59 protein-coding genes and 1 tRNA gene (2 of these 60 only partly in view) are annotated in these 54,999 nt (G+C 57.5%); 30 read left to right on the top strand and 30 right to left on the bottom strand.

Annotated features, from left to right (window positions below):
• Both G560_RS0100310 and G560_RS0100315 read left to right on the top strand, forming a co-directional pair.
• Positions 1 to 344, top strand: the 3' portion of a protein-coding gene (locus G560_RS0100310) for an ATP-binding cassette domain-containing protein (protein ID WP_022702310.1). It extends 286 nt beyond the left edge of the window; only the last 344 of its 630 coding nucleotides appear in the window; its start codon lies beyond the left edge, outside the window; it ends in the stop codon at positions 342 to 344.
• Between the two features lie 36 nt (positions 345 to 380).
• Positions 381 to 722, top strand: a complete 342-nt coding sequence (locus G560_RS0100315) for a DUF2794 domain-containing protein (protein WP_022702311.1) — start codon at positions 381 to 383, stop codon at positions 720 to 722.
• Positions 723 to 726: 4 nt separating this feature from the next.
• On the opposite strand, the gene G560_RS0100320 is transcribed toward G560_RS0100315, so the two are convergent.
• The 4 genes from G560_RS0100320 to epmA form a co-directional block, all read right to left on the bottom strand.
• The gene (locus tag G560_RS0100320) at positions 727 to 1,170 is read right to left on the bottom strand and encodes a molybdenum cofactor biosynthesis protein MoaE (RefSeq protein ID WP_022702312.1); all 444 of its coding nucleotides are present in this window, start codon (positions 1,168 to 1,170) and stop codon (positions 727 to 729) included.
• A 4-nt stretch (positions 1,171 to 1,174) separates the two neighbouring features.
• Positions 1,175 to 1,423 carry a molybdopterin converting factor subunit 1 gene (moaD, locus tag G560_RS0100325; protein ID WP_022702313.1) on the bottom strand — a complete coding sequence of 83 codons (249 nt, stop codon included), beginning with the start codon at positions 1,421 to 1,423 and terminating at the stop codon, positions 1,175 to 1,177.
• Positions 1,420 to 2,043: a CDP-diacylglycerol--glycerol-3-phosphate 3-phosphatidyltransferase gene (gene pgsA / locus G560_RS0100330; protein WP_022702314.1), complete on the bottom strand. Its 624-nt coding sequence runs from the start codon at positions 2,041 to 2,043 to the stop codon at positions 1,420 to 1,422. Before pgsA ends, moaD begins: the two co-directional genes overlap by 4 nt.
• Before the next feature lie 61 nt (positions 2,044 to 2,104).
• Positions 2,105 to 3,151 (bottom strand): EF-P lysine aminoacylase EpmA, encoded by a 1,047-nt coding sequence (gene epmA / locus G560_RS0100335; RefSeq protein ID WP_022702315.1) that lies wholly within the window; start codon positions 3,149 to 3,151, stop codon positions 2,105 to 2,107.
• A 103-nt stretch (positions 3,152 to 3,254) separates the two neighbouring features.
• Here epmA and efp point away from each other — a divergent pair, with 103 nt between their 5' ends.
• Entirely contained in the window at positions 3,255 to 3,821 is a 567-nt protein-coding gene (gene efp / locus G560_RS0100340) for an elongation factor P (protein ID WP_022702316.1), read from the top strand.
• 325 nt (positions 3,822 to 4,146) lie between these two features.
• On the top strand, positions 4,147 to 4,878 hold the full coding sequence (locus G560_RS0100350) for a hypothetical protein (protein ID WP_155947073.1): 732 nt from the start codon (positions 4,147 to 4,149) through the stop codon (positions 4,876 to 4,878).
• Between the two features lie 42 nt (positions 4,879 to 4,920).
• On the opposite strand, the gene pcaC is transcribed toward G560_RS0100350, so the two are convergent.
• The 11 genes from pcaC to mutM all read right to left on the bottom strand — a co-directional run bounded on the left by pcaC (position 4,921) and on the right by mutM (position 16,213).
• Entirely contained in the window at positions 4,921 to 5,298 is a 378-nt protein-coding gene (gene pcaC, locus G560_RS0100355; RefSeq protein ID WP_022702319.1) for a 4-carboxymuconolactone decarboxylase, read from the bottom strand.
• Positions 5,299 to 5,356: 58 nt separating this feature from the next.
• On the bottom strand, positions 5,357 to 7,810 hold the full coding sequence (gene gyrB, locus G560_RS0100360; RefSeq protein WP_022702320.1) for a DNA topoisomerase (ATP-hydrolyzing) subunit B: 2,454 nt from the start codon (positions 7,808 to 7,810) through the stop codon (positions 5,357 to 5,359).
• 92 nt (positions 7,811 to 7,902) lie between these two features.
• Entirely contained in the window at positions 7,903 to 8,523 is a 621-nt protein-coding gene (locus tag G560_RS0100365) for a LysE family translocator (protein WP_022702321.1), read from the bottom strand.
• Positions 8,520 to 9,323, bottom strand: coding sequence for a nucleotidyltransferase domain-containing protein (locus G560_RS20145; protein WP_022702322.1), 804 nt, complete (start codon positions 9,321 to 9,323; stop codon positions 8,520 to 8,522). Before G560_RS20145 ends, G560_RS0100365 begins: the two co-directional genes overlap by 4 nt.
• Positions 9,320 to 9,745, bottom strand: a complete 426-nt coding sequence (locus G560_RS0100375; RefSeq protein ID WP_022702323.1) for a VOC family protein — start codon at positions 9,743 to 9,745, stop codon at positions 9,320 to 9,322. Before G560_RS0100375 ends, G560_RS20145 begins: the two co-directional genes overlap by 4 nt.
• On the bottom strand, positions 9,742 to 10,836 hold the full coding sequence (recF, locus tag G560_RS0100380; protein ID WP_022702324.1) for a DNA replication/repair protein RecF: 1,095 nt from the start codon (positions 10,834 to 10,836) through the stop codon (positions 9,742 to 9,744). Before recF ends, G560_RS0100375 begins: the two co-directional genes overlap by 4 nt.
• 83 nt (positions 10,837 to 10,919) lie before the next feature.
• Entirely contained in the window at positions 10,920 to 12,038 is a 1,119-nt protein-coding gene (gene dnaN, locus G560_RS0100385) for a DNA polymerase III subunit beta (RefSeq protein WP_028913559.1), read from the bottom strand.
• 151 nt (positions 12,039 to 12,189) lie between these two features.
• Positions 12,190 to 13,539 carry a chromosomal replication initiator protein DnaA gene (gene dnaA / locus G560_RS0100390; RefSeq protein WP_022702326.1) on the bottom strand — a complete coding sequence of 450 codons (1,350 nt, stop codon included), beginning with the start codon at positions 13,537 to 13,539 and terminating at the stop codon, positions 12,190 to 12,192.
• A gap of 501 nt (positions 13,540 to 14,040) precedes the next feature.
• Entirely contained in the window at positions 14,041 to 14,316 is a 276-nt protein-coding gene (gene rpsT, locus G560_RS0100395; RefSeq protein WP_022702327.1) for a 30S ribosomal protein S20, read from the bottom strand.
• A 186-nt stretch (positions 14,317 to 14,502) separates the two neighbouring features.
• Positions 14,503 to 15,279: an enoyl-CoA hydratase gene (locus G560_RS0100400; protein WP_022702328.1), complete on the bottom strand. Its 777-nt coding sequence runs from the start codon at positions 15,277 to 15,279 to the stop codon at positions 14,503 to 14,505.
• Positions 15,280 to 15,337: 58 nt separating this feature from the next.
• Positions 15,338 to 16,213 (bottom strand): bifunctional DNA-formamidopyrimidine glycosylase/DNA-(apurinic or apyrimidinic site) lyase, encoded by an 876-nt coding sequence (mutM, locus tag G560_RS0100405; protein ID WP_022702329.1) that lies wholly within the window; start codon positions 16,211 to 16,213, stop codon positions 15,338 to 15,340.
• A 98-nt stretch (positions 16,214 to 16,311) separates the two neighbouring features.
• Here mutM and ubiE point away from each other — a divergent pair, with 98 nt between their 5' ends.
• Together ubiE and ubiB are read left to right on the top strand one after the other, a co-directional pair.
• Entirely contained in the window at positions 16,312 to 17,064 is a 753-nt protein-coding gene (ubiE, locus tag G560_RS0100410; protein WP_022702330.1) for a bifunctional demethylmenaquinone methyltransferase/2-methoxy-6-polyprenyl-1,4-benzoquinol methylase UbiE, read from the top strand.
• On the top strand, positions 17,065 to 18,594 hold the full coding sequence (ubiB, locus tag G560_RS0100415) for a 2-polyprenylphenol 6-hydroxylase (RefSeq protein WP_022702331.1): 1,530 nt from the start codon (positions 17,065 to 17,067) through the stop codon (positions 18,592 to 18,594). It abuts the gene before it with no gap.
• On the opposite strand, the gene G560_RS0100420 is transcribed toward ubiB, so the two are convergent.
• From G560_RS0100420 to G560_RS21180, 3 genes are read right to left on the bottom strand one after another with little or no spacing between them, the layout of a single operon-like run.
• Entirely contained in the window at positions 18,562 to 19,413 is an 852-nt protein-coding gene (locus tag G560_RS0100420) for a phosphotransferase family protein (protein WP_022702332.1), read from the bottom strand. The genes ubiB and G560_RS0100420 overlap by 33 nt on opposite strands.
• Positions 19,414 to 19,471: 58 nt before the next feature.
• Complete coding sequence (locus tag G560_RS0100425; protein WP_022702333.1) at positions 19,472 to 20,125, bottom strand: flagellar hook capping FlgD N-terminal domain-containing protein; 654 nt, start codon at positions 20,123 to 20,125, stop codon at positions 19,472 to 19,474.
• A gap of 24 nt (positions 20,126 to 20,149) precedes the next feature.
• The gene (locus G560_RS21180) at positions 20,150 to 20,584 is read right to left on the bottom strand and encodes a flagellar hook-length control protein FliK (protein WP_211215439.1); all 435 of its coding nucleotides are present in this window, start codon (positions 20,582 to 20,584) and stop codon (positions 20,150 to 20,152) included.
• A 1,486-nt stretch (positions 20,585 to 22,070) separates the two neighbouring features.
• Between G560_RS21180 and G560_RS0100435 the strand changes: the two genes are divergently transcribed.
• The 6 genes from G560_RS0100435 to G560_RS0100465 all read left to right on the top strand — a co-directional run bounded on the left by G560_RS0100435 (position 22,071) and on the right by G560_RS0100465 (position 26,118).
• Positions 22,071 to 22,379 (top strand): rod-binding protein, encoded by a 309-nt coding sequence (locus tag G560_RS0100435; protein ID WP_028913561.1) that lies wholly within the window; start codon positions 22,071 to 22,073, stop codon positions 22,377 to 22,379.
• A complete protein-coding gene (locus G560_RS18145; RefSeq protein ID WP_022702336.1) occupies positions 22,372 to 22,710 on the top strand; it encodes a hypothetical protein in 339 nt (112 codons plus the stop codon). Before G560_RS0100435 ends, G560_RS18145 begins: the two co-directional genes overlap by 8 nt.
• Positions 22,711 to 22,932: 222 nt before the next feature.
• Positions 22,933 to 24,465: a flagellin N-terminal helical domain-containing protein gene (locus G560_RS0100450; RefSeq protein WP_022702337.1), complete on the top strand. Its 1,533-nt coding sequence runs from the start codon at positions 22,933 to 22,935 to the stop codon at positions 24,463 to 24,465.
• A gap of 83 nt (positions 24,466 to 24,548) precedes the next feature.
• Positions 24,549 to 24,923: a flagellar biosynthesis regulator FlaF gene (gene flaF, locus G560_RS0100455; RefSeq protein ID WP_022702338.1), complete on the top strand. Its 375-nt coding sequence runs from the start codon at positions 24,549 to 24,551 to the stop codon at positions 24,921 to 24,923.
• Complete coding sequence (gene flbT, locus G560_RS0100460; protein WP_022702339.1) at positions 24,920 to 25,324, top strand: flagellar biosynthesis repressor FlbT; 405 nt, start codon at positions 24,920 to 24,922, stop codon at positions 25,322 to 25,324. Before flaF ends, flbT begins: the two co-directional genes overlap by 4 nt.
• Before the next feature lie 59 nt (positions 25,325 to 25,383).
• Entirely contained in the window at positions 25,384 to 26,118 is a 735-nt protein-coding gene (locus tag G560_RS0100465; protein WP_338053568.1) for a DUF1217 domain-containing protein, read from the top strand.
• Positions 26,119 to 26,127: 9 nt separating this feature from the next.
• On the opposite strand, the gene G560_RS0100470 is transcribed toward G560_RS0100465, so the two are convergent.
• Complete coding sequence (locus G560_RS0100470) at positions 26,128 to 27,447, bottom strand: FliI/YscN family ATPase (RefSeq protein ID WP_022702341.1); 1,320 nt, start codon at positions 27,445 to 27,447, stop codon at positions 26,128 to 26,130.
• An 84-nt stretch (positions 27,448 to 27,531) separates the two neighbouring features.
• Between G560_RS0100470 and G560_RS0100475 the strand changes: the two genes are divergently transcribed.
• From G560_RS0100475 to G560_RS0100515, 9 genes are read left to right on the top strand one after another with little or no spacing between them, the layout of a single operon-like run.
• Positions 27,532 to 27,915 (top strand): FlgB family protein, encoded by a 384-nt coding sequence (locus G560_RS0100475; protein ID WP_022702342.1) that lies wholly within the window; start codon positions 27,532 to 27,534, stop codon positions 27,913 to 27,915.
• 3 nt (positions 27,916 to 27,918) lie between these two features.
• Positions 27,919 to 28,299: a flagellar basal body rod protein FlgC gene (gene flgC / locus G560_RS0100480; protein ID WP_022702343.1), complete on the top strand. Its 381-nt coding sequence runs from the start codon at positions 27,919 to 27,921 to the stop codon at positions 28,297 to 28,299.
• Between the two features lie 12 nt (positions 28,300 to 28,311).
• A complete protein-coding gene (fliE, locus tag G560_RS0100485; RefSeq protein WP_022702344.1) occupies positions 28,312 to 28,602 on the top strand; it encodes a flagellar hook-basal body complex protein FliE in 291 nt (96 codons plus the stop codon).
• Positions 28,599 to 28,868, top strand: coding sequence for a flagellar biosynthetic protein FliQ (locus G560_RS0100490; protein ID WP_022702345.1), 270 nt, complete (start codon positions 28,599 to 28,601; stop codon positions 28,866 to 28,868). Before fliE ends, G560_RS0100490 begins: the two co-directional genes overlap by 4 nt.
• Positions 28,868 to 29,578 carry a flagellar hook-basal body complex protein gene (locus tag G560_RS0100495; protein ID WP_022702346.1) on the top strand — a complete coding sequence of 237 codons (711 nt, stop codon included), beginning with the start codon at positions 28,868 to 28,870 and terminating at the stop codon, positions 29,576 to 29,578. Before G560_RS0100490 ends, G560_RS0100495 begins: the two co-directional genes overlap by 1 nt.
• Positions 29,579 to 29,587: 9 nt before the next feature.
• The gene (flgG, locus tag G560_RS0100500; protein ID WP_022702347.1) at positions 29,588 to 30,373 is read left to right on the top strand and encodes a flagellar basal-body rod protein FlgG; all 786 of its coding nucleotides are present in this window, start codon (positions 29,588 to 29,590) and stop codon (positions 30,371 to 30,373) included.
• Entirely contained in the window at positions 30,373 to 30,795 is a 423-nt protein-coding gene (gene flgA / locus G560_RS0100505; RefSeq protein ID WP_022702348.1) for a flagellar basal body P-ring formation chaperone FlgA, read from the top strand. Before flgG ends, flgA begins: the two co-directional genes overlap by 1 nt.
• Positions 30,796 to 30,806: 11 nt before the next feature.
• Positions 30,807 to 31,526 (top strand): flagellar basal body L-ring protein FlgH, encoded by a 720-nt coding sequence (gene flgH, locus G560_RS0100510; RefSeq protein WP_028913564.1) that lies wholly within the window; start codon positions 30,807 to 30,809, stop codon positions 31,524 to 31,526.
• A 5-nt stretch (positions 31,527 to 31,531) separates the two neighbouring features.
• The gene (locus G560_RS0100515) at positions 31,532 to 31,987 is read left to right on the top strand and encodes a flagellar basal body-associated protein FliL (protein WP_022702350.1); all 456 of its coding nucleotides are present in this window, start codon (positions 31,532 to 31,534) and stop codon (positions 31,985 to 31,987) included.
• A 162-nt stretch (positions 31,988 to 32,149) separates the two neighbouring features.
• On the opposite strand, the gene G560_RS0100520 is transcribed toward G560_RS0100515, so the two are convergent.
• Positions 32,150 to 32,234, bottom strand: a tRNA-Leu gene (locus tag G560_RS0100520).
• 149 nt (positions 32,235 to 32,383) lie between these two features.
• Between G560_RS0100520 and G560_RS0100525 the strand changes: the two genes are divergently transcribed.
• The 8 genes from G560_RS0100525 (at position 32,384) to fzlA (ending at position 43,101) form a co-directional block, all read left to right on the top strand.
• Positions 32,384 to 33,370: a complex I NDUFA9 subunit family protein gene (locus G560_RS0100525; RefSeq protein ID WP_022702351.1), complete on the top strand. Its 987-nt coding sequence runs from the start codon at positions 32,384 to 32,386 to the stop codon at positions 33,368 to 33,370.
• Between the two features lie 19 nt (positions 33,371 to 33,389).
• On the top strand, positions 33,390 to 34,193 hold the full coding sequence (locus tag G560_RS0100530) for an undecaprenyl-diphosphate phosphatase (RefSeq protein WP_022702352.1): 804 nt from the start codon (positions 33,390 to 33,392) through the stop codon (positions 34,191 to 34,193).
• 161 nt (positions 34,194 to 34,354) lie between these two features.
• Positions 34,355 to 35,791, top strand: coding sequence for an NAD(P)-dependent oxidoreductase (locus tag G560_RS0100535; RefSeq protein WP_022702353.1), 1,437 nt, complete (start codon positions 34,355 to 34,357; stop codon positions 35,789 to 35,791).
• A 116-nt stretch (positions 35,792 to 35,907) separates the two neighbouring features.
• Positions 35,908 to 36,612, top strand: coding sequence for a hypothetical protein (locus tag G560_RS0100540; protein WP_231575843.1), 705 nt, complete (start codon positions 35,908 to 35,910; stop codon positions 36,610 to 36,612).
• Complete coding sequence (locus tag G560_RS0100545) at positions 36,602 to 36,976, top strand: hypothetical protein (protein WP_022702355.1); 375 nt, start codon at positions 36,602 to 36,604, stop codon at positions 36,974 to 36,976. Before G560_RS0100540 ends, G560_RS0100545 begins: the two co-directional genes overlap by 11 nt.
• Positions 36,977 to 37,019: 43 nt before the next feature.
• A complete protein-coding gene (gene gltB / locus G560_RS0100550; protein WP_022702356.1) occupies positions 37,020 to 41,567 on the top strand; it encodes a glutamate synthase large subunit in 4,548 nt (1,515 codons plus the stop codon).
• 87 nt (positions 41,568 to 41,654) lie between these two features.
• Entirely contained in the window at positions 41,655 to 42,359 is a 705-nt protein-coding gene (gene mtgA / locus G560_RS0100555; protein WP_022702357.1) for a monofunctional biosynthetic peptidoglycan transglycosylase, read from the top strand.
• A 76-nt stretch (positions 42,360 to 42,435) separates the two neighbouring features.
• Positions 42,436 to 43,101: an FtsZ-binding protein FzlA gene (gene fzlA, locus G560_RS0100560; protein ID WP_022702358.1), complete on the top strand. Its 666-nt coding sequence runs from the start codon at positions 42,436 to 42,438 to the stop codon at positions 43,099 to 43,101.
• A 1-nt stretch (position 43,102) separates the two neighbouring features.
• Here the strand turns inward: fzlA and G560_RS0100565 are convergent, their stop codons facing one another.
• The 7 genes from G560_RS0100565 to cysQ all read right to left on the bottom strand — a co-directional run bounded on the left by G560_RS0100565 (position 43,103) and on the right by cysQ (position 51,544).
• The gene (locus tag G560_RS0100565) at positions 43,103 to 44,491 is read right to left on the bottom strand and encodes a nodulation protein NodH (RefSeq protein ID WP_022702359.1); all 1,389 of its coding nucleotides are present in this window, start codon (positions 44,489 to 44,491) and stop codon (positions 43,103 to 43,105) included.
• Between the two features lie 4 nt (positions 44,492 to 44,495).
• Positions 44,496 to 46,193, bottom strand: coding sequence for a DUF5927 domain-containing protein (locus tag G560_RS0100570; RefSeq protein ID WP_022702360.1), 1,698 nt, complete (start codon positions 46,191 to 46,193; stop codon positions 44,496 to 44,498).
• Positions 46,190 to 47,200 (bottom strand): glycosyltransferase family 2 protein, encoded by a 1,011-nt coding sequence (locus G560_RS0100575; protein ID WP_028913566.1) that lies wholly within the window; start codon positions 47,198 to 47,200, stop codon positions 46,190 to 46,192. Before G560_RS0100575 ends, G560_RS0100570 begins: the two co-directional genes overlap by 4 nt.
• 56 nt (positions 47,201 to 47,256) lie before the next feature.
• Positions 47,257 to 48,483, bottom strand: a complete 1,227-nt coding sequence (locus G560_RS0100580; RefSeq protein ID WP_022702362.1) for a glycosyltransferase — start codon at positions 48,481 to 48,483, stop codon at positions 47,257 to 47,259.
• Between the two features lie 4 nt (positions 48,484 to 48,487).
• Positions 48,488 to 49,384: a UTP--glucose-1-phosphate uridylyltransferase GalU gene (gene galU, locus G560_RS0100585; RefSeq protein ID WP_022702363.1), complete on the bottom strand. Its 897-nt coding sequence runs from the start codon at positions 49,382 to 49,384 to the stop codon at positions 48,488 to 48,490.
• 133 nt (positions 49,385 to 49,517) lie between these two features.
• Positions 49,518 to 50,753: a glycosyltransferase family 2 protein gene (locus G560_RS18150; protein WP_022702364.1), complete on the bottom strand. Its 1,236-nt coding sequence runs from the start codon at positions 50,751 to 50,753 to the stop codon at positions 49,518 to 49,520.
• The gene (cysQ, locus tag G560_RS0100595; protein WP_022702365.1) at positions 50,750 to 51,544 is read right to left on the bottom strand and encodes a 3'(2'),5'-bisphosphate nucleotidase CysQ; all 795 of its coding nucleotides are present in this window, start codon (positions 51,542 to 51,544) and stop codon (positions 50,750 to 50,752) included. The genes G560_RS18150 and cysQ overlap by 4 nt, the downstream gene beginning before the upstream one ends.
• Positions 51,545 to 51,707: 163 nt before the next feature.
• Here cysQ and G560_RS0100605 point away from each other — a divergent pair, with 163 nt between their 5' ends.
• Positions 51,708 to 52,529 (top strand): ABC transporter permease, encoded by an 822-nt coding sequence (locus G560_RS0100605; protein ID WP_022702367.1) that lies wholly within the window; start codon positions 51,708 to 51,710, stop codon positions 52,527 to 52,529.
• Between the two features lie 98 nt (positions 52,530 to 52,627).
• Here the strand turns inward: G560_RS0100605 and G560_RS20155 are convergent, their stop codons facing one another.
• The 3 genes in view from G560_RS20155 to mutL are tightly spaced (at most 11 nt apart) and all read right to left on the bottom strand, a layout consistent with a single transcriptional unit that may run on beyond the window.
• Positions 52,628 to 53,161 carry a HutD/Ves family protein gene (locus G560_RS20155; protein ID WP_211215440.1) on the bottom strand — a complete coding sequence of 178 codons (534 nt, stop codon included), beginning with the start codon at positions 53,159 to 53,161 and terminating at the stop codon, positions 52,628 to 52,630.
• An 11-nt stretch (positions 53,162 to 53,172) separates the two neighbouring features.
• Entirely contained in the window at positions 53,173 to 54,333 is a 1,161-nt protein-coding gene (locus G560_RS0100615) for a DNA recombination protein RmuC (RefSeq protein WP_022702369.1), read from the bottom strand.
• A protein-coding gene (gene mutL, locus G560_RS0100620) for a DNA mismatch repair endonuclease MutL (RefSeq protein WP_022702370.1) crosses the window boundary here: on the bottom strand, positions 54,330 to 54,999 show its end. Its footprint extends 1,157 nt past the window's final position; the window shows 670 of its 1,827 coding nt (coding positions 1,158-1,827); its start codon lies beyond the right edge, outside the window; the stop codon is at positions 54,330 to 54,332. The genes G560_RS0100615 and mutL overlap by 4 nt, the downstream gene beginning before the upstream one ends.

Genomic DNA, 54,999 nt, shown 5'->3' on the forward strand with positions numbered 1-54,999 from the left:
GGGATAATTTGGCCTTTGGGCTGGCCCCGTCTGTGCGCGGGGCGGCGCGGCGCGTGGCGGTTGAGGCGGCGCTGGACCAAGCGGGGCTTGCGGGGTTTGCGGCGCGTGACCCCGCCACGCTGTCGGGCGGACAGCGGGCGCGGGCGGCGTTGATGCGCGCACTGTTGGCGGAACCCGAGGCGCTGTTGCTTGACGAACCCTTTTCACGGCTGGACGCCGAGTTGCGGGCCGAGATCAGGGCCTTTGTCTTTGACCATTTGCGCCAGCGAGGGATTCCTGCGTTGATGGTGACGCATGACGCCAGTGACGCGGATGCGGCGGGCGGGGTTGTGGTGCAGTTGTAGGTTGCACTGTGAATTTCTGGGGCTAGTCTGGACCTTATGACAGCCGAGCCGCCTATCCCGTTTCATGCCCCCATCCCCGAGCAGGTTAGTTTTGACCGGCGCGAGCTGGGGGTGATTTTGTCACTGTATGGGCAGATGGTGGCGCGGGGGGAATGGCGCGATTACGGGATTTCGGCCTTGCGCGAATTTGCGGTATTTTCGGTGTTTCGGCGCACGGCGGAAAACCCGATGTACCGGATTGAAAAGCGCCCGAAGCTGCGCGCCAAGCAAGGCATGTATTCGGTAGTGGGCATGGACGGCCAAGTACTGCGGCGCGGGCATGATTTGGCGATGGTGCTGCGGGTGCTGGAGCGCAAGATGATTCACGGGGTGGAGTAAGGCGCTACCAGCGCTTTAAGGCGGCTTCGTCTTCGGCGCGAGCCGCGACCCAATCGGTTTTGCTGGCAGTGATCTCTTTTTTCCAAAACGGCGCACGGGATTTCAGGTAATCCATCAGAAATTCGGCGGCGGCAAAGGCATTAGCGCGGTGGCGTGATGCGGTGGCGACCATCATGATGGGATCGGTGGGTGCGAGGGCGCCGTAACGGTGGATGACAAGGCAATCGGTCAGATGCCAGCGTTGCATCGCCTGTTCGGCGATGCTGGTTAGCGCGCGTTCGGTCATGCCGGGGTAATGTTCGATTTCCATCACGGCCAGATCGCCTGCCGCGCTGTCGCGTGTGATGCCGGTAAAGGTGACAATGGCACCCGCGCCTGTGGCCGATTGGGCAAAGGCGTTGGATTCGGCCCCCATATCAAACGGTTCGGATTGGACGCGAATTTGCATGGGGTTAGCCCCCTGTCATCGGTGGAAAAAACGCGATTTCGCGGACGCCTGCGAGGGGGGCATCGAAATCGGACAATTCCTGATCGAGTGCCACGCGCAGGGATGACAGATCGGAAAAGGCCAAGGCATAGCGTTCTTCGCGCAGTATCAGTTCAGCGATAAGGTCGTTGACGGTAGCGGCGGATGTTTCCACCTGTTCGCGTGGCAGGCCGATGCGTTCGCGAACCCATGCGAAATACAGCACGTCGATCATGTGTCATCTTTCAGATAGGGCAGCGCCTTGCGGAAATAATCCCACCCCGTGACGGCGGTCAGGATAGCGGCGATCCAGATCAAAAGCATTCCGACATGGGTGGCCATCGCGGCAAGGGAAAGGACGGCCTTTAGTTCACCTTCGCCTGCGCGGGGGGGGCGGCCATCCTCCATGAAGGCAAGGCCGGTGCCGAGGAAGAGGACGGCGATGGCGACCATCTGGGCGGTGGTTTTCCATTTGGCGAGTTTGGTGACCTTGAGCAGACCCGCCTTGGCCCCAAGGAATTCGCGCAGGCCGGAGACGAACACCTCGCGGAACAAGATGACGGTGGCAGGCAGGATAAGCCAAGGGTTCATGCCGGAATAGCCGGTGATGACCATAATGGCGATGACGACCATAGCCTTATCGGCAATCGGGTCGAGCATGGTGCCGAACTTGCTTTCTTGTTTCCACAGGCGGGCGAGGTAGCCGTCGAAAAAGTCGGTGATCGCGGCGAGCACAAAGAGGGTCAGAGCAAACCAATCGGCCCAAGGCCGCTGGAAATAGAGGAACATGACCACAACGCCGGGGGCGGCGAGCAGACGCAGGACGGTAAGGATATTGGGTACGTTCCACCTCATGCGTTGATTGGTAGCGCAGGCGGCGCGTGGGGGGAAGAGGGTTCTTTGTCGCTGGGCGGGTTCAGGGGTGGGCCACGGGGGCCCAGATCACGTGGTCGATGCTGGGGGCGGCGGTGGCGAGCATGACGAGGCGATCAAAGCCCATTGCGATGCCGGACGCGTCGGGCATGTGGGTCAGTGCGGTCAGGAAATCTTCGTCCAGCGGGTAGCGCGTGCCGTAGAGGCGGTGTTTTGCGTCCATTTCTTGGGTGAAGCGGTGGCGTTGTTCTGTGGCGTTGGTGAGTTCGCCAAAGCCGTTGGCGAGCTCGACGCCGCAGGCATAGACCTCAAACCGTTCGGCACAGCGCGGATCATCGGGGCAGGGGCGTGCGAGGGCGGCTTCGGGCAATGGATAGCGGTCGAGCATGGTTATTTGGCCGTGGCCTAGGTGGGGTTCAATCCGTTCGGCGAGGGTGCGAGAGAACAGGTCGGACCATGTGTCGTTTGGGGCGTGGGCGATGTTTTGGACGGCCATTTGGGCGGCGAGGGCATCGCGGTTGGTTTGGCCATCGGGGGTGATTGTGGCGAGCAGGTCGATTTGGGCATGTTGGTGGAAGGCATCGGCGACCGAGAGGCGTTCGTAGGGCAGCATTGGGTCGCAGGTATGGGATTTATAGCGTAGGTGGGTGCTGCCTGTGGCTTGCATCGCCAGTTGGGCAAAGGCGGCGCAATCGTCCATCAGAACAGTGTAATCCTGACCCACGCGGTACCATTCAAGCATGGTGAATTCGGGGCTGTGCAGGGCCCCACGTTCGCGGTTGCGCCAGACATGGGCAAAGGCGTGGATGCGGTGTTCGCCTGCCGCCAGCAGTTTTTTCATCGCAAATTCGGGGGAAGTGTGCAGGAACATGGCGTGGGGTGTGCCGTCATTGCCGATGGCGCTGGTCTCGAACGCGTGCAGGTGGGTTTCGTTGCCGGGGCTGATGACGAGGGCGCTGGGATCCACCTCGATGAAATCCTGTTCCGCAAGCCAGCCGCGCAGGGCATTTTGGATGCGGTTGCGGGCCAAAAGGGCGGGGCGGCGGCCTTCGTGCCTGTCGGGGTGCCACCAGTTTAGGGGATTTGACATGCGATGTGCCTTTGATCTGGAGATTTGGGCCAAGATAGGCTAATGCCTAGCGCCAACGGCCCGCGCAATAGGTGACGGGTGCAACAGTTACAAGGAAATTCGCGTGAAAGTCATCGCCTCCTCGCTGCGCAAGGGCAATGTCGTTGAGATGAACGACAAGCTGTATGTTGTTTTGACTGCTGAAAACTTTCACCCCGGTAAAGGCACGCCGACGACATCGGTGAACATGCGCGGCATTCTGGACGGCGTGAAGGTTTCGGAACGCTGGCGCACGACCGAGCAGGTTGAGCGCGCGCATGTCGACGAGCGGAAGTATAATTTCCTGTATGCCGATGGCGAGGGGTTCCACTTTATGGAGCCAGTGAGCTTTGACCAGATTTCGGTTGGCGAAGACGTGATTGGCGACACAGCGGTGTTTTTGAAAGACGGGCTGGAAGTGTCGTTGAAAACCTTCAACGGCGTGTGCATTGCGATTGAATTGCCGCAGCGGTTGACGGTTGAGGTGACGGAAACCGAGCCTGTGGTGAAGGGGCAAACGGCATCTTCATCTTACAAACCGGCGCTGTGCGATGAGGCCGTGCGCGTGATGGTGCCGCCGCATATCGGGGTTGGCACGCGGATCGTGATTAACACCGAGGATAATTCCTATGTGGAACGCGCCAAGGATTGATTCGGTTGAGTTGAGTTGTGAAAAAGGCCCTGCCGGTTGGCGGGGCCTTTTTGGTTTTGGGGCCTTGATCGTGGACGCCGCTGGATAGCGGATTTATTGTTTTTTGCACAAATAAGCAAGATTTCGCTGATTTTGGTACCCCTTGGTGGTCTAAACGTGTACTAAGAACTATATAGGGAATGGGTGAGCTTTACGTCCGCTTTACAACCCTAACTATTATATAGATTTTTGAATTCATGTAAAATCGTATCGGTTGCCGGAACCAATTGAGCATGGCAAGCGTTACATTCCATAAAACACTGCTTCCGGAAAGGAATTGTGTTCCATGCGACGCATAGTTCGAAAAATCCACCACTCTGAAGGGCAAGCGAGCAAGAGCGCCTTGTCATCGCCGCGGCCTTCAAATTTGGGCCTTACGGCAATTCTGTTGGGCGTTGTGGCTGCCGGTATTTGTTTGATTGTGCTGATCCTGGCTGGGTATTCGTTATTCAAGTCACTGATTATTGCCGTGGCTATAGAAATTTTTGTCGCCTGCGCGGTTATTGTGTTTGGCGCCTTTCGATTGCGAAAGCTTGATCTGCAACCGGATGTCAGTGTTGGGCACTGTGAAGCGAGCACGAAGCCGCAAGACATATGGCGGACGTATTTGCCAGCCCTGCAGTCGGATGTTGCGGTCAGGACGGCGCTTGTTGCCCCAAATACGGGTCAGAGTCGCAGCATTGCGAAGGATCTTGCCGAGCTGGGCCATGAAACGCACCACAGCACGAGTGCCGAAGCCGTACTTGATTGCCTGATGTCCGCGCCAAATGTTTGGGACATGCTGATTTTTGATCTGGATTCATCCCCAGATCTGGATGACGCCGTTGACGATTTGTTGGAATTCCGCAAGGCCTGCCCAACCATTCCCGTGCTTTTGCTGTCGAGCACCGTGCTTGGTGACGATTTGTCACATCAGCGCCGTTGGATTGGCGATGCAACGCTGCGCAAACCCATTTTTCGCAAAAGGTTGATTGCAGGGCTGTTCGCTGCAAATGCTAATTTTGCAGCAGCAGGGTGAGTGTTGTGGACCTAAGCCCGGACAGAAAAACGATCCGAGCTTTTAGTCTGTAGAGCGTTCGGCCAGAACCTCTTTGGCGATGCGCATGGCGGTGTTGGCGCGGGGGATGCCTGCGTAGACGCCGACATGCAAGATCGCCTCGATAATATCATTTTCGGATGCGCCGGTGTTGGCGGTGGCGCGCAGGTGCAGGGCAAGTTCGTGATCATTGCCCGTGGCGGCCAGAATAGCGATGGTCATCATCGACCGTTCGCGCAGGGAAATTGTGTCGCGGGACCAGACATGGCCCCAAGCGGTATCGGTGAGAAGGGCCTGAAAAGGCGCGTCAAAGGGTGTTTGCCCAGCCTGTGCGCGGTCAACATGGGCATCGCCCAGCACGCGACGGCGGGTTTTGATGCCGGTTTGGCGCAGGTCGGACATGGCGTTTCCTTTGGGGGCTTCCTTTGGGGGGGCGGGGCCGCGAACGGCCCCGATTATATCAAAAGTCCAAGTGTTCAACGCTGAGGGCGTTTTGCTGGATGAATTCGCGGCGGGGTTCCACCACATCGCCCATCAGCTTGGTAAAGATGTCGTCGGCATCGGCGAGATCTTCGACCTTTACCTGCAACAGGGTGCGTGCCTCGGGGTCGAGCGTGGTTTCCCAAAGCTGTTCGGGGTTCATTTCGCCCAAGCCTTTGTAGCGCTGCAGGGACAGGCCCTTTTCGCCTTCGGCCAGAATGGCCTTGAGCAGGTCAATCGGGCCGTTGATGAGGGTGTTGCGGTCTTTGCGGACCAGATTGCCATCGTTGCCCGCGTAAACATCGCGGTGCGGGGCGGACACTTGGGACAGGCGCCGCGCCTCGCCCGAGCGCAGAACAGCGCCATCCAGCGTGCGAATTTCTTCGACGCCACGCAGAACGCGGGCAAGGCGGATGCCGTGATCTTGGGTGATGCGGCCGGTCCAGCCGCGTTCGTATTCGGTTGCCACCGCGTCCAAACGCTGGGCGACTTTGTCGGCCACAGATTGCAAATCACTGTCGGCGCTACCCGCATCAAACGCGCCTGCGAGGGCGGCTTGTTCAAGGATGTTGCGCGGGTAATGCGTTGGGAACGCTTCCAAAATCCGGCGGAACTGGCGCGCGCCTTCGATCACGCGGATCAGGTCGCTGCCCGCAATTTCCTCGCCCGAGGTCATACGCAGGATGGCCCCGTCGATGCCTTGTTCGATCAGATAATCCTCAAGCCCCGCCTGATCTTTCAGGTAGACCTCGGACTTGCCGCGGGCCACTTTGTAAAGAGGCGGCTGGGCGATATAAAGGTGCCCTGCCTCGATCAACTGCGGCATTTGCCGGAAGAAGAAGGTGAGTAAAAGGGTGCGGATGTGCGCGCCATCGACGTCCGCGTCGGTCATGATAACGATTTTGTGGTAGCGCAGTTTTTTCAGGTTGAATTCGTCGCGGCCAATGCCGGTGCCCATGGCGGTGATCAGCGTGCCGATTTCTTGGGAACCCAGCATCCGGTCAAAACGGGCGCGTTCGACGTTTAGGATTTTACCTTTGAGCGGCAGAACAGCCTGATTTTGACGGCTGCGGCCTTGTTTGGCGGAGCCGCCAGCCGAATCCCCCTCGACGAGGAAAAGTTCGGCTTTGGAGGCGTCTTTTTCCTGACAATCGGCGAGTTTTCCGGGCAGGTTGGAGATGTCCAAAGGCGATTTGCGGCGGGTTAGATCGCGGGCTTTGCGGGCAGCTTCACGGGCCAAAGCGGCCTCAATGATTTTGCCGACGATGATGCGGGCGATAGAGGGGTTTTCTTCAAACCACTCGGCCAGCTTTTCGTTGACCATGCCTTCAACAGCGGCGCGGACCTCGGAACTGACCAGCTTGTCTTTGGTCTGGCTGGAAAACTTTGGGTCCGGCACTTTGACTGACAGCACACAGGTCAGGCCTTCGCGGGCGTCATCGCCAGTGAAATCGACCTTTTCTTTTTTCGCGATGCCGGTGGATTGGGCATAGTTGTTGATGGTGCGGGTCAGCGCGCCACGCAGGCCGGCAAGGTGGGTGCCGCCATCGCGCTGCGGGATGTTGTTGGTAAAGGGCAGGACGTTTTCGTGGTAGCTGTCGTTCCACCACATCGCCACCTCAACAACGATGCCGCCTTTTTCACCGATGATATAAATCGGTTCAGGCATGATCGAGGTTTTGGAACGGTCGAGGTATTTGACGTATTCGCGCACGCCGCCTTCATAGAACAGTTCTGTTTGCAGGGGTTCTGCTGGGCGTTCATCAATCACGATAATGCGCGCGCCGGAATTGAGGAAGGCCAGTTCGCGCAGACGGTTTTCCAGCGTTTTGAAGCTGTATTCCAGATCGGAAAAGGTGCCATCGGGGCGATTGGTTTTGGCCGAAGCCATAAAGCGCACCTCGGTGCCCTTTTCGCCGGGGGCGGGGCCCACCTCGCGCACATGTTCGACGCAATCGCCGTTTTCAAAGCGGGCGAAGTATTCTTTGTCGTTGCGCCAGACGCGCAATTCCAGCCAATCGGACAGGGCGTTGACGACTGAAACCCCCACGCCGTGCAGACCGCCCGAGACTTTGTAGGCGTTGCCATCATCATCGGTGTTGTTGAACTTACCGCCCGCGTGGAGCTGGGTCATGATGACCTCGGCGGCGGAAACGCCTTCTTCCTTGTGGATATCGACCGGAATACCGCGGCCGTTGTCGCGCACGGACACCGAGCTGTCAGCGTGGATTTTGACGGTGACGGCGGTGGCGTGGCCTGCCAGCGCCTCATCAATTCCGTTGTCGACGACTTCATACACCATATGGTGCAGGCCCGACCCATCGTCGGTATCACCGATATACATGCCGGGGCGTTTGCGGACAGCCTCTAACCCTTTGAGAACTTTGATAGAATCGGCGCCGTATTCTGCGGGCTTTTTGGCTTCTTCGGTCATGCGGACTTTCCTTGAACTCTGACCCAATTTATAGGCGTTTTGGGGGGGAATGTCACGCCCAAGACACAAGATTTAGCGGTTTGTGCGCGGGGTCAGATGAAAGGGATAATCAGGCCAACGCCGACCAGCAAACAGCCCGAAATGATGTTCAATCGGCGCAGGCGGCGGGGGGAGGCGAGGAGGCGGCGGGCGCGGTCTAAAAACAGGGCAAGGCAGAGGTTGCCGATGATGGGCACGATGGCCGAAACGGCAAGAATGGCCACTATATCGGGAGTTGTGACGCGGCTGAGATCAAAGAACCCCGGCAGCACGCCCATATAGAACAGGATGGCCTTTGGGTTGCCTGTTACAGCGGCGACGCCCACGATGAACCCCGCCCACATGCCTGGGCGCGTCATGCGGCTGTCGGTGTTAGGTGTTTCGGTTGGTTTGCGGATGAGCAAGATGCCCATGATGATAAACACGGCAGCGGCCAGCCAGCCAAGGGCGGCCAAAAACCCGCCATAGATGGAGAGAATCCACGTCAGGCCAAAGATCGCCGCCAGAGGCCAAGCCATATCGCCCAAGGCCACGCCAATCGCGAGGGGCCAAGCGCTGGAAAACCCACCCGACAGCGCGCGCGCGGTCAGTGCCACCCAAACCGGCCCGGGGATGATCCACAGCACGGCCAAGCCACCGGCATAGAGCAGGAGTTGGTGGAGGGTGACGGTCATTCCGGCACCGCGCGGGTCAAGCGGTGATGCAATTGATTGGCCAATGCCCAATGATCGGGGCTTGTTGCAGGGGCGTCTTGGGCCAGCCACGCTGTTGCAGCGGCAAGCTCTTGGGCAATCAGGTCATCAATCGCGGGGTTGGTCTGAGGGCTGGTGCCAAGCTCTCCGGCGTCCAGCTTGGTTGCGATCATGGCATTGATATACTGGATTACCGCATCGGGCAGGTCGGTGCTGCCCATCAATTCGCCCATGTTCATCGGGGCAAGCGCATGGTTATGAAGCCGCATGTGACGCAAGGCCAGCACGGGACGAATGGTGTAAAGATAGCGCTTTAGCTTGATGCTGCCGTTTGGCAAACGAAGCCCATCACGTTGTTTTTGCGCAAGATTGACATAGTGCCATGTCACTGGCCTGCGGGTCAGAACCTGTTGGCAAAAGTTGGCGATGGCGGTTCGTGCGTTTGGGGCGTCGGCATAAGTGATCGGTGATTGCAGCCATTCGGGCAGCACCGCGTTGGATTTCAACGCCAATTCCAGAGCCTTCGCCAGTTCCCAACCCGAAATATCCAGCTCATCCGAAATGGGATATTCGATGACATCGCGGCGGTCGTCAATCCGTAGATGCCACCTGACGGGGCGGGCATAGACAAAGCGAACGTCATAATCACTGTCATGCGAATGGAACCCCCAAGCCCGAGAGCCGGATTCAACCGCGAACAGGATCGTTACCTGCTCCTCGGCTACAATCTGCGCCAGCTTATGCCGGATCAGGGCGTGCATATCATCGCTGACGGGCTTCATGGCAATGTCAGGCTGCCGTCATTTTGCAGCTGCCAAAACGGGTTCATCGCAACCTCCCAGACATGCCCGTCAGGATCGGCCCAATAGCCGGAATAGCCACCCCAGAATACCTTTTCGGGGGCCTTTAGCGCGGTTCCCCCCGCAGCAAGGGCTGCGGAAAAGGCGGCATCCACCTCTGCCTCGGTAGTGAAATTCTGGGCAAGGGTGATGGCACCCACACCCAAGGGGGCGTCAGGGCGACCTTGGTCCTTGGCAAGCTCGGTCAGGGGGAACAGGCTCAAGGCTGCGCCATGAAGCTGGAAAAAAGCCACGCCATCCTGACTTTCCGAATGCTCTTGCCAACCAAGGCGGGCGTAAAAGGCGCGTGATGCCGCCAAATCTGCCACACCCAATGTGATCAAGGTAACGCGCTGTGGGGTCATAGGGTGATCTTTGCAATCTGTGACTGGTTGTCGATTTCAGAAATGGCAAAGCCTTGGGCGCGAGGGCCAAGGCTGTCAAACAGCGCGGCCTCGGTGCCAGTCATGATGGCCTGCGCGCCCAAAGCGCAGATTTCATCATAGAGTGCGGCGCGGCGCTGGGTGTCGAGATGGGCCGCCACCTCATCCAGCAAGATGATCGGCGCGGCACCCGTTTCGGCGGCAAGGGCGCGGCCATTGGCAAGGATCAGGCTGATAAGCAGGGCCTTTTGCTCTCCGGTAGAACATTGATCGGCGGGAACGTTCTTGTCATGATAGCGGGCTGACAGATCGGCGCGGTGGGGGCCATTCAGGCTGCGGCCTGCGGCCATATCGCGGCGGCGCCCTTGGGCGAGTGCGGTCGCCAAATCCTCGACGGGTTCGGGGTTGTTAAGCATCAAATCGGCGCTGGGAAAGGCTGAGTTTGCATCGTCTTGGGCGATTTGCAAACGGCGCAGGGTTTCGGCGCGATTCGCCTCGATCTGCACGGCGGTTTCCACCATCCGCGATTCCAGCGCGCGATACCAATGGGCGTCTTGCACCTGATCTTTCAGCAAACGATTGCGGTCGCGCATGGCCTTTTCATAGCCCAGCACCGCCTCGGCATGGTCGGGTGAAAAGCTAAGGGTCATGCGGTCCAAAAACCTGCGCCGGCCTTCGGCGGCCTCTATCCACAGGCGGTCCATTGCTGGTACCAGCCATAAGATTCGGGCAATGCGGGCCAAGGCGACTTGGGTCGCGGATTTTCCATCAATGCGCACATGGCGTGGCTGGCCCGCTTCGGCCCCTGTTTCTACCTCATGCGTGGCCTCAGGCCCTTGCAAGGTTGCGGCGACCTTCCAACCCAATCCTTCCGGCTTACGTGTAATCTCATCCACGGTTGCACGCCGCATTCCACGACCGGGCGATAACAGCGATACCGCTTCCAAAATATTGGTCTTACCTGCACCATTCAGCCCGATAAGCGCAACTGGACGTCCATCAAACCCGATCCGCGCAATGCGGTGGCTGCGGAAATGCGACAAGGCCAGATCGGTGATCACAAAACCCGACATGCTGGCCTTTCATCTTTGCAAAAATACCTCACGGGGGTCCGGGGGTGTCAAACCCCCGGCTTGGTCACGAAAACCAGCGCCGGTTAAACGCGCATCGGCATCACGACATAGATGGCACTGGTATCATTGCCTTCGCGCATCAATGTCGGGTCGCCCGAAGAGTTGAACATGAACACCGCATTTTCGCGGTCCACTTGGCTGGCGATTTCCAGCAGGTATTTGGCGTTAAAGCCAATTTCCAGCCGTTCATCGCTATAGGCCACGGCCAATTCTTCCTCGGCCGCGCCAGAATCGGGGGCGTTGACGGACAGGACCAAACGGTCCTCATCCAGCGACAATTTCACGGCGCGCGAGCGTTCGGAGGAAACGGTGGCCACACGGTCCACGGCCTTGGCGAATTCTGAGGCGTCCACTTCCAGCCGCTTGGTGTTGCCGGTCGGGATAACGCGGGTGTAATCGGGGAACGTACCGTCAATGACTTTGGAGGTCAGCGAAATGGCAGGCGTGGCAAAGCGCACTTTGGTTTCTGATACCGACACGGCGATAATTGCCTCATCATCATCCAGCAGCTTGCGCAATTCGTTCACAGTTTTGCGCGGCACGATCACACCCGGCATGCCGTTGGCCCCTTCGGGCAACGGCGCGTCAATGCGGGCCAGTCGGTGGCCATCGGTGGCGACGCAGCGCAGCACAGGACCGTCTTCGCCTGTGGAGACGTGCATATAAACGCCGTTCAGGTAGTAACGGGTTTCCTCGGTCGAAATGGCGAATTTCGCCTTGTCGAACAAGCGGCGCAGCTGTGGTGCGGGGGCCGAGAAATTGCTGGAATATTCCGAACTTGCCATGACGGGAAAGTCTTCTTTCGGCAAGGTCGCGAGATTGAAGTTGGAGCGGCCTGCGGTCACGGTCAGGCGGCCAGAGGCGGCATCTTCGGACAGGTTGACCAGCGCGCCATCGGGCAGTTTGCGCACGATTTCGTGCAGCATCACGGCCGAAACGGTTGTGGAGCCAGCGCGTTCCACCACGGCGGGGGCGCGGTCGACCACCTCGATATCCAGATCGGTGGCGCGGAACGACACGGTGTCGCCCTCAGCCTCGATCAGCACATTGGCGAGGATCGGAATTGTGTTGCGGCGTTCCACAACAGATTGGGCTTGGCTGACGGCTTTCAAAAGTGTGCCGCGTTCGATGCTGATCTTCATGGTCCCAATCCTTTGCCCGTCATTCGCCCCGCCGATAACCATCCGGACGGGAAGCCGAAGTTAGCGGTTTTCGGCCGTTTCACAAGGGGTTTGAACCCCGATTGCCGCGCAGAGTGCCGAAATCTGTGGCGAGTGTGGTTTTGTGGCCCGTCTAGCCCTGCAACAACCGCTTGAGCATTTGCAGATCGTCAGACAACTGGCTGTCGGCTGTCATCAGCTCTTCAATCTTTTTTACGCCGTGCATGATTGTTGTGTGGTCGCGCCCACCAAAACGGCGGCCGATATCGGGCAAGCTGCGGCTGGTCAATTGCTTGGACAGATACATCGCGATCTGGCGGGGCCGTGCGATGGTGCGCACCCGCTTTGGCCCGATCATATCGGACAGGCGGATATTGTAATGTTCGGCCACTTTGCGTTGGATTTCTTCGATCGTGACCTTGCGATCAGAGGCGCGCAGGATGTCGGCAAGGCAATCCTGGGTCAGGTCCAGCGTGATTTCGCGGCCAACAAGGCTGGCAAAGGCAAACAGACGGGTCAGCGCGCCTTCAAGCACGCGAACATTTGTGGAAATGCGGTGCGCCAGAAATTCAAGCACGCCAGAAGCGATTTTCAGGTCGCGGTATTGGGTGTGATAAAATTCGGCCTTTTGTTGCAGGATGCCAAGGCGCAGTTCGTAATCGGTTGGGTGCAAGTCCACCACAAGCCCGCATTGCAGGCGCGATTTGATGCGTTCTTCAAGCCCCTTGATTTCGCCGGGCGCACGATCAGCCGAAATGACGATTTGTTTGTTCTGGTCCACTAGCGCGTTGAAGGTGTGGAAAAATTCCTCTTGGGTGCTGTCTTTGCCCGCGATGAATTGCACGTCATCGACCATCAGCACGTCAACCGAGCGGAAAAGTTCCTTGAAATCCATGACCTGACGTTCACGCAGGGCCTGCACAAAGCGGTACATAAACTGTTCGGCCGAAAGGTACAGCACGCGCAATTCGGGTTGGCGGGTTTGCAGCTCGTGCGCGATGGCATGCATGAGGTGGGTTTTACCAAGGCCGACGCCGCCGTACAGGAACAGCGGGTTAAAGGTGACGGGGCCACCTTCGGCCACGCGGCGGGCGGCAGCATGGGCCAATTCATTGGGTTTGCCGACGACAAAGCTGTCAAAGGTAAAGCGGGCGTCCAGCGGGGCGCCGGGGACGTCTTTGTCATCAGACGGGCGCTTGCGGGGCGCAGCTTCGCTTGGCTTGACGGATTTTGTGGGCGCATTTCGTTCCAACGCGAATTCAACGCGGTCAACCGCAGCGCCGGAGGTTAGAAGGTGGTTCAGGATATGTTCAGCGAAATTGCGCTTTACCCAGTCACCAAAAAACGTGGTGGGCACGGCAAAGCTGGCCACGCCATCGTCCAGTTTCGACAGTTTCAGAGGTTCAATCCACGTAACATAGTTATCTTTACCAACCCGCTTGCGCAGATCTTCGCGAATTTTAACCCAGCCGTCGTTCGTCATACCACTACCTGTCTATCGACCCCGCCTTTTCCCAAAGAATGGGCAAAAAGGCCTTTAGGCGACGCGCTGCGGCTTGGTGGTTGCACGCTGCCCGAGGGCGGCCTGAAACCTTGGGACAAAAACATGCAGCCGCGACAGCAAATGCTGTTCCGGTTGTTACCCTTTTGCCCCGACAAATCGCCGAAACAGCTGGGCGAACCCGTTCAATAGGAAAGACACCGCATAAGCGGGGCATTGCAGCCGAATCCTAACAGAACGCGGCCACGTTTGTCCCCCAGGACGAAGTGAATCGCTTGGTGACGTTAGCAACCAGTCTGCGGGCAGGGCAACCGATCTTATCTGTTGACAGAGATTTGATTGAAGCGAATCTGAGGGGGTGGGCAAATTGGCCACGCCCCTGTTTTTCCTTCGACGGAAAGTGCAAAAAAGGCGCATTTTGAATGCGCCCTTTGAAATTATTTGTATCTTTTGATTTGCAGGCGGGTGACCTGCGATCATAGATTAGACTGTCGTTGCTGCCAAGGCGTTCACACGTGCGGCCAAGCGCGAAATTTTGCGCGACACGGTGTTCTTGTGCAAAACGCCTTTGGAAACGCCACGGGCCAGTTCCGGCTGTGCTGCGCGCAGGGCGGCTGCGGCTACGGCCTGATCGCCACCAGCAATCGCCTCTTCAACTTTGCGCAGGTAGGTGCGGATGCGCGAGCGGCGGGCCTTGTTCACGTCATAGCGTGCTTCGGACTGGCGGGCGCGTTTTTGGGACTGGGTTGTGTTAGCCATGGGACAGAATTCCTATTTGTCTGGGTCGTTTATGTTTCGCTATGCACAATAGACCCAAGACTTCCGCCCATATCAGCGGAAATGATTCTTGCCTTAAGCGGGCCCACGCGCATTTCAGCAAGCCGTATAGGCCAAGATGCAGGTTTTGAAAAGGGATAAAGCGAATCGCGTTTGGTCCGTATCGCCTTAGCGATCGCGGAACTGTGGCGTGCGCTTTTCCATAAAGGCGGCCATGCCTTCTTTCTGATCCTCGGTCGCGAACAGCGAGTGGAACAAGCGGCGTTCGAACAGCAGGCCTTCGGTCAACGTGGTCTCGTAGCTGCGATTCACGGCCTCTTTGGCGGCCATTGCCGTGATCATGGATTTCTCGGTGATCTTGGTCGCGGCCTTCTTGGCCTCTTCGATCAGGTTCTTGGCGGGCACAATGCGGGATACGAGGCCGCAGCGCTCTGCCTCGACCGCGTCCATGTTGCGGCCTGTCAGGTGCATATCCATCGATTTGGATTTGCCGATAAAACGGGTCAGGCGCTGGCTGCCGCCGAAACCGGCGATGACGCCAAGGTTGATTTCAGGTTGGCCGAATTTGGCGGTATCGGACGCAATGATAAAGTCGCAGGCCAGCGCCAGTTCGCAGCCGCCGCCCAAAGCATAGCCGGACACAGCGGCGATAATGGGCTTGCGGATTTGCAGGATGGCATCGGAAATGCCGCCAAACAGGTTGGTCGAATAGACATCAACAAAGTTGAGTTCTGCCATTTCCTTGATGTCGGCACCTGCGGCAAAGGCCTTGTCCGAGCCTGTAATGACGATGCAGCGCACCTTGTCATTGGCATCGGCGGCTTGCAGTACGGTCGCCAATTCGGTCAGCATTTTGGCGTTCAGCGCGTTCAAGGCATCGGGCCGATTGAGGCGGATGAGGGCAATATAATCCTCGATCTCGACGATCAGTGTTTCATAGGCCATCTGCGTATCCTTTGGTCTGTCCCCTAGGCCGGACTCTGTAACAGGGCTGTGGGCAGGATCAAGTCTTGTTGCGGATTTTTGGGGCGGGTTGGCAATGCGGGCAAAAGAAAGACGAGCGGCCCGATTGCACGATGCGCTGGATTTTGGCGGTGCAATTGGGGGTAGTGCAGGGTTCGTTTTCGCGGCCATAGGTGCGGAAACGGTGTTGGAAATAGCCCAATTCGCCATCGGCTTGGCGGTAATCGCGCAGGGATGATCCGCCCGCCTCTATCGCCTCGGCCAGCACATCGCGGATTATGGGGACAAGGGCCGCCACGGATTTGGCGGGCAGTTTGCCTGCGGGGTGGGCGGGGTGGATGCCTGCGCGGTAAAGCACCTCGCACACATAGATATTTCCCAAGCCAGCGACGACATGCTGATCCAGCAGGGCGGTCTTGATCGGCGTGGCGCGGCCTTTCAGGCGTTGGGTCAAATAGGTTTCGTTGAAGGTGTTGCCAAAAGGTTCGGGGCCGATTTGGGCCAGCAGGGGGTGGGCATCGCCCAAAGCGGTATCGAGCAGGTCCATTGCGCCAAAACGGCGGGCATCGTTAAAGGTGATGCGCGCGCCGTTGCCCATTTGCAGGACAACATGGTCATGTTTGGCGGGGGCGGGGTGGTCGTGATAAAAATCACCCTGCATTGCGCCGGAAATCAGGATACGGCCCGACATGCCAAGGTGAATGAGCAATGATTCCCCTGATGACAGGTCTGCCAGAATGTATTTTGACCGCCTGCGCAGGGCCGTGACCTGTGCGCCCGTCAGGCGTTGCGCCATGTTGGGCGGAAAGGGCCAGCGCAGATCGGGGCGATTTACGGCTGCGTGGGTGATGATCTGACCTGTCATCACAGGGTCCAACCCACGGCGCACGGTTTCAACTTCGGGCAGTTCGGGCATGGGGTGGCCTTTCGGACAGATGGGCGCATTGCAGCGCGGCGTCATCACCCTATAAAGAGAGGTGAGCGACCAATCGCAAGAGTGCAGTGAGCAGGGCCATGACCGATAGTACCGATAAAACCACGCATTTCGGATTTCAAACTGTTGATGAAGGCGCCAAGGCCGGAATGGTGCATGGCGTGTTCACGAAAGTGGCCAGCAAATACGATGTGATGAATGACGCTATGTCATTCGGGATCCATCGGATCTGGAAAGATGCGATGATGGATTGGTTGGCCCCGCGTCCGGGGCAAAAGCTGTTGGATGTAGCGGGGGGCACTGGCGATGTGTCGTTCCGGTTCCTGAAACGCGCGCCGGGTGCGCATGCCACCGTTTGCGATATGACCGAAAGCATGTTGGTTGAAGGGCGGCAACGGGCCGAGGCTGTGGGCAACCCAGAGGCGCTGGATTGGGTTGTGGGCGATGCGATGGCGTTGCCATTCGCGAACGCCAGCTTTGACGTTTACACGATTTCCTTTGGCATCCGGAACGTCACGCGGATTGGTGATGCGCTGCGCGAGGCCTACCGCGTGTTGAAGCCTGGGGGGCGGTTGATGGTGCTGGAGTTTAGTCAATTGCCGAATGACGCGATGCAAAAGGCCTATGATCTGTATTCGTTCAACGTGATCCCCGTGATGGGGCAGGTCATTGCGAATGATCGCGACAGCTATCAGTACCTTGTTGAAAGCATTCGAAAATTTCCAGATCAAGAGACATTCGCGGGGATGATCCGTGAGGCGGGATTTGACCAAGTGAAGTACAGAAACCTGACGATGGGTGTGGCGGCGCTGCATTCGGGATGGAAACTGTAAGTGCGCGGCCCGCATAACATAATCCGGCTGGTGCGGACGCTGGCCACGCTGGAACGCACCGGCGCGATTGGTGTGGTTTTGGAGGCGTTTCAAGCGCCGCCACGGCTGCGGTTTGTCGCGCGGGTGTTGGGTTGGCCGTTCAAGTGGTTGGGGTTGAAGGGTGATCCCGCGTTGCCACCAGCCACCCGCGCGCTGACGGCGCTGGGGCCTGCCTATATCAAGTTTGGCCAGATCCTTAGCACGCGGCCCGATGTGGTGGGCGATGAGTTGGCGTTGCAGTTGAAATACTTGCAAGACAAGCTGCCGCCGTTTCCGGTGGCCGTGGCGCGCGAGATGATTGCCGCCGAACTGGGCGAACCTGTGGATCAGATATTTTCCGCCTTTTCCGACCCTGTGGCGGCGGCGTCGATTGCGCAGGTGCATCGGGCGACCTTGGCCGAAACGGGCGCAGAGGTGGCGGTCAAGGTGCTGCGGCCTGGGATTGAACGCGCGTTTCGCAAGGATATTGATGCGTTTTACTTTGCGGCGGGGGTAATCGAGTTTTTGTCGCCTGCGTCGCGCCGGTTGCGGCCGATGGATGTGGTGACGCATTTTGACGGCGTGGTGCAGGGCGAGTTGGACTTGCGGCTGGAATCAGCGGCGGCGGGTGAATTTGAGGCGAACACGCAAAAGGACGGTGGCTTTCAGGTGCCCAAGCCGATTTGGCATCTGTCGGGGCGTACGGTTTTGACGATGGATTGGGCCGAGGGCATAAACCTGGCCGACAATGACGCGATTGATGCGGCAGGTATTGACCGCAAGCTGCTGGCGTCACGCGTGTTGCAGCTGTTTTTGCAACATGCCCTACGCGACGGATATTTCCATGCCGACATGCATCAAGGCAACCTGAAGGTGGCTTTGAACGGCAATATCATCGCCTATGACTTTGGGATCATGGGGCGGCTGGATGAATATACCCGCCGCGTCTACGCCGAGATTTTGTTCGGCTTTATCCGGCGCGATTATAGGCGTGTGGCCGAGGTGCATTTTGAAGCGGGCTATGTGCCTGCCGACCGCGATATTGATGAATTTGCACGGGCGTTGCGGGTGGTGGGCGAACCGATTTTTGGCATGGATGCGACGCGTATTTCGATGGCGCGGCTGTTGGCCTATCTGTTTGAGGTGACAGAACGGTTTGGCATGGAAACCCGTACTGAATTGATTTTGCTGCAAAGAACCATGGTTGTCGTCGAAGGTGTTGCGCGGGGGCTGAACCCGCAGACGAATATATGGCACGATGCGCGGCCTATTGTTGAGGGTTATATCAAGGACAATGTGGGGCCAAAGGCCTTGCTGCGCGATTTACAAAAAACGGCTATGGTGCTGGCGCGGTTCGGGCCAAAACTGCCGCGACTGGTCGAGGCGCAATTGGTGCGGCAATCGCGCCCTGATGTGCCGCCGCCTGAAGCTGCGCGTTTGCACCCAGCGGTTTGGATGGTTTTGGGGGCCGGATTGGCGCTAGCCGGGGTTTTTCTGGGTCAGACGCTGTAGGGCTGTCAGTTCCAACTGTAATGCTGGCGCATAGTCGGGTGCGTTTTGCGACGCTTTCCACAGGCAATGTGCCGCCATGCGCCAATGGTACAACGCCGCAAGTTGATCATAGCGTTGGACGGTCTGTGGCGGCAAGGCGGCACGGAAAACCGCTATCTCATCTAGTGTTAGCGGGCTGCCACGGTAAAGGACCTGCATGGCTGGCGACAGGAAGGCCGCAATATCTTCGGTTGGATCACCGATTAGGGGGCACTGCCAGTCAATCAGGGTTATGTTGCCTTTGTTAACGATCAAATTGCCTGCCACCAGATCGCCGTGAATTAGGCAGGTGGGGCCCGAGGGAACCTGAGGATCTGGCGGCGCTGGTGGCAAGGTTTTCGGGCACAGCGCCGCGATGGATTTGGCCTGTTCCAACAGTTGGGTGCTGCCGTTTGGTCCTGCGCGAAAGGCGTGAGTGGGGGCAGGTATTTGGTGCAAACGTGTCAGGATGTGGGCCACCAATTCAGTGCCACTTTGCCACGCGCTGCCAGGGCAATATTGATACGCAAGCCATCCTTGCCCTTGCGCAAGCAGAGTGGGCACAAACCCGTGCGGCGCGAGAAGCTGCAAGGCGGCGGCTTCGGCTGCGGGGTCATTCGGAAAAAGCGGGCTGTCGCCATTCGGTTGAAACTGTTTGACGATAATGTCGCCCAACCGCCAGACTGTATTGACCCGCCCCCCCTGCAACGGTTGCCAAACTGCGCCCTGTGTTGGCAATGCCAGATCGACTGCGATTCGCAGGGTCTGAGGCGGGATCTGGTTGGGATATTGCAAGGTCATGGCGCGCGGACGCTAGCCTAGCCGTGGTGGGTTCGGCAAGTGTGCCCATGCGCCTTTATTAATTCAGGCTGCGCAGCGCGGTGATCTCTTCCGCCGACAGTGACACGCCGCCTGTCAGAATGAAGCGAGGGCCTGTCGGGCTGGTTTGCACCTCTTGAATGCGCGCATAATGTTCGACGGGTGTGGCGGAGATTTGTACATCGTCACTATAGCTTTCAAGGCTTAGGCTGTAGGTGCCATTGGGCAATGCTGCGCCCGTGATATCCTTTCCGGTCCAGGAATAAGAGGTCGCCTGCACAGGGATATCTTCGCGGGAAACCGTGCTGCCAGCGCTATCTTTTACCACCAAAATCGCGCGATCGGCACCTGTTTCGGCGTTGGGTGATAGGGTGACTGGAGTCCCATCCATGAAAACGGGTGCCGCGCTCCGCGCCTCTTGCCCGACCCAAGGGGCGAGTTGGGCCAAGCCTTGCGCGCCCATCAGTCCTGCAAGCGCATCCAGTTTTTTGTTGGTCAGGGTTTGCTGTTCGACGCTGGAAAATGTGGCGAGCTGTACTGCGTAATCAGCCGAATCGATTGGATTCAAAGGGTCTTGGTTTTGGATTTGGGCGGTCAGCATTTTCAGAAAGGTGTCAAAATCAGACGAGATTTTGCTGTTCGCCGAAGATTGCGTAGGGGCTGTAGATTGAAAGGGCGTAGAGGTGATTTCCATTGGAATTCTTTCTTGAGAGATACATTAAACCCGTAGGTCGAGGCCAGAGGATGAGTTTGGTTTTGACTGCTTAATCGGCGCATGTGGGTGTTCAGATGCGCTGATAAAAGTCGTGGTCGACGCGTCTTGCGGCTGCGCTGTTTGGTTGGGCGGGGGATCGCCCCAGCCCCCAAAGCTGAATGAGGCGCCCCCAAAGCCGGATTGGCGCAGATCGGCGCTGAAGCTGTCGCTGTTGCGACGCAGTAATTCCATAGTTTCAGGGCGTTCGGCCTGAATGACGATGCGGATTTTGTCACCATCTGGGGTCATGAAAATCCGTAATTTCCCCAGCTCTTCCGGTGCCATGAAAAGTTCCAGCGAGGTCGGTCTACCAGGTGTGGCATGTTGGCGGATTTGATGGGGCAAGTCCGAGACGGGAACAAGACCGTGTGGCAGGGTGGCAGTGGCTGACTGGACCAACGGTGTTGCTATCGTTATCGGTTGCGTCGCCGCCAAAGCCACACCATCGGAGTGGGTTGCCCGCGCGATCCTAAGCAAAGGGCGCTGCGTGTCTGGCGTCGGGGGGGGCGCGGTTGCAGCCCCGATTGGCAGGGGCTGGCCGGGGTTTGAGGTGGCGTAGGATTGCGATGCCAAACTGGGCCCTGAGGGTGACTCGGATGAATTGGTTTGTCGCAACGAGACCATTTGCGGTGAAGAGCCCGATGCTTGTACCAAGGCCGCAGTCTGATATCTTGAAATCGTCGCTGTGGGGGCCGGGTCGGATCCGCTGACCATTCTTGGGGGCCCTGCGGGCGGTTCCTGTATTGTGTCAGGTGACGTCTCGCTTTTTGGCATTCTGTCTGGCGGACCTGCCTGTTGGGCCGAAACATTGGGGTTTTTAACAGCGGTGGCTGTGTCAACAGCACCCGCAGATGCAGTAAGGCTGTTCCCTTGGGTGACGGTCTGTGAAGCGCCCGATGGCGTGTCTGGGATCACGGTGGCCTGCTTCGTGCTGGTATAGCCCGCGACTGGGTTGGCTGGTAGCAAGCCCGCCACATTAGGCTGGTTTGGCAGTTGATACAGGGCGACTGCCGATACGGCTTGGTTCAGCTTGGAAGGCAATTGCAAGGCATGGTCACCTTGCATCGCAAAGATCGTGTCAGGGTTTTTCTGGACCATGTTCGGATATGGCTGGGCCATAAGGGGCGCAACAAAGGGGGGGGCGCTTTCATCAATTACGGTAGGCGCAGCGTCAGGTTTTTCGGGCTGAAGCGGAGCAAGAATCTGTGCCGAAATGGCTGTGTTTACCAACGACACGGAGTCAGGGGGCTCAAATTTTTGCGCGTCCATTGTTACAGGAGTGAGCGGCAGGGCTGAACTTGCCTTGTGGGTATGGAATTGCTTTAGGGTGATTCCATCGGCTGGAGGCCACTGGCTTTTTGGTAGGGTGGCGGCATCATCCGAATTATTTTGTACCGCCGTTTCATGGAGGGGCAGCATGGCGGCGTCTTGGCGGGTGGTCGCAATGCTTGCGGCCAAGTCTCGGGTGTGACCATCGGTTTCGTGGTCCGCGGAGGGCGTTCCACCGCTGACATCTGCCCCCCCCGGGGGGGCTACGCCGCGCATCGGGGAATTGGGTGGCGACCCTTGGACAGTCACCGCATGCGGGTTTTGCTGCCTCTCCAATTCAATGCTTGGGGCGCCTGAGATTGTTTTTACCTCGGTCGCCGTACCCTTGCCGAAAAAGACAAGAAAAGCACCATCACCCGTCAGGTCCTGCTGACCTTTCCCGTGCCCCTGCGGTGCTGCCTTAGTCTGCAAAATGGCCTGCTGGTCGATACCCGTCATTCTGATTCCGGCTTCTGCCGCCTCTTGTCACGCATCGCCCAACTATCTGCGCAACTGGTTACTGGTTGTTTACTGAAATCAGCCACAATCCAGAAAATGCAACCTAATGAGGACCATCATGACCCTGATATCGCCACCGCAATTAACCGCCGCACTACGTGTGCAGGAGCCCAACCCACTTCGAGAGAAGGCGGCGCAGTTGGAGACTGCTTTTCTGGCTGAAATGCTTGGATTCGCGGGCTTGGGGGCCGCGCGTGAAAGCTTTGGCGGTGGAATTGGAGAGGATCAGTTTTCCTCTTTTCTACGCCAGAAACAGGCCGAGGCGATGGTGACCGCGGGTGGAATAGGCCTGACGGAACTGTTGTTTCAGGCGATGTCGAGCGGTGACTTTGTTGAAATGGGCGAGGATAAGATTGCAAATGAATGAAAGCGCTTTTGACCGGCTTGAGGCGGTTGTTCGTGAAACGGCTGCGGCAATTCGAACTGGAAACCTTGCGGCGATGGGGGATTTGGCAGAGCGCACCGATGCTGCCTTGGCCGAGATTCAGGGCGAAACCGACATTGGCCGGATCGAGGCCCTGCGCGCGCTTGCGCATCGCAACGCGATTGGGTTGGAAGCGGCGGGTCGAGGCGTTCGAGCTGCGCGCCGGCGGTTGACTGAAATCATATCGGCCCGAGGTGGGGTTAAAACCTATGACAACGCGGGGAAAACCCGCAAAATCGGAATGCCGGATGGTTCGTTGAAGACCCGATTGTAGGAAAATTTGTTACGTGTTTTGGTAAAATGCACGTGATTGTTTTTGTTCAAAAATATCGACTTTAGCATTCTGTTAGCGCTTTACGTAGATCAATGGTCTTGCATCCCAAGTGGGGTGGCGCCTTGGCCGAAATGCCAAAGGCAATGGCAAAATGCCCCTCTTGCCATCTGTGGATGGCTTCTCTGCCGTGCGCAAAGCGCCGGCCTTTTGAAGGGACACAATATGTCTTCGATTTTGACGAATAACAGTGCAATGGTGGCCTTGCAGACGCTGAAAGGCATCAACAAGAATATGGGTCAGATCCAGAACGAGATTTCGACTGGTAAATCTGTTGCAACCGCCAAGGATAACGCTGCCGTTTGGGCGATTTCCAAGGTTATGGAAAGTGATGTAAAGGGGTTTTCGGGTATTTCGGATGGCTTGGCGCTTGGGTCTTCGACCATCTCGGTTGCACGCAAAGCATCTGAAACTGTGACGAAACTGCTGACAGATATCAAAGGCAAAGTTGTCGCAGCCCAAGAAGGCAACGTTGACCGTGAAAAGATCCAGACCGATATTTCGGCGCTGCGTGACCAGATAAAATCGGTTACCGGGGCGGCACAGTTCAACGGCCTGAACATGGTAAATGGAACGGAGGATGTCAGCATTCTGTCGTCGCTGGATCGTTCCGGCGGGGGGAGCGTGACAGCGTCGCAGATCACTGTGAACCGGCAGGATTTGTCGACAGGTGCAGGCAAGAAAGGCAACACGGCAGCGGCCACCATTTCCTATGGATCGATTGCAGGGCCATCGGCCACGCCAACCCCTGCAATTACAGGCACGACGACGGCAGCTGCGGGCAAGAATGCGACGATCACCGTTTCTGCGGCGACACCAACCGGCAACAACTTTTCGATGAATATCAATGGGACGGCCATCAATTATACGACTGATGGTATCGTGACGAACACGGCAATGGCAGATTTTTTTGCGGGTGCCGTGAATGCGCTGGGCCTTGAAGGGATCACGGCAACGGCAGCGACAGGGACGTTGACCATTTCCAACACCAATGCCTTTGAAAGTATGGAAGTGGCGGTTCAGGGCGCGCAGCTGACCTATGGCAACGTCAACGGCTTTGCCCATAACGCTGCCAACTCGGTCGTGGAACAGCGGGCGGAGACGGTTGATTTTTCAACCACGGCCGCACCGGTGAATGGTGACAGCTTTACCGTTGGTATTGCAGGCAAGACCTACACCTATACCGCCGGCAAGGGCGAAACGATGGAGGATATTGCCCGTGGCCTGAAGACGGCGATCGATTCAGAGGCAACAACGGGTATCAAAACGGCGGTGCAACAGAACACAACCACAGGGGCATGGTCCTTGGCTGTGGATGATGCAACTGGTTCACGGGCCCTTACCTTGGAGGTGACAAAAGGCGGTGAAGCATCGGGCGGGTTGTTTGGTCTGGATGCAATCGATGTGACCACGAATGACGGAGCAAAAGCGGCGCTGTCCAACATCGAGACCATGATTGGTGCGTCCATTGATGCGGCAGCAGCCTTTGGTTCGGCACAAAAGCGGATTGATATTCAGTCCGATTTTATCAGTAACCTGTCGGATGCACTGAAGTCTGGTATCGGTTCTATGGTTGATGCTGATATGGAAGAAACGTCTGCACGCTTGCAGGCATTGCAGGTGCAACAGCAGCTTGGGGTTCAGGCTTTGTCAATTGCGAATCAGTCGCCGCAGTCGATCTTGTCACTGTTCCGGTAATTTCCGGCTGGCCGGGGCGCCTTGAGTGTGCGCCCCGGTCGCTTTGCTGATTTTCCACCACACCGGAAGGACCTGCTGTGAATATGATGAATACACTTGCGCGCGATGCTTATGCACGTGCCGATGCGCCGGCCCGAAACCCGCGCGCAACAGAATACGAACTCTTCGCACGGATGACCCGTGCCTTGTCGATGGCCTGGTCGCACCGCGAGCAAAATTTTGCTGGCCTGGTCAGTGCATTGCACGACAATGGAAAAATGTGGCGCACGCTGGCGGTGGATGTTGCCGACATCGGCAACGAGCTGCCCTCACCTTTGCGGGCACAGCTTTTCTATCTATATGAATTTACGACCGATCACAGCCGCAAGGTGTTGGACGGCACCGCAAGCGCAGAGGTTTTGGTCGATATCAATACTGCTGTGATGCGCGGGTTGCGCGGCCAGGGTGGTGAACCATGACCGGTCTTGTTTTGAAACTGGGTCCACATGAGCGTGTATTGATCAACGGGGCCGTTATCGAAAACGGTGATCGGCGGTCAAAACTGGCGGTCATGACGCCAAACGCGAATATCTTGCGGTTGCGCGATGCGATCCACCCCGAAGAGGTGACAACGCCCGTGCGTCGCGTCTGTTATATCGCACAGCTGGTGCTGTCGGGGGATGCAGATCCGGGTGATGCCAAGCTGCAACTGTTGCGCGGGATCGAACAATTGAGCCAGGTGCTGACCGATCATGATAGCCGTTTGCAATTAAATCAGGCTACAGCCAGCGTGCTGGAGGACAATCACTATCAAGCTTTGAAGGCGTTACGTAGCCTGTTGCCGCGTGAAGAGCGGCTATTTGCCGCCTGCCCATCATGAGTTTCTCGCCGATTGTTCCATTCTCGGGCTATTCTGGGTGGGCGTTTTTAAAACGGACCATGCCCGCCCAGAAAGAAGCTTTTCAAGCAGCGCCCACGCTCGCGCGGGATGAAGACTATTTTCGCGCCAAGATCGGGTCTGTCAAAACCGCCGAGGCGCTGGTGTCGGATCGCAGGCTTTTGACCGTGGCTTTGGGGGCCTACGGGTTGGAAGCCGACATCGACAACCGATATTTTATCAAAAAAGTGCTGGAAGAGGGCACTTTGGACAGTGGTGCTTTGGCAAACCGATTGGCGGACAAGCAGTACCGCGCTTTTTCGTCCGGGTTCGGGTTTGGCGACTATGCCATCCCCAGCACCCAGCTTTCGGATTTTGCCGACAAAACGCTAGAGGCGTATCGCGCGCGCCAGTTCGAGGCGGCGGTTGGTGAAAAGGACGAAAACATGCGACTGGCCCTGAACGCCGAGCGTGAGTTGAAAACGCTGTCCGCGCGGGACGTCAGCAATGATACAAAATGGTTTACAATCATGGGCAGCGGGCCATTGCGCAAAGTGTTCGAGGGGGCCTTGGGGCTGCCAAGCCGCTTTTCGTCTATTGACCTTGACCAGCAACTGGCAACGCTTAAGGACAAAGCGTCACAATCCTTTGGTAGTGCCGAGGTTTCGCAATTCAGTGACCTCAAGAAAGTTGACGAGCTTGTGCGCAAGTTTCTGGTTCGTAGTGAGGCGTTGGCCAGTTTTTCAGCAACTTCACCGGGTGCAATTGCGCTGACGTTGCTGCAACGCGCGCGATGAGGTGGCGCGCTATCTGCGCGCCAAAGCAAGGCAGGCGTCAAGCCGCTTGAAGCTGTCAGTGATACCCGCAGGCGCGTCTTCGGCTAAAAAGCCGTCAAGCGCCGACCAAACCTTGATTGCAGCGTCAACCGACGGGTCAGACCCTGTTGCATATAACCCGGCCTGTATCATCATTTCGGCGCGTTCATAGGCGCCCAGCAAGCGCCGAGTTTCTGCAATCAGGGCATTCTCATCTGTGTTCGCAGCATCCGGCAAACTGCGCGAGACAGAGCGCAGCAAATCAATCGCTGGAAATCGTCCACGTTCGGCAATGCTGCGATCCATGACGACGTGACCGTCTAGGACCCCGCGCAAGATGTCAGCCACCGGTTCATCCATATCTGATCCTGCCACCAAAACCGTAAACACCGCCGTAATATCGCCAGAGCCTTCAGCGCCCGGTCCTGCCCGCTCGGCCAAAGACATGATCGTATGCGATGTTGACGGTGGAAAGCCGCGCAGATTGCCTTGCTCGCCCGCGGCTAATGCGACCTCACGATGGGCTTCGGCAAAACGGGTGATGCTGTCGGCCAAAAGCAGGACATGTAGGCCTTGGTCGCGAAAATGTTCGGCCACTGCCATTGCAGTCCACATGCAGCGTCGGCGGACAAGGGGGGATTGGTCCGACGTGGCGGTAACAACCACGGCGCGCGCCATGCCTTGCTGGCCTAAAATACGTTCAGTGAATTCGCGCAATTCACGGCCACGTTCGCCGACCAATGCGATCACCACGACGTCTGCATTCACGCCACGTGCAAATTTTCCCAAAAGGGAGGATTTGCCAACGCCCGATCCTGCAAAGAGGCCAATACGTTGGCCACGCACGAGCGGCAGCAAAGTATTGAATACGGCTGTTCCGGTTTCCAACCTTTCGCCCAGCGTTCGGCGTGATGCAGGCGCAGGTGGGGCGCCCCTAAGGGACCGAACGGTTGGTCCAGGCATCAGGGGGCGTCCGTCAATCGGTTTACCGAAGGGGTCGATGATTCGCCCAATCCAGCTGTTGTCGGGCGCAATCTCGGCCCTCCCCACAATTTCGACGGAGTCGTTGATTGCCAAACCTTCGCCGGACCCGTCTTGAAGAACCGTGACGCCGGTTTTGGAGAGTCGCAAAATTTCGCCGCCTATTTGGTTCCCTTCGCTGTGGATAAGGACCCTGTCGCCAAGGCTAGCCCCTTGAGAAAGGCCGGAAATCTTCAGCGTGCCGCCAGTCAGTTCGACAATGCGCCCGACCTGTTTGATGACGTTGATTTGCGAAATCCGGCTGCGCAGGCTTTCAAAAATATCGTTCATTCGGTTCCTCTTCTGTTCACGCTTACCCTTTCTAAAGGAATCACCCTTAAGCCTTAGTGAACTGCACTCGAGGGAGAAGCCCCGATGTTCGAAAAACTAGAGATCACCAGAATGGCGCAGGCTATGGCGGCCCATGCGGGCACACGGATGGGTGTGATTGCCCAGAATGTCGCGCATGCAGACAACCCGGGGTATAAGGCTCGGGACCTGCCGGACTTTGCCAAAACATATGCGGATGAAACAGGCCAAGGGTTGCGGGTAACGCGGGCCGGCCATTTGGGCGCAGGTGGTGCGCTGCCTCTTGAGGCGGTGGTCATGCGCGCGTCTGACGCCCCCAACGGTAACTCTGTTTCGCTTGAGCGTGAGATGGTGAAAGCCGCCGAGGTGCGCCAACAGCATGATATGGCGCTTTCGATTTACCGAGCCACGTCAGATATTATGAAGCTGGCGCTTGGGCGGGGGCGGTAGATCATGGCCGACCTTATCAATAGCCTGTCGATTGCGGCGTCTGGAATGGAAGCGCAGGCCCAACGTCTGCGGCATGTATCCGAGAACATCGCCAATGCGGACACGCCCGGATATCACCGCAAAACCATCAGCTTTCGGGATGCCGTGGATGGCAATGGTGTTGCCGCTGGCCCCGTCCGGCTTGACCGCAGCGAATTGACCCAAATCTATGACCCCGGCCACCCGCTGGCAGACCCATCCGGTCACTATGACGGCTCGAATGTCGATCTGGTGATCGAAATTGCTGACGCGCGCGAAGCGCAGCGCAGCTATGAGGCGAACCTCAGACTATTCGATCAGGCGCGTCAAATGACGCAGAGCTTGTTTGAAATTTTGCGCAGATAAAGGAGATCCAGAATGGATATTAAATCGTCTATTGCAGCACAAACCTATGCGCAGGCCCGTCAGGCTGCGGCCCCAGAGCCACAGTCTGACAGCGCTGCGACGGGGTTTGCAAAACTTGCCGAGAACTTTGCGACCACTCTGATGAACGGAGAGGCGACCGCCAAAGCCGCGATGGTTGGTGATGCCGATCCGCACGCGTTGGTCCAAGCCCTTGCCGCAACCGAAACCGCGATTGAAACCGTGGTGACCGTACGCGACAAGGTGGTTGAGGCGTATCAGGAAATCCTTCGGATGCCGGTATGACGGAAGGGATCATTTTTGATACCTTGCGTCAGGGGCTATGGGTGGCCGTGATGATGTCGGCCCCGCTTTTGGCGATTGCCTTGATCGCGGGCGTGACAGTTGGCCTGTTTCAGGCGCTGACCTCGGTGCAAGAAATGACCCTGACCTTTGTCCCTAAAGTGGGGGCAATGCTCGTGGTGTTCTGGGTCTCAATGAGCTTCATGACCTCTACCCTCATCAGTTTTTTTACTGACCGCATTATCCCTTTGATTGCTGGAGGTTCGTGATGGAAGCTGGGATTTATACAACGCTGACACGGCAATCGGGTTTGATGCGCGAGATGCAAGTGGTTGCCCATAATATTGCGAATATCTCGACAACGGGGTTTCGCCGCGAAGGCGTGGTTTTTTCGGAATATGTCAAGCGGATGGAAGGCGGGCCGTCATTGTCTATGGCGCTTGGCAATGCACGGCATATGGATTTGCGGCAGGCGGGCCTGTCGCAAACCGGCGGCACGTTTGACTTTGCTATTCAGGGCGAAGGCTTTTTCCTGATTGAAACCCCGCAAGGCCAAGCCCTGACGCGTGCGGGCAGCTTTATGCCCAATGCCGAAGGCGAACTTGTAAACCCCGATGAGCATCGTTTGCTTGACGCGGGCGGCGCCCCGATCTTTGTGCCGCCTGATGTAACTGGAGTAGCACTTTCGCCCGATGGCACTTTGTCCGGCAATGGCCAACCGCTGGCACAAATTGGTCTATGGCAGCCAAGTGACCCGCTGAAAATGACTCACGCGGGGGGCACTATTTTCACAAGTGAAGCGGTGGAGCCAGCCGAGGCAACCACACTTCTTCAGGGGTTTGTCGAGGAAAGCAATGTAAACCCAATTTCTGAAATTGCACGGATGATCGAAGTCCAGCGCGCCTATGAGATGGGACAAGGTTTTCTTGAAAAAGAGGATGAACGCATGCGCGGCGTAATCCAAACCCTTGGCCGATAGGAGAGTCGAATGAAAGCGTTACAAATTGCGGCAAGCGGGATGGCGGCCCAACAGATGCGGGTCGATGTTGTGTCCAACAACCTCGCGAATATGTCGACAACAGGTTATAATACGCGCCGAGCAGAGTTTGCTGACTTGCATTATCAACAGCTTGCGCGGCCCGGTACGGTGTCGGCTCAAGATGGATCTATGCTGCCAACCGGCGTTCAATTGGGTTTGGGTGTCAGGGCATCCGCCGTTTCGGTCGTCTTGGCGCAGGGCTCATTGTCAGCAACCGGCGGAGATCTGGATGTGGCGATTGAAGGTAAAGGATATCTAGAGGTTACGCTGCCGTCCGGTGCGACGGGCTATACCCGTGATGGCGGGTTAAAGCGAACGGGGGACGGGTTAATTGTGAACGCAGAAGGGTTTCAAGTGAACCCAGGCATCACGATCCCATCCGATGCGACCAGCTTGTCCATCAATGCACAGGGCGAAGTTTACGCCTATTTCAACACGCAAACGCAGCCGCAGCTTTTGGGCCAACTTTCTTTGACCGGTTTCACCAATGACAAAGGGCTTGAAGCAATTGGGTCGAACCTCTTCATAGAAACGCCGGCCTCTGGTCCACCATCGCAAGGGACAGCGGGGCAGGATGGTCTGGGAACGTTGCGTCAGGGCTATCTCGAGGAAAGCTCGGTCGATGCCGTGCGTGAAGTCACTGAACTTATCAAGGCACAGCGTGGTTATGAGCTGAATGCAAAAGTCATCACCGCCGCAGATCAAATGCTGTCGGCAACCACGCAGCTGCGTTGATGATGCGACTTTTCATGTTGTTTGTCATTCTAGCCTCTCCGGCGTTTCCAGAGAGCCTGATCGCCACACGTATCGTGCGTGCGCAGACACTCTTATCGGATGCAGATGTCACGCTTGTTGCAGCGGAGATTCCGGGTGCTTTGACCAGTTCGGGTGACGCTGTGGGGCTTGAGGCGCGTGTCACGCTCTATCCCGGGCGTGCCATTCGGATCGGAGATGTCGGCCCGCCTGCGTTAGTGGAGCGCAACCAGCTTATAACATTGATCTATAGCGCCGGTGGTTTGGGTATCACGACCGAAGGGCGGGCGCTGGCCCGCGGTGGTGTGGGGGATGTTATTCAAGTGATGAACCTGTCCTCGCGGGCTGTTCTTGCGGCGCAAGTGTTGGGCGATGGCTCTTTGCGCGTTGGCTCAAATCCTTAAGGACTGAAATGATGCGGTTTTTATTCTTGGCTATTTTGCTGATACCAGCCTGTTCCAAGCTTGGCGATGTGGGCAAAGCGCCTTCATTTTCGCCGATCGAAGGTAGTTTTCAGCATCACGCGATGTACTCGACGCCGGTTCCAGAGTTTGCGGAACCATCGGGCCCGACGGAGGCATCGTCTTTGTGGACTGCTAAAAGTGGATCTTTATTTGGGGACCGGCGAGCCGGTCAACGCGGCGATATCTTAACGGTTGTCATCCAGATTGATGACAAAGCCGAGATTTCAAATTCTTCAGGGCGCAGCAGAACGGGATCACAAAGCATGGCCGTGCCGGAATTGTTTGGAATACCACAGCGATTGGACGAAAAGCTACCAACGGGGGCATCCATGGCAAATGCTGTGTCGACATCGTCGGATTCAACCTTTGCCGGCCAAGGGTCGGTCCAGAGAAATGAAAAGCTGACGCTAAGGGTTGCGGCAACCGTCGTTGAAGAATTACCGAACGGTGTCTTGCGCATCGAAGGGCAACAGGAGGTTCGCGTGAACTTTGAACTACGTGAACTCATCGTTACGGGATATGTTCGGCCAGCAGACATATCACGGCAGAATGAGATCACCTATGACCGGATCGCAGGTGCCAGGATAGCTTATGGCGGGCGTGGGCAGATTTCAGACGTGCAGCAACCACGTTACGGTCAACAAATTACCGACACCGTTTTACCATTCTGATTGTCATGATAGCAAAAATCCTACCAATCCTTCTCATTCTGGTTGGCCTCGGCGCAGGTCTTGGTGCAGGCCTCTTTTTGCGTCCAGCAGACGAACATGTTGAAGCCGAGGCAAGCACATCCGAAGAAGTGCCCGCTGTTTCAGAGTTTGTCAAACTTAACAATCAGTTTGTGATCCCTGTTGTTGAAAAAGGGCGGGTAGCAGCTTTGGTGATCATGTCATTGAATGTCGAGGTCACCTTGGGAGCTACTGAGGCTATATTCTCTCAAGAACCAAAACTGCGCGATGCAATGCTCCAGATAATGTTTGATCATGCAAATGCTGGTGGATTTAAGGGCGTGTTTACGGATGGAGCAAACCTTATCGTTCTGAGGCGCGCGCTAACGGAAAGCGCGCAGAACATTATGGGTGAAGTCGTAAAGGACGTCCTGATCTCTGATCTTTCGCGGCAGGATAGCTAGTGGCTGTTGGCATCCATCTCAAACGGATTTCGGATCCGGTAGGGGAGCTGATCAGCAGGACCAATGAGAGAACAAAACTGTCCCACTTTCTACAGGTTTTGATGAAAGTGGGACAGTTTTTTGTCGCTAACTTATTGATATGCAAGCATATCAAAAGGCGAATGGTGCCCAGGAGAGGACTCGAACCTCCACACCTTGCGGCACACGGACCTGAACCGTGCGCGTCTACCAATTCCGCCACCTGGGCCTTTGTAGTGAAGGCGATGTAAAGCGGCCCTGCGGGACTGTCAACGGGGGATAAACAAAAATCGTGCAGCCTTTTGTTGCTTGTTTGAACGGGCGCAGAAGGATATGCAGGCATGCAAGCGAAAAGCTTTCCAAATGGAGGCAAGACGGATGAGCAAACTGGTCACAATCTATGGCGGTTCGGGGTTTGTCGGGCGATATATCGCGCGGCGGATGGCGCAGGCGGGATGGCGTGTGCGCGTGGCAGTCCGGCGCCCCAATGAGGCGTTGTTTGTCAAAACTTATGGCGCTGTTGGCCAAGTCGAGCCTGTTTTGTGCAATATTCGCGATGATGCGTCGGTGCGCCGTGCATTGGTTGGGGCGGATGCGGTGGTAAACTGCGTGGGCACCTTTGACAAAGGCGGCAAGAACAACTTTGAGGCCGTTCAGGCCGAAGGGGCTGGTCGGATTGCGCGTTTGGCAGCTGAAGAAGCGGTTGCACAGCTTGTTCAAATCTCGTCCATCGGGGCGGATGTTGAGTCTGCAAGCGCCTATTCCCGCACAAAGGCAAAAGGCGAAGCAGCTGTTCTGGCAGCGTTTCCAAGCGCCGTTATTCTGCGGCCATCTGTTGTTTTCGGAACGGAAGACGGGTTTTTCAACCGCTTTGCGGGCATGTCGCGGATGGGGCCAATTTTGCCCGTTGTTGGTGCAAGTACCCGTTTTCAGCCAGTTTTCGTTGATGATGTGGCAAAGGCTGCGGTTATGGGTGCTACGGGTACCGCAGCCCCCGGCGTGTATGAGCTGGGCGGGCCGGATGTGGCGACCTTCCGTGATTTGATGAAGCAGATGCTGGCCGTTATTCAGCGCAGTAGGTTGGTTGTTAATATCCCGTTTATCTTTGCAAATGTCATGGCGGCGGGCTTTGACTTTTTGTCCTTTGCGACAGGCGGTCTTATTTCGAACGGCGTGTTGACGCGCGATCAGGTAAAGAGCCTGCGCAGCGATAACGTGGTGTCTGATGGCGCAAAAACCTTTGCCGATCTGGGCATTACGCCTGTGACGATGGAGTCGGTTTTGCCCGAATATCTGTGGCGGTACCGCGCATCGGGGCAATATGCTGCGATCAAAGACAGCGCCAAAAACCTACGTAAAATCTGAAACCTAGAAGAGGTCTGCCATGGCGGATACCACGCTTGCAGCCCTGTTTCTGGGGGTCCTTGAAGGGCTAACCGAGTTCATTCCGGTCTCGTCTACAGGGCATATCCTGTTGGCGGGGCATTTCATTGGTTTTGAAAGTTCGGGCAAGACGTTCGAGGTGGTTATTCAGCTTGGCGCAGTGTTGGCGGTTTTGTCGGTTTACGCGGCCAAACTTTGGGCCATTTTTCGCGATGCGCCCCATAGTGCCGAGGCGCGACAGACGATTTTGTCGGTTTTGATCGCGTTTTTGCCTGCTGTGTTTATCGGTGTTATGGCGCATGATTTTATCAAAACGGTGCTGTTTGAAAGCCCGCGTTTGATTGCGGTTATGCTTATTCTGGGCGGTATTGTGCTTGTGTTCGTTGACCGTTTGGCACCACCGCCGCGCTATGACGATGCGATGAAACTGCCGCTTGGGATGGCGCTGAAAATCGGTTTTATTCAATGCCTTGCGATGATTCCGGGTGTGTCGCGGTCGGGGGCTACGATTGTTGGTGCGCTGATGTTGGGGGCGAACAAGCGGGCAGCGGCCGAGTTTTCGTTCTTTCTGTCGATGCCGACGATGGCGGGGGCATTTGCCTATGACCTGTATAAGAACCGCGATGTGCTGGACGCGGGGGCGGTGAATGAAATCGCCATAGGGTTTGTTGCGGCCTTTATTTCTGCCGTTTTGGTTGTGCGTTGGCTGTTGGGATATGTCAGCCGCCACGGCTATGCGCTGTTTGGATGGTGGCGAATCATTGTGGGGGTGGTGGCTTTGGCCGCGCTTTCATTGGGGTATTGATGAATTAGGTAATTAATACTGACCTATTTTTACCAGAAAAAGGCAGCAACGCTTACCTTCCGTTCAAAATACCGACATTTAGGTCAGCATTGCTACCTTTTATTCAATTTCCAGTCGCAGTATGAAAGCCTTCTAATCACGACCGTCAGGGAGGCGCCATTATGGCCAAGGAACGGATGCTCCGCTTTGTGAATGTTGCGCGCGAGATGCCGGAAAAGCGCCCGCCGAACCTACGCGCCCAAGATTTCCATGAGATTTACCGCGAGTACGCAGCCGATAAAGCCGCCGAGCAATCGAGCCGGTGCAGCCAGTGTGGCGTGCCGTTTTGCCAGACGCATTGCCCGCTGCACAACAACATCCCCGACTGGCTGCGCCTGACCGCCGAGGGGCGGTTGCAAGAGGCTTATGAGCTGTCACAAGCCACCAACACCTTCCCCGAGATTTGTGGCCGGATTTGCCCGCAAGACCGTTTGTGCGAAGGCAATTGCGTGATCGAACAGTCGGGCCACGGCACGGTGACGATTGGGTCGATCGAGAAATACCTGACCGATACAGCGTGGGAAATGGGTTGGGTCAAGCCGATCAAACCTGCGCGGGAACGGGCGGAAAGCGTGGGGATTATTGGTGCGGGACCGGGGGGCCTTTCGGCGGCGGATGTGCTGCGGCGCAAAGGCGTGCAGGTCACGGTGTATGACACGTATGACCGCGCGGGCGGGTTGATGACCTATGGCATCCCGAGCTTTAAGCTGGAAAAAGACGTTGTAATGCAACGCATTGAGCAGTTGGAAGCGGGCGGCGTGCAGTTTGTGTTGAACTGCACAGTGGGCAAGGATTTGACGTTTGATGCGATCCGCGGGCAACATGATGCGGTGCTGATTGCGACCGGCGTGTACAAGGCGCGCGATTTGCCGGTGCCGGGTGTGGGCGCAAAAGGGATTGTGCCTGCGCTGGAATTTTTGACCGCCAGCAACCGCAAAAGTTTTGGCGATGAGGTGCCGGAGTATGACAACGGCACGCTGAACGCGGCGGGCAAGCGGGTTGTGGTGATTGGTGGTGGCGACACGGCGATGGACTGTGTGCGCACGGCCATTCGCGAAGGGGCGACATCGGTGAAATGCCTGTACCGCCGTGATCGCGCGAACATGCCGGGCAGCCAGCGTGAAACCCAGAACGCCGAGGAAGAAGGCGTTGAATTTGTTTGGCTTTCTGCGCCAAAGGGATTCACGGGCGGAACCACAGTTGACGGCGTTATGGTGCAAAAGATGCGTCTGGGTGCGCCGGATGCATCGGGTCGCCAGATGCCGGAACTGATTGAAGGGGCCGATTATGTGGAACCTGCCGATCTGGTGATCATGGCGCTGGGGTTTGAACCCGAGGCGCTGCCTGCGCTGTGGGATCAGCCAGAGCTGGGCGTGACGCGCTGGGGCACGATCAGGGCGGATTTCAAAACCCATGCGACCAACATGGCCGGTGTCTATGCTGTGGGCGATATTGTGCGCGGTGCGAGCCTTGTGGTTTGGGCCATTCGCGATGGGCGTGAAGCGGCGGATGCGATGCTGGCGTATATGGCGCAGGGCGCGGCCGTGGCGGCGGAATAGGCAAAAACGGGTGTATGCAACGCGTATGCCATGCGTATGCCATTTGTACAGACGTTTGCGGTGACGAAATTTTTGCATGGGTCAGCGGTGTTGACCCGATCCGAGAGGGACGCAGTGTGAGGAAACTATTCATCTTTTCCCTGATCGCCTTGGGTGCGGGGCCGTTTGTGCCGCCTGCGGCTGCGGGGGCGTTTACGCCGCCTGCTGGGTGTACGGGTTGGTTGACCGTGCAGTCGCGCGCCTGCCGCGTTTCGAACTATTACACCTGCACCCAAGATGCGGCGGGTGACCAGTGGCGCACCGATTTTGACCAAGAGGGTTTGTTTTTTGCCAGCCGCACCAATGCCGAGGCGCAATGGGTGGAAAGCATCGAGATGAACCCGATGGTGCGGCAAACGCTGGACGACGGTGCCGAAGATCCGGCGTCGTTTACCGAGTTGTTGGGCGGTTTGGACACGTTTGCGTTTAACCTGTCGCGCGATAATGGCGAGTCGAGCAGTGTGCGCGGCTTTGACCGTTTGACCGGAAAAACCGTGGTGATTGACGGTATAACCCTGTCGCAGACCGAATTTGAATTTACCGAGGACAAATCGGACGGGACCACCAGCAAGCAGCGTGGCAATGAATTTGTGAACCCCGATTGGCGGCTGTTCTTTGCCGGACCTACGGAATGGGATGGTGGTAGCGGGTTTGTGCCGATGGATGGCAGCCCGTTGCAGTTTATCTTTCCGGGTGAGGCGGGGTTTTTCAGCACCGAGCCCCTGTTTGAATGTGATGCGGTGTTGAGCGGCTATGCGACCGAGGCCGCTTATGGAAAATGAGCTGGAACTGGGTGAGTTCTATACTTGCCTGAGCGATGAGTTTGACCCGGTGATTGTCTGGATTGGCCGCTTGGATTTGCCCGAGGATTTGGACGGCGCGGCCGAGCCTGTGATGAGTGTGATGATAAAGGCGGCTGATGATGATGCGCCGCTGATTTCGCACGCGCCGTTTTGGGCCAGCAACGTGATGGATGCCGAGTTCCAAGAGGCCGACCCGTTCTATGTGGACCACGAGCTGTTCGACGAGACCTACAACATTTGGCGCGATGCGTTTGACCGCGCCGAGGCCTATCCGTGGACGATGACCCCGAACGAGGTTTACGCCCGCATGATGGCAGATTTAACCGGAGACGTCGTGGAATGACCGCGCGCCCCGCTTTCCCTTTCGATACTTTAGGAGTGACCCAATGACCAACACACCCGTTTTTGACGCCGCTTGGGTCGCCAATGAAGAGGCCAAGCGCGCCTATATGGACCAGCACAGCCTGTATAAGGCCGAGGATGAGCATGCATCCTGTGGCGTGGGTTTGGTCGTTTCGATTTCGGGCAAGCCGAGCCGCAAGGTGGTTGAACATGGGATCAACGCGCTGAAGGCCATTTGGCACCGTGGGGCGGTAGATGCCGATGGCAAAACCGGAGATGGCGCAGGCATTCATGTGCAGATTCCGGTCAAGTTTTTCTATGACCAAGTGCGCCGCACGGGCCATGAGCCGGATTTGAACAAGCTGATCGCGGTGGGGCAGGTGTTTTTGCCACGCACCGATTTTGGCGCGCAGGAACGCTGCCGGACCATCGTGGAAACCGAAGTGCTGCGGATGGGCCATTATATTTACGGTTGGCGGCATGTGCCTGTGGACACGACCGTGCTGGGCGAAAAGGCCAATGCGACGCGCCCCGAGATTGAGCAAATCCTGATCCGTTGTGACAAGGATATTGATCAGGAACAGTTTGAGCGCGAGCTGTATATCATACGCCGCCGGATCGAAAAAGCGGCAGCGGCGGCGCAGATTGCGGGGCTGTATTTGTGCAGCCTGTCGTGCCGGTCGATCATTTACAAAGGCATGATGTTGGCCGAACAGGTGGCGGTTTTCTATCCCGACCTGATGGATGAACGGTTTGAGAGTGCGTTCGCGATTTATCACCAGCGCTATTCGACCAACACATTCCCGCAGTGGTGGTTGGCGCAGCCGTTCCGCATGTTGGCCCATAATGGTGAGATCAACACCTTGAAAGGCAACGTTAACTGGATGCGCAGCCATGAGATTCGCATGGCGTCAAACAATTTTGGCGACATGGCCGAGGATATCAAACCGATCATTCCGGCAGGGGCGTCTGATTCTGGTGCGCTGGATGCGGTGTTTGAAATGATGGTGCGGTCGGGGCGCACGGCGCCGATGACCAAGACCATGCTGGTGCCCGAAGCGTGGAGCAAGACCACGACAGATATGCCAAAACCTTGGGCCGATATGTACGCCTATTGCAACGCGGTGATGGAGCCGTGGGACGGGCCTGCCGCGCTGGCCATGACCGATGGGCGCTGGGTTTGCGGCGGGCTGGACCGCAACGGTCTGCGCCCGATGCGCTATGTGGTGACGGGCGACGGGTTGCTGATTGCGGGGTCCGAGGCTGGCATGGTGCCGGTGGACGAAACCACAATCCGCGAAAAGGGCGCGCTGGGGCCGGGGCAGATGATTGCGGTCGATATGGCCGAGGGCAAGCTGTACCATGACGGACCGCTGAAGGATAAGCTGGCCGCTGCCCAGCCGTTTGGTGACTGGATCGAAAAGGTGGTGGAGCTGGACGACTTTCTGACCAATCTGCCGGAAGTCGCGGGATATACTGGGGCCGAGCTGCGCAAACGCCAGATCGCAGCGGGCTATTCGCTGGAAGAATTGGAGCAGGTGCTGGCGCCAATGGCCGAGGATGGCAAGGAAATGATCGCGTCGATGGGCGACGATACGCCTGCCGCTGTTCTGTCGAGCATCTATCGCCCGCTGTCGCATTTTTTCCGCCAGAACTTTAGTCAGGTGACGAACCCGCCGATTGACAGCTTGCGCGAAAGCCGGGTGATGAGCCTGAAAACGCGCTTTGGGAACCTGAAAAACGTGCTGGACGAAGACAGCAGCCAGACCGAGATTTTGCTGCTGGAAAGCCCGTTCGTGGCCAACGCCGAATTTGACGCGATGATGGGACATTTTGGCGAAACGGTTTCGGTGATTGATTGTACATTCGTGCGCGATGCCGAACCCGACGCGCTGCGCAAAGGGTTGGAACGTATCCGCGCCGAGGCAGAAGATGCGGTGCGGTCGGGGGCGGGGCATCTGGTACTGACCGATGAGCACCAAGGGCCTGACCGTGTGGCGATGCCGATGATTTTGGCGACGAGTGCGGTGCACAGCTGGTTGACCCGCAAGGGGCTGCGGACGTTTTGTTCGGTGAACCTGCGGTCGGCGGAATGTATTGACCCGCATTATTTCGCCGTGCTGATTGGCTGTGGTGCGACCACGGTGAACGCCTATCTGGCGCTGGACAGCCTTGCCGACCGCATTGACCGCGGCCTGCTGGACGGCAGTTTGACCGATGCCGCCCGCCGTTACCGCGATGCGATTGACGCGGGGCTGCTGAAAATCATGTCAAAGATGGGGATTTCGGTGCTGTCATCCTATCGTGGCGGGCTGAACTTTGAGGCGGTGGGGTTAAGCCGCGCGATGGTGGCGGAATATTTCCCAGGGATGCAAAGCCGGATTTCGGGGATTGGCGTATCGGGCATTCAGCACAAGCTGGAGCAGGTGCACGCAAAAGGCTGGCTGGGCGGGGCGGATGTGTTGCCGATTGGCGGCATTTATAAAGCGCGCCGGTCGGGGGAAAAGCACGCTTGGGAAGCGCAGACAATGCACATGCTGCAATCGGCCTGTGACCGTGCCAGCTATGATCTGTGGAAGCAGTATTCGGCAGCGATGCGGGCGAACCCGCCGATCCATTTGCGCGATTTGCTGGATATCAAATCGCTTGGCAAACCCGTGCCGATTGAGGAAGTGGAAAGCATCACATCCATCCGCAAGCGGTTTGTGACACCCGGCATGTCGCTGGGCGCACTGTCGCCCGAGGCGCATAAAACGCTGAACGTCGCGATGAACCGGATCGGTGCCAAGTCGGACAGTGGTGAGGGCGGTGAAGACCCCGCGCATTTCCTGCCCGAAGCGAATGGCGATAACCCGTCTGCGAAAATCAAGCAGGTGGCCTCGGGGCGCTTTGGCGTGACCGCCGAGTATCTGAACGCCTGTGAAGAGTTGGAGATTAAGGTCGCGCAGGGTGCCAAGCCGGGTGAAGGCGGGCAGTTGCCGGGGATGAAGGTTACGGCGCTGATTGCGCGGTTGCGCCATTCGACGCCGGGTGTGACGCTGATTTCGCCGCCGCCGCACCATGATATCTATTCGATCGAGGATTTGGCGCAGCTGATCTATGACCTGAAGCAGATCAATCCGCGCGCCAAGGTGACGGTCAAGCTGGTGGCATCATCGGGCGTTGGCACGATTGCGGCGGGGGTGGCAAAGGCCAAGGCCGATGTGATTTTGATTTCCGGCCATAATGGTGGCACGGGGGCATCGCCTGCGACGTCGATCAAATACGCGGGCCTTCCGTGGGAAATGGGCCTGACCGAGGCGCATCAGGTGTTGTCGATGAACAACCTGCGCGAACGGGTGACCTTGCGCACCGATGGTGGCTTGCGCACGGGGCGTGATATTGTGATGGCGGCAATGCTGGGGGCCGAGGAATACGGGATTGGCACGGCCGCGCTGATCGCGATGGGCTGCATTATGGTGCGTCAGTGCCAAAGCAACACTTGCCCAGTGGGCGTGTGTACCCAAAACGACGAGCTGCGCAAAAAGTTCACGGGCAATGCGGATAAGGTGGTCAACCTGATCACATTCTATGCGCAAGAAGTGCGTGAAATTTTGGCTGAAATTGGTGCGCGGTCGCTGGATGAGGTGATCGGTCGGGCGGATTTGCTGTCTCAGGTGAGCCGCGGGTCGGCGCATCTGGATGATCTGGATTTGAACCCGCTGTTGATCACCGTCGATGGCGCAAACCGGATCACCTATGATCGGTCCAAGCCGCGCAATGCGGTGCCGGATACGCTGGACGCCGAGATTGTGAAAGACGGTGCGCGGTTCTTTGAGGATGGCGAAAAGATGCAGCTGTCTTATGCCGTGCGCAACACGCACCGCACGATTGGGACGCGGGCGTCCAGCCATGTCGTGAAGCGGTTTGGGATGCGAAATGCGTTGCAAGAGGACCATTTGACGGTGAAGCTGTCGGGGTCTTGTGGGCAATCTTTGGGTGCCTTTGCTGTGCGGGGGATCAAGCTGGAAGTGTTCGGCGATGCCAATGACTATGTTGGCAAGGGCCTGTCGGGGGCAACAATTGTGGTGCGGCCGCAAATGGCCAGCCCGCTAGAGGCATCTAAAAATACCATCATCGGCAATACCGTTTTGTACGGGGCCACGGCGGGCAATCTGTTTGCGTCGGGTCGTGCGGGGGAACGCTTTGCGGTGCGCAATTCGGGCGCATCGGTGGTGATTGAAGGCTGCGGCACCAATGGTTGCGAATATATGACCGGCGGTGTGGCGGTTATCCTTGGGTCTATCGGTGCCAACTTTGGCGCGGGGATGACGGGGGGCATGGCCTATTTGTACGATCCAGACGGGGTTGCCGAAGAGTTCATGAACCTTGAAAGCCTTGTGACTTGTGCCGTCAGCCATCCGCATTGGGAGGCGCAGGTGAAAGGGTTGATCCAGCGCCATGCCGATGAGACGGGAAGTCTGAAGGCGCGGGCCATTCTGAACGATTGGGCGAATGAGCGGGCGAATTTCCTGCAAGCCTGCCCCAAGGAAATGCTGGTGCATTTGCCGCACCCGCTGAGCGATGAGCGTGAGGCGGTGCCAGCCGAGTGACAGATATTGGCCCAGCGGCGGTGCTGCTGGGCCTTTTTCGCCCCGATCGGTGCTTGATCGCGCGCGGGCTTCGTGGCTTAACAGGGCATGGCTAAACGCGCCCCTAAATCCAAACCCTTTACCATCCGTCGCACCCTGTTGCGCTGGTCCTTTCGGGCTGTGGCTGCCGTTGGGGCGGTCTTGGTGGCGCTTGTGCTGCTGTTCAAAGTGGTGAACCCGCCCACCACGTTTTACATGTGGCAAGAGGGCCAGCGCCTTGGCGGGGTTAGCCAGGAATGGGCCGATTGGGATGAGATTGCGCCGGTGGTGGCGCGGTCTGTTGTGGCGGCTGAAGATGCGAATTTTTGCCTGCATTGGGGGTTTGACATGGGGGCCATTCGGGCTGCCATTGATCAAGGCGGCAATCGCGGTGCATCGACCCTTAGCCAGCAAGTCGTGAAAAACGTGTTCCTGTGGCATGGCCGCAATTATACGCGCAAGGTGATGGAAGCGCTGATCACGCCGGTTCTGGAGCTGTTGTGGTCCAAGCAGCGGATTTTGGAAGTGTACCTGAATGTTGCCGAATTTGACGAAGGTGTGTTTGGCGTCAAAGCCGCCGCAGCGCATTACTTTGCGGTGGAACCCGCAGAGTTGACGGCGGTACATGGCGCAAGGTTGGCAGCGGTTTTGCCTGATCCCAAGGGGCGGAATGCGGGTAACCCGACATCAAACCTGCGAAGACGGTCCGCAGCCATTCTTGACGGGGCCGAAACCATCCGCCGTGATGGACGATCGGCCTGTTTTGAACCATAAGCGGTATGCGGGATTGAATTTTCTGCCAATTGGCAGATAAGTGGCCCAACGTCTTTATGTCGAAAGCTGTGTTGAAATGAACCGACTATATCACTTCCCCCTCTCGCCGTTTTGCCGCAAGGTTCGGCTGACGCTGGCCGAGAAAAAGCTGGAAGTTGAGCTGGTTGAAGAGCGGTACTGGGAACCGTCTGCCGATTTCCTGCGGCGCAATCCGGCTGGAAAAGTGCCGATTTTGAAAATGGACAGCAAGTTGCTGACGGAAAGTCAGGCGATTTGCGAGTTTTTGGAAGAGACCAACCCGACGCCGGCCTTGATGCCGCGTGATGCCGCTGGGCGGTTTGAGGTGCGCAGGTTGTGCGCGTGGTTTGATGACAAATTCCACGACGAGGTGACGTCGAACCTGCTGTATGAGCGGGTGAACAAGAAGGTGATGAAGCTGGGCTATCCCGATAGCAAGGCGGTGAAATTCGGCGCGTCGCGGATCAAATATCATCTGGATTATATGGCGTGGTTGCTGGATCAGCGGCGCTGGCTGGCGGGCAATGAAATGACCTTGGCCGATTTTACTGCCGCCGCGCACCTGAGTTGTCTGGATTATATTTCAGACGTGGACTGGAACCGGTCGCCGAACGTAAAGGATTGGTACGCAAAGATAAAATCGCGGCCCAGTTTCCGGCCTTTGCTGGCCGATCAGGTGCCAGGGTTTCCGCCACCGTCACATTACGCAGATCTGGATTTTTGATTTAACGCCAGTCGGTAAAGCCGTAACCCATATAATCGCGGCTATAGGCATCGCGCGCAGCGGATTCGATGTCGGCATCGTAGATTTGTGCCAACAGGTCCAGCGACGGGTCGGGCAGGGCAGGGATGGCGGGGCAGGCGACGCCGATTTCAGCGGCCAAAAAGCCAAGGCCCATCGGCAAGCTGTCTTCGCGCAGCACCAAATCGGGGCCCTGAAACTGCGCAAACCCTTGCAGCACGGCGGTTTGGCTGGCAAAGCGCGGGTCAATGCGCAGGCCGGTTTGGCCTGCCACATTCAGTTTCAGGAAATAGAGAAAGCCCAAGAAAGCTTCGCGGTGCTGATCCAGCGTCATCGGCTCACCGATTTTCGGCAAGGCGAGTTTGTAGCTTTTGATCAAGCCTTCGCGGATATGCGGCAAAGCGCCGGTCAGGATATGGCTGCAAAATCCTGCATGGGCGCGGGCAACGGGATGGCGCAGCACGGTAAAGCTGCGATGCGCGGGTTTTTTGCGCAGCCATTGGCGCAGGGATTTCTGGCTGAAATCGGCCGTGACGGGGCCAAGGGCGGCGAGCCATTCGGTCACAGCATCCTCGGGGCCACCACGCAGGGGCATATAGAGTGCGGCCCCTGCGGCGAGAAAAGACGGGATTGCAGGCGCGCGGCGGGGTTCGAAATTGGGCGTGCGGGCAAGATTGAAACGATCGAGCCGCGACAAGGCGGCGACCATTTCGTCATAGTTTTCGACCTTTTCCGAGATTTCCTCGGGGTTTTGTTTTTTCAACGTGTCGTCGGGGGCGGCCAGTTCGCCCGTAACCCCCAAAAACCGCGCGAGGCCGTTGAGGACATCGGTGTCGTTGATATCTTCGTAATCAATGTAAAACGCGGTTTGGCCGCTGGTTTGCAAACCGTGCATCAGGCGGAGCTGAAAGTCCTGCAACTGGTCCAGATGCGCGGTAAATTCGGGGGCGTCAAAATGCGCCTTGGCGGTTTTCAGGCGCTTGGCTTGGGTCAGTTTCCATTGGCCGGTGGCCTGAGCGATTTTCCAGCTGACATAGCTTTCAACCGGATTGCGGGTGAGGATCACCTTGGCGCAGCGCGGATCGGCCAGAACGATCGGCAAAACGCGGGGATCATGGTCGTGGAAATAGCGAAAACCGGACAAGCCAGGGCTGTGCGCGCGCATTTCGCGCAGTAAGGTGGTTGGATCGGCCTCGCGCTGCGCAAGGGTCACGCCAAAGGCCGCGTCTTGGTTCAGCTTGCCAATGAAATGCGGGTTAAACGCCTCGCCATTGCAGGCGACATTGGGCATCGCGTTCAGGTTCGCCTCAAGGAAATTGCTGCCTGTCCGCATTTCTGCGAGCAGGACAAAACTGTCAAATTTGCGTTCCAAGGGGTTACTTTACCAAATAGGGGCGGCCCCTGCGGGCGGCGTGTTGTTGCAGATCATCGCTGACCGGAAAGTCACCCATCAACACGGGCTGCATGCCCTGATTGCGCAGATTTTGCAGGAATTGACCAAAGCCGGTGAGGTCGGTCATGCGCGGTGCGTCGGTCAGGCGGCGCAGGGCGCGGGGGCTGATTTCATCGACGATGGTTTGCAAGGGTTCCATCGGGTTTTCGACGAATTCGGCAAGGTTCCAGATGCGGCTGCGGGCTTTGGTCCACGGGCTGCGCAGGATGGTCAGATGCGCCTGTTCAAGCCGTTGCAGGCGCGCGGCCTCGGTCCGGATTTCAGAAAAATTCAGGTTGGATTTGAACAAAGGCACGGCCCAAGCCCCTGAAATAACAGAGATTGTGGCGTTAGGATCGGCGGCAAGTTGCCAGTTGATTTCTTGATTGTCGGCGGGGCCGAATTGGAAACACTGGCGTTCGCCGCGGGTGTTCCACAGCAAATTGGCAAGAAAGCTTTTGGGGTTATAGTCGCGGATCGCGGCAGAGTTGGACATCGCGCCGTTATAGATGCTTTCGCCGCCTGAATATTCCACACGGTCGAGTGAGAACAGGTGCCCATGCACCCGCGTGCCGGTCATTTTACCAAGCCATGTTTCAAAGTTTTCGAACAGCTCGGCAAAGCCTTCGAAGACCGAATAGGGCGAGGCGCTTTTGCCGTTTTCCCAGTTTTCATTCGGAAAGCGGCTTTGCATATAGAGGCCCGAGCGCCCCTTGGTCCGGCGTTCCACGGCCTTGGAAAACAGGCGGTCAATCTTGCCGGGGTTGGGTTCGGCAGCGGCTTGGCCCGCGCCTTCCTCGGTCATGAAAACGCGGTAGAGCTTTTTGGCATGGGGCCAGATTTTGCGGGCGACAAAGCAGTCGGAGCGCCGCAAAAGTTGCAGGTGATCATCGTAGAAAATATGCGGTTTGCCCTGAAAGTCGAATTTCGACAGGGTAAGAGAGCGGCTTTCGACATTCGACGAATAGCGCCGGACGAGGGTTTGGAAATAGGATTCGTCGGGAATCCAGACACGGCGGAAATAACGGTCAATTTCCTCCCGCTCGGGGTCCTCAAGGATAGCCGACAGGGTTTGGCGGGTCAGGCACCACCATTGGCTGCCCAAATGCGGCACGATCCCAGCAGGGATTTTACGCTTGAACCCGATGCGGCGCTGCATGCGGACATAGCCGTCAAACAGGCGGCGCTGTTTACGCCATGAAAAGGGGAAACGCAGGGTGAAGCGTTCCAGATCAAGGCCGCCAATGGTCCAGCCGACATCGGCTGTTGTGACGGATTCGATGAAATCGGTGCGAGGGCGTTCGTTTAGATAGGCGACAAGTTCGCTGACCGGACGCAAGGGCAGACACGAGCCGGACGCGAGGTAGACGTGCCGGACACCCGGAAATTCCTTGAGCATGATTGTCGCCGCGGCTTGGGTGGCCGCAACGATGCCCCACGTGCCCCATTCACAGGCAAAGCGGCCAGAAAAGCGCACATTGGACAGGTCCGAAAGATTGGTTTGAAGCGTATCGAAATCGGATTTTATGACGCGTTTATCGACATGGATAACCACGGGGCAGCCGCGATCAACCCAGTGGCGGGCCACTTGGGCTGCGCGGTCGAGCGCGGTGTGGCATAGCATGACGATGCCAACGCTCATGCCCAGTTTCCTTTGGACATCAGGCCCAGAATTTCAAGCTGCCGCCAGTTGATGTATTTTTCAGACCATTTGCACCACATATCGGGGCTGTCGTTCAGCGCGGCCTTATAGGCCTTGTATTCATGGCTGTTGGCATAGTGCTGGGCGCGCAGCATTTCCTCTTCGGCCTTGAGAGCGAAGGTATCAAGGAATTTGGCGTGCAGCAGGCAACCGCTGGCCTTTTCGCCGCCCCATTCGTCATACACAAGGTTAAGACCGCGCGGCAGCAGCATGTGGGTGGAGGAGGCATAGGCATATTGGCGTTGCCATTTCACCAGCGGCGTTTTGTTCAGTGCAGGGGCGCGTTCGGGTGCATCGGAGAAAAACATACGCGCGCGGGGGCCGCCCTGAATCCAGAGATTGCCGTAGTGGCCGTTGCGGGTGATGCTGTAATTGCCGCTGTCGAACCATTGGGCGATTTCGAACGGGTCTTGCCCCTCATGGTAGGGCTGCGCGCCGATCGGGCCTTTGGGGTACATATCCAAAAGCATCGCGGCAAAGGATTTGATCGACGAGGCATCCAGCCAATCGGTGAGCGCGCGCAAAGGGCGGGTGTCACAGAAGGGGTAGACGAAGAATTCATCGGGATCGACAACCAGCGACCAATGGTCATGCGCATAGCGCATTTGCAGCCAGTTCAGCCAATCCACCCCAAAGCGAGAGCGTTTGTAGCTGTGTTTTGTGTGCCAAACCGACACATCTTTTTGATCCTGAAGGTATTCGCGGGAGCCATCGTCGCTGTCATTGTCCACGATCAGGAAATGATTAACCCCGAGGTCGCGGTAGTATTTCAGGAAAAACGGCAGGCGCACGCGTTCGTTGCGCAGGGTGGAAAACAGCAAGATATCGGCGGGTTTGATACTGCGCACACGCACTGCGGCAGGCTTCAGCTCCCTCCGCTTGCGGAAGGCGCGGACAAGCCAGCGTTTGCGTGCTAGCCTTAGCCGGTATCGTGAAAAAATGCTCAACTGCTACTTTCCAGAAATGCCGACCCATAGAAAAGTCAGCTGCCGCCACCGATACACTATCCGACGAAGTTTAAGACACTCTTGAAATGCGCATCCCAACGTGGAATTTCTACTGCGTTTCGCGCCCCGAGCCCCGCCTGTTCCCGATCATTTTTGCCATCCGATAGCCGGATAATTGGTTGTATCCAAGAATAACTGTCATCTAGCCCTGCGTAAACGGGGTAATTGCCCAGTGTTTCACGATAAATCGGCAAGGGTGGCACAATAACCGCGGTCCCAAGGCTTGCGGCCTCGATCGGGGGGAGGCCGAAGCCTTCGATAAGGCTGGGAAACAGCAGCGCGCGGGCATGGAGGAGCAGGTTTGCCACGGCATCATCGGGCAGGTTTGGCATTTCAAACACGGTCTGATTGATGAAGGGCAAAGTATCGAGCCGCCGGAAGACCGCTTCATTCGACCAACCGCGCCGCCCGAGGATGAGGAGGTGGGGGATCGTAGCTGCGGGAAGATCGCGATGCATCGCCTGCCATATCTCCAGCAAAAAGGCGTGGTTTTTGCGGGGTTCAATGGTGCCAAGCGTCACGAAATAGGGGTGCGGGCGGGGGGGCGTGGCGTTGGGATGCAAGGGGTTTATGCCCAAAGGGGCGATAAGGCCGGGGGGGGTACGGCCGTGGCGGGCTAGGTGGCGTTCGGTTGCCGATCGGGTGGCATGGGCCGTGTGAATAACCGCATCGGCATGGGCGGCGATGGCAGCCAATTTCTTGTCAAAGCTGGCGATGGTGTCTTTGCGCGTGAATTCGGGGTGATCAAGCGGAATGGTGTCATGGACAAGGAAAAGTCGCTGTGTGGCACCGCCCGCTTTGATGGCCACAAGGGTTTGCGGAGCAAGATTTGCGTGGCCGGTGTTGAAATACGTGAACCCGTCGGGCAAGTGACGGCGCAGCATTTGCGGCAGGTTTCGCGGGCGGCAACGGGTTAGGGCCAGCCTGCGCACAGCCGTTTCTGCACGCGCCAATAAAGGTTGGCCGACGCGCGACAAGCGGGACAGCAGACCCGCTGCGGGCAAATTGGTTTGGTCGGTGACAAGGCGTTGAAACGCGACCATCCCCTGACGGTTCAGCAGAATGAAGCCCAGCTTGCTGCGCACCAATCCGAAAACTGGAGCGGGTAATGTTAAGAAATGGGCAAGATAGGCCGACTCGACCCTGTCGACCCCGGTAGGGTGGCCCTGACCCAAACGCGACACCAATCGCGTCAGGTCAAGCAAACGGGCCGAGGGCCGCATGGCGTTACTGCGCCGCTTTTTGTTGGCCGATTATATCATTCAAATAGTCGCTGAATTCGGCCTGCAAATCGGGACGCGCCAGCCCGAAAGCAACCGTTGCCTGCAAGTATCCGGCCTTGGACCCACAGTCATAGCGCTGGCCACGGAACCGGAAACCATAGACGCTATCGTCGCCACCGATTTCTTGGGCAATGGCATCGGTCAACTGGATTTCACCGCCAGCGCCTTGTTTCATCTTGTTCAAGTTGTTCAAAACCCGTGGCGTCAGGATATAGCGGCCGATCACGGCAAGGTTTGACGGCGCATCTTCGGCCTTTGGCTTTTCCACCATGCCTTTGGCGCGAACAATTGCGCCCATGTCATCGGCAATGTCCAAGACGCCGTAAGCGCTGGTTTTTTCGGGGGCCACTTCCATCGTCGCAACCATATTGCCGCCGGTTTCGGCATAAGCCTCGACCATCTGTTGCAGGCAGGGTTTTTCGGCGGCGATCACGTCATCGGGCAACAAAACCGCAAAAGGTTCATCGCCAATCAGGCGGCGCGCGCACCAAACGGCATGACCAAGCCCCATCGGGCGGTTCTGACGGACATAGGCGATGGCACCACTGTCCATATTTGTCGCTTTCAGCACCTCTAGCAGTTGCTTTTTGCCCGCTTTGCGCAGGCTTGATTCCAGCTCGGGGGCGACATCGAAATAATCCTCAAGCGCGGATTTGCCGCGCGAGGTGACAAAGATGAATTCCTTGATGCCAGCGGCGCGCGCCTCATCAATGGCGTATTGGATCAGCGGGCGGTCAACCAAAGTCATGATCTCTTTCGGGATCGACTTTGTGGCCGGCAAAAACCGTGTTCCCATTCCGGCGACAGGAAAGACTGCCTTGGTGATTTTCTTAACCTTCATATACGCGACCTAACCCCATACCAGTTTGTTTTTCGAACAGCTTATAACTGTCCCCCCCTATTCGCACCCAATTCGGGTAATATTTGGACAAAAAGTTGACAAAATGGAAACAGTTGCGGCTTTTGGGCGAAATTTAATCAGTTTTAGGCGGTAAAATCGGTCCGACGGGGCGATAATTTGCAAGGCGGGTGGTTTCGATGTTGCGCCGTTTTGCGGCGGTTTGCCAGACAAAGCGTTGGCCAAGGCGGAAAGCGGGGCCAAAGCGGCCGCCGGTTTGTTCCCACCACCCGTGTTCGGTAAAGCGGTGGGTGTGGGGCCGCATGCCGCGCGACAGCAGGATTGCGGTGACGATTTCCCCCCGCGCGCGGGCGGCTGTTGCGTTGGAATATAGCGCGTGGCACTGTGCCTTTGTGCCGAACAAAACCCGCCCCGTGCGGGGGGCTGTGTCGGGGAGGGCGAGAAACGCGGCTGTGGTTGGGGCAAGCGGTGTCTGCGAATAGGCCTGCGTGTTTGCGGCGGCTATACCGTCCTGCAAACCGGCCATGAGACGACCTATGTCACGGGGTTCCAAGGCGCCGCTGATCATATGGCGGAGCAGGCGGGCGCGTTGATCTGTGACATGTTTGGCAATTGCATCAGGGCTTTGGCCATGCAGCGCGGTAAAGCGGGCAAGGCTGCGGCCGATCTGGGTAAGGTCGGTTGGCACACGGTCAGCGCGGCGGCGGTCCGAGGCGGCAAAGCCGTGATGAACGACGGCATCCGGCACAATCGCGGTTAGGCCCCCACGGGCGGCCAGACGCAAGTTCACGTCTGCTTCATCCAGATAAAAGGCAAAGCCCGCGTCAAAGCCACCGATTGCCAGCAGATCATCACGGCGAAAGGCGCAGTTTGTGCCTTGGGTTTTGATTGCGCGGGTGGCGGTGCCTGCGTGCAGGCTGATGCCTTCGGGTGGGGTAAAGGGGTGGTCGATCCCGTCACCATCCACCCACATCGCGCGCCATTGCCACGAAAGGCCGGACCGACCCAAAACATATCCGCCCGCCGCTGTGACGCGGATGTCTGCAAAAGGCGCGGTCAGGCGCGAGAGCCATGTGGGTTCGGGCACCGCATCATCATCAAGGAAGGCTGCGATGGGGGCGGCGGCCAGTTGCAGCCCGATATTGCGCGCGGCCGAGATATTGGCGCTGTCGTATTCGGCCAGTTTGACCTGTAGCTTGGCGGCGCGCACGGCTTGCGCCGCCGCAGGATCAGCGACGACGATCACCTCAAAACTCGGGTGGTCCATTTGTGCCACGCCCGCCAATGCCCGCATCAACGCCGCCGGTCTGTGGCGGCTGACGATGATGAGGCTGGCGGAAAGCGGGGTCATTTTTTCAACAAAACGCCCGGGGCATAGGCGATAAAGAACGGGTTGTCCCAGCCCGATTTGCCATAGGCCAAGGGTTCGTGGGTATCAAAGCGAACGACATGGCCGCCCGCACCGCGCAGCACGGCATCACCCGCCGCCGTGTCCCATTCCATAGTGCGGCCAAGGCGGGGGTAAAGATCGGCCTCGCCCGTTGCCACAAGGCAGAATTTCAGGCTGCTGCCCGCCGAGGTCATGTCGCGCACAGCGTATTTGCCGATATAGGCATCGGTCGCGGCATCGCGGTGGGATTTCGAGGCGACAACCATGAGCGCCTGATTGTCAGGTTTCGAGACGTGGATTTCATGCGTGGGGCCTGCGGTGGTTTTGTCGAAATCACCCGTTTCCTCCACCGCCTGACCATCGGGACGGGTATAGAACAAGCGGCCCTTGGCGGGCGCATAGACAACGCCCAAAACGGGGACGCCATTTTCGACATAGGCGATGTTCACGGTAAAATCGCCGCGCCGTTGGACAAATTCCTTGGTGCCGTCCAGCGGGTCCACGATCAGAAAGGTCTGGGCGGTCAAAGCGTGGCTGTCGGCCTGTTCTTCGGTGATCAGGGTCACATCGGGATAGGCCGCGCGCAGGCCTGAGGAAATGATGGCATCGGCGGCCTCGTCGGCTTCGGTCACGGGGCTGGCATCGGATTTGGCGCGCACGTCAAAATCGGGGGCGGCGTAAACCTGCATAATCTTGTCGCCGGCTTCGAGTGCCAATCTGCGCATCAGCGCCATAAGGGGGGAAAAGTCCATGCTGCTCTCCGTCGTTTATTGGGCCGTGGTTCGGGCCGTTTGGGGGAGTTTCGACAAGATTGCCAAAACGATTAATTCCCCTTATCATAGGTCGCTAAGGGATCGGCAAGATTTCCCCTGTAAAAAGTTCTGAGGCCACCCGCGAGCAGAGGTAGGAATCACGATGTTTCAGCGCCAGCACCGTGGGAATGCGGTTAGCACTGCTTTTGGCATGCTGGAACTGGTGTTCCATGCAACCGTTCGGAACATCCGGAAAAACCATGGGAATCCGATCATCGGCCTTGTGCTGAATATCTTGCAGACGGTGATGCTGGTCGCGGTATTCTTTTTCATGTTTCACATTCTGGGTCTGCGCGGAAATGCTATCCGTGGTGATTTTCTGCTATATGTGATGTCGGGCATTTTCATGTTTATGACGCATATCAAGGCATTGGGGGCCGTGGCCGGCTGTGACGGGCCCACGTCACCCATGATGAAACACGCGCCGATGAACACATTTGTGGCGATTACTGCGGCGGCACTTGGGGCGCTATATACGCAGATTTTGTCGGCCGCTGTTGTGCTTTATGTGTACCATGCTGCTTTCAGCCCGATTGAATTTCACGACTTTCCAGGCAGTTTGGGCATGTTGATCCTATCGTGGAGCAGTGGTGCCGCGATTGGCACGATCCTGTTGGCGGCCAAGCCGTGGCAGCCCGATGCGGTTGGGATCGTGACCCAGCTGTACCAGCGCGCCAATATGATCGCGAGCGGCAAGATGTTTGTGGCCAATACCCTGCCCACATCAAAGCTGGCAATGTTTGATTGGAACCCGTTGTTTCATACAATTGACCAAGGTCGCGGGTTTATTTTCCTGAATTACAACCCGCATTACAGCAATTACATGTACCCGATCAAAGTAACATTGGTGCTGTTCGTGATCGGGCTTATGTTTGAAAACTTTACCCGCAAGCATGCCTCGCTCAGCTGGGGTGCCAAGTCGTAAAGACAGAGCCTTATAGCGTTTCGACTTTAACTTGACCCAAGATAGATCACATAACGCGTTGAAATTTATGATTTCAGGCAGCGTTATGTGAGCAAGGTTTAAGTCGAAACGCTTTGGGGCGTTTCAAACAGGTGAATGACCAAGGCAGGCCCGCCCGTGATGTCTGCGGATCCGGTATTATACAAGAAATCATGCAGGTTCAGGCTGGTCGCGCCAAAGCGGGTTGCCGCCAAGGCAAAGATGCAAAGCGTGGCCCCTTGCATGGTGGTAACCGTTTGGTTTTGCACCAGCGAGACACGGGGTTTGGGCAAGGCGCGTTGGGTCATGACGTTGAAATCAACGGCAACACCGGTGACATTCGCGGCCGAAAGCGGCAGGTCACCCGGAAAGGCGACAGGGTGCAAAGGATCGGCGCGAAAGGTGGTTGTGCCGGCAAGGTCAAACCCTGGGCCGTCGATCACGGTCAGGTTGCGGTCGATGTTGGGGAATTGCGAAAACGGCCCGTTTTCGGACACCTTTGCCATTGAGAACCGCCAAAGAAAAGCGCCATCCGCTGTGGCTTTACGCAGAATTTCGATGGTGCTGCCGCGCCCGTTGGCCCAAGGCATTTCAGTATAGTCGGCACGGGTCATGTGGCGGTGCGTCATTCTGCGGCTTGTCCCCCGATGACAGTTGGCACCGCTTCCGGCGCCAGTTCCTCAAAATCGAAATTATCCAGTTTGGCTGCACGTTTACCGGCACGTTCGGCGGCGGTATTGATGCTTTCAAGGTCATCGCGGGCTTGGTTGAAATGGGTGTTCAGCTTTTCCACCCGCCCCACAACCAATTCCACATCGCGGTGGAGCAGGCGCAAGGTGGCGCGGATGGCACCGGCCTGTTCGCGCATCCGCGCATCTTTCAGCACGGCGCGCATGGTGTTCAGGGTTGCCATGCAGGTGGTTGGCGACACGATCCAAACCTTGGCATCAAACCCGTCGCGCACCAGTTCGGGGAAATTGGCGTGCAGTTCGGCATAGACCGCCTCGGATGGGAGGAACATCAGCGCACCATCGGCGGTTTCGCCGTCTAGGATGTATTTTTCCGAAATCGCCTTGATATGGGCGCGGACGGAGACGCGCATAAACCGCGCCGCTTCGGTCAGTTCCGCGGGCGAGGACGCGCGGCGCAGGGCCTCATACGCCTCCAGCGGGAATTTGCTGTCGATGACGATGGGGCCGGGGGGATTGGGCAGGTGGATCAGGCAATCGGCGCGCTTGCCGTTGGAAAGCGTGGCCTGCATTGTGTAGGCATCCGACGGCAAGGCCTTGCGCACGATGTCGTTCAGCTGAATTTCACCAAACGCACCGCGGGTTTGTTTGTTGGACAGAATATCCTGCAAACCTAAGACGTTACCAGAAAGTTTTTCAATATTGGCCTGCGCTTTGTCGATCGTGGCAAGGCGTTGTTGCAATTCACCAAGGCTGTGCGCGGTGCGCGAGGAGCTGCCTTGCAGGCTTTCGGTCATGCCGCGCTGCACCTCCATCAAGCGCTTTTCCATCAGTTGCAGCATGGCGGTTTGGGAATGGGTTTGGGTTTCCGACACATGATGCAGGCCGCCCGCAAGTCGTTCCTGCCCTTCGGACAGGTTTTGGACGCGCTGGCCAAGGTAGGACATTTCGCGCATCAGGGGTTCGGTTGCTTTGGCCGATTGCCCAGCGGCGCGCAGGATCAGCAGGAAAAAGCCAAGGATAACAAAGGCAACGCCCGCGATGATCAGCACCACGGGGTCGTTCCACATGTAGGTTTTGTCTGCGATCTGGATCATCTGCGCCCGAACAATTTTTCAATATCAGCCAGTTTCAGTTCCACATAGGTGGGGCGGCCGTGGTTACATTGGCCCGACAGGGGGGTCGCCTCCATCTCTCGCAGCAGGGCGTTCATCTCCTCGGCCCGCATTTGGCGACCAGACCGGATGGAGCCGTGGCAGGCCATGCGCGACAAAACCGCGTCGATTTTCGCCTGAAGTCGGTCGGAGGCACCAAGGTCGGCAAGGTCATCAAGGATGTCGCGCAGCAAGGCGGTGGCATTGACGCGGCCCAGAATGGCGGGGGTTTCACGCACGGCGATGGCGCTGCCGCCGAACCCTTCGATCACCAGACCAAGTTGGGCTAGGTCGGGGGCGAGGTCGAGGAGACGGGCAGTGTCAGAGGCGGAAAGTTCAATGATTTCAGGTATAAGCAAAGCTTGGGCGGCGATACCGTTTGTATCGCGCTGTGCCTTGAGGCGTTCATAGACCAGCCGTTCATGGGCGGCGTGTTGGTCGATGATGACCATGCCATCGGTGGTTTGCGCGATGATGTAGTTTTCATGCACCTGCGCACGGGCAGCGCCCAAGGGGCGCGTGGTGTCGCCTGTGGGCACATCCTCGAACCGTGCAGAAGGGGACTCGGCAAAGCCCATCGGGGTTTCGGGGGCTTGATAGGCATAGGCG

The organism is Pseudorhodobacter ferrugineus DSM 5888 (genome assembly GCF_000420745.1).
Taxonomy (GTDB): domain Bacteria; phylum Pseudomonadota; class Alphaproteobacteria; order Rhodobacterales; family Rhodobacteraceae; genus Pseudorhodobacter; species Pseudorhodobacter ferrugineus.

What these genes read in the sequence shown, in the direction of transcription:
- gltB (WP_022702356.1), top strand. Translation starts at nt 37,020, where the DNA reads ATGACCAACACACCCGTTTTTGACGCCGCTTGGGTCGCCAATGAAGAG.
- G560_RS0100490 (WP_022702345.1), top strand. Translation starts at nt 28,599, where the DNA reads ATGACGGAAGGGATCATTTTTGATACCTTGCGTCAGGGGCTATGGGTG.
- G560_RS0100350 (WP_155947073.1), top strand. Translation starts at nt 4,147, where the DNA reads ATGCGACGCATAGTTCGAAAAATCCACCACTCTGAAGGGCAAGCGAGC.
- G560_RS0100515 (WP_022702350.1), top strand. Translation starts at nt 31,532, where the DNA reads ATGATAGCAAAAATCCTACCAATCCTTCTCATTCTGGTTGGCCTCGGC.
- G560_RS0100470 (WP_022702341.1), bottom strand. Translation starts at nt 27,447, where the DNA reads ATGAACGATATTTTTGAAAGCCTGCGCAGCCGGATTTCGCAAATCAAC.
- G560_RS0100475 (WP_022702342.1), top strand. Translation starts at nt 27,532, where the DNA reads ATGTTCGAAAAACTAGAGATCACCAGAATGGCGCAGGCTATGGCGGCC.
- mutM (WP_022702329.1), bottom strand. Translation starts at nt 16,213, where the DNA reads ATGCCCGAACTGCCCGAAGTTGAAACCGTGCGCCGTGGGTTGGACCCT.
- moaD (WP_022702313.1), bottom strand. Translation starts at nt 1,423, where the DNA reads ATGATCGACGTGCTGTATTTCGCATGGGTTCGCGAACGCATCGGCCTG.
- dnaN (WP_028913559.1), bottom strand. Translation starts at nt 12,038, where the DNA reads ATGAAGATCAGCATCGAACGCGGCACACTTTTGAAAGCCGTCAGCCAA.
- flaF (WP_022702338.1), top strand. Translation starts at nt 24,549, where the DNA reads ATGATGAATACACTTGCGCGCGATGCTTATGCACGTGCCGATGCGCCG.
- G560_RS0100530 (WP_022702352.1), top strand. Translation starts at nt 33,390, where the DNA reads ATGGCGGATACCACGCTTGCAGCCCTGTTTCTGGGGGTCCTTGAAGGG.
- flbT (WP_022702339.1), top strand. Translation starts at nt 24,920, where the DNA reads ATGACCGGTCTTGTTTTGAAACTGGGTCCACATGAGCGTGTATTGATC.
- G560_RS0100435 (WP_028913561.1), top strand. Translation starts at nt 22,071, where the DNA reads ATGACCCTGATATCGCCACCGCAATTAACCGCCGCACTACGTGTGCAG.
- G560_RS20155 (WP_211215440.1), bottom strand. Translation starts at nt 53,161, where the DNA reads ATGACCCGTGCCGACTATACTGAAATGCCTTGGGCCAACGGGCGCGGC.
- recF (WP_022702324.1), bottom strand. Translation starts at nt 10,836, where the DNA reads ATGTCGGGTTTTGTGATCACCGATCTGGCCTTGTCGCATTTCCGCAGC.
- dnaA (WP_022702326.1), bottom strand. Translation starts at nt 13,539, where the DNA reads ATGACGAACGACGGCTGGGTTAAAATTCGCGAAGATCTGCGCAAGCGG.
- G560_RS0100425 (WP_022702333.1), bottom strand. Translation starts at nt 20,125, where the DNA reads ATGGAAATCACCTCTACGCCCTTTCAATCTACAGCCCCTACGCAATCT.
- G560_RS0100375 (WP_022702323.1), bottom strand. Translation starts at nt 9,745, where the DNA reads ATGACCCCACAGCGCGTTACCTTGATCACATTGGGTGTGGCAGATTTG.
- G560_RS18150 (WP_022702364.1), bottom strand. Translation starts at nt 50,753, where the DNA reads ATGACCCCGCTTTCCGCCAGCCTCATCATCGTCAGCCGCCACAGACCG.
- G560_RS0100465 (WP_338053568.1), top strand. Translation starts at nt 25,384, where the DNA reads ATGCCCGCCCAGAAAGAAGCTTTTCAAGCAGCGCCCACGCTCGCGCGG.
- G560_RS0100420 (WP_022702332.1), bottom strand. Translation starts at nt 19,413, where the DNA reads ATGACCTTGCAATATCCCAACCAGATCCCGCCTCAGACCCTGCGAATC.
- G560_RS0100525 (WP_022702351.1), top strand. Translation starts at nt 32,384, where the DNA reads ATGAGCAAACTGGTCACAATCTATGGCGGTTCGGGGTTTGTCGGGCGA.
- G560_RS0100315 (WP_022702311.1), top strand. Translation starts at nt 381, where the DNA reads ATGACAGCCGAGCCGCCTATCCCGTTTCATGCCCCCATCCCCGAGCAG.
- gyrB (WP_022702320.1), bottom strand. Translation starts at nt 7,810, where the DNA reads ATGACCGAAGAAGCCAAAAAGCCCGCAGAATACGGCGCCGATTCTATC.
- epmA (WP_022702315.1), bottom strand. Translation starts at nt 3,151, where the DNA reads ATGTCAAATCCCCTAAACTGGTGGCACCCCGACAGGCACGAAGGCCGC.
- rpsT (WP_022702327.1), bottom strand. Translation starts at nt 14,316, where the DNA reads ATGGCTAACACAACCCAGTCCCAAAAACGCGCCCGCCAGTCCGAAGCA.
- G560_RS0100545 (WP_022702355.1), top strand. Translation starts at nt 36,602, where the DNA reads ATGGAAAATGAGCTGGAACTGGGTGAGTTCTATACTTGCCTGAGCGAT.
- G560_RS0100580 (WP_022702362.1), bottom strand. Translation starts at nt 48,483, where the DNA reads ATGCGGCCCTCGGCCCGTTTGCTTGACCTGACGCGATTGGTGTCGCGT.
- G560_RS0100615 (WP_022702369.1), bottom strand. Translation starts at nt 54,333, where the DNA reads ATGATCCAGATCGCAGACAAAACCTACATGTGGAACGACCCCGTGGTG.
- fzlA (WP_022702358.1), top strand. Translation starts at nt 42,436, where the DNA reads ATGAACCGACTATATCACTTCCCCCTCTCGCCGTTTTGCCGCAAGGTT.
- G560_RS0100400 (WP_022702328.1), bottom strand. Translation starts at nt 15,279, where the DNA reads ATGGCCTATGAAACACTGATCGTCGAGATCGAGGATTATATTGCCCTC.
- galU (WP_022702363.1), bottom strand. Translation starts at nt 49,384, where the DNA reads ATGAAGGTTAAGAAAATCACCAAGGCAGTCTTTCCTGTCGCCGGAATG.
- G560_RS0100535 (WP_022702353.1), top strand. Translation starts at nt 34,355, where the DNA reads ATGGCCAAGGAACGGATGCTCCGCTTTGTGAATGTTGCGCGCGAGATG.
- ubiE (WP_022702330.1), top strand. Translation starts at nt 16,312, where the DNA reads ATGACCGATAGTACCGATAAAACCACGCATTTCGGATTTCAAACTGTT.
- G560_RS0100320 (WP_022702312.1), bottom strand. Translation starts at nt 1,170, where the DNA reads ATGCAAATTCGCGTCCAATCCGAACCGTTTGATATGGGGGCCGAATCC.
- mtgA (WP_022702357.1), top strand. Translation starts at nt 41,655, where the DNA reads ATGGCTAAACGCGCCCCTAAATCCAAACCCTTTACCATCCGTCGCACC.
- G560_RS0100570 (WP_022702360.1), bottom strand. Translation starts at nt 46,193, where the DNA reads ATGAGCGTTGGCATCGTCATGCTATGCCACACCGCGCTCGACCGCGCA.
- flgG (WP_022702347.1), top strand. Translation starts at nt 29,588, where the DNA reads ATGAAAGCGTTACAAATTGCGGCAAGCGGGATGGCGGCCCAACAGATG.
- fliE (WP_022702344.1), top strand. Translation starts at nt 28,312, where the DNA reads ATGGATATTAAATCGTCTATTGCAGCACAAACCTATGCGCAGGCCCGT.
- pcaC (WP_022702319.1), bottom strand. Translation starts at nt 5,298, where the DNA reads ATGTCCGACCTGCGCCAAACCGGCATCAAAACCCGCCGTCGCGTGCTG.
- G560_RS0100365 (WP_022702321.1), bottom strand. Translation starts at nt 8,523, where the DNA reads ATGACCGTCACCCTCCACCAACTCCTGCTCTATGCCGGTGGCTTGGCC.
- flgC (WP_022702343.1), top strand. Translation starts at nt 27,919, where the DNA reads ATGGCCGACCTTATCAATAGCCTGTCGATTGCGGCGTCTGGAATGGAA.
- G560_RS0100495 (WP_022702346.1), top strand. Translation starts at nt 28,868, where the DNA reads ATGGAAGCTGGGATTTATACAACGCTGACACGGCAATCGGGTTTGATG.
- G560_RS0100450 (WP_022702337.1), top strand. Translation starts at nt 22,933, where the DNA reads ATGTCTTCGATTTTGACGAATAACAGTGCAATGGTGGCCTTGCAGACG.
- pgsA (WP_022702314.1), bottom strand. Translation starts at nt 2,043, where the DNA reads ATGAGGTGGAACGTACCCAATATCCTTACCGTCCTGCGTCTGCTCGCC.
- G560_RS18145 (WP_022702336.1), top strand. Translation starts at nt 22,372, where the DNA reads ATGAATGAAAGCGCTTTTGACCGGCTTGAGGCGGTTGTTCGTGAAACG.
- flgA (WP_022702348.1), top strand. Translation starts at nt 30,373, where the DNA reads ATGATGCGACTTTTCATGTTGTTTGTCATTCTAGCCTCTCCGGCGTTT.
- G560_RS20145 (WP_022702322.1), bottom strand. Translation starts at nt 9,323, where the DNA reads ATGAAGCCCGTCAGCGATGATATGCACGCCCTGATCCGGCATAAGCTG.
- cysQ (WP_022702365.1), bottom strand. Translation starts at nt 51,544, where the DNA reads ATGGACTTTTCCCCCCTTATGGCGCTGATGCGCAGATTGGCACTCGAA.
- G560_RS0100605 (WP_022702367.1), top strand. Translation starts at nt 51,708, where the DNA reads ATGTTTCAGCGCCAGCACCGTGGGAATGCGGTTAGCACTGCTTTTGGC.
- flgH (WP_028913564.1), top strand. Translation starts at nt 30,807, where the DNA reads ATGCGGTTTTTATTCTTGGCTATTTTGCTGATACCAGCCTGTTCCAAG.